The organism is Melioribacteraceae bacterium (assembly GCA_030584085.1).
GTDB lineage: Bacteria > Bacteroidota > Ignavibacteria > Ignavibacteriales > Melioribacteraceae > SURF-28.
In genome coordinates this window covers 3,402,612-3,460,282 of the sequence record CP129490.1, presented here as the reverse complement: position 1 = coordinate 3,460,282, position 57,671 = coordinate 3,402,612, and the positions used below count along the sequence as shown (strand labels likewise).

64 protein-coding genes (2 of these 64 cut by a window edge) are annotated in these 57,671 nt (G+C 33.7%); 31 read left to right on the top strand and 33 right to left on the bottom strand.

Going from position 1 to position 57,671, the window contains the following annotated elements; genetic code table 11:
* From QY331_15565 to QY331_15545, 5 genes are all read right to left on the bottom strand, one after another.
* A protein-coding gene (locus tag QY331_15565; GenBank protein WKZ69380.1) for an HNH endonuclease crosses the window boundary here: on the bottom strand, window positions 1-580 show its 5' portion. Its footprint begins 353 nt before the window's first position; the window shows 580 of its 933 coding nt (coding positions 1-580); the start codon lies at window positions 578-580; its stop codon lies off the left edge, out of view.
* Between the two features lie 391 nt (window positions 581-971).
* The gene (locus QY331_15560; protein ID WKZ69379.1) at window positions 972-1,184 is read right to left on the bottom strand and encodes a cold-shock protein; all 213 of its coding nucleotides are present in this window, start codon (window positions 1,182-1,184) and stop codon (window positions 972-974) included.
* A 178-nt stretch (window positions 1,185-1,362) separates the two neighbouring features.
* The gene (locus tag QY331_15555) at window positions 1,363-1,932 is read right to left on the bottom strand and encodes a DNA-3-methyladenine glycosylase I (GenBank protein ID WKZ69378.1); all 570 of its coding nucleotides are present in this window, start codon (window positions 1,930-1,932) and stop codon (window positions 1,363-1,365) included.
* 11 nt (window positions 1,933-1,943) lie between these two features.
* On the bottom strand, window positions 1,944-2,177 hold the full coding sequence (locus QY331_15550; protein WKZ69377.1) for a DUF3820 family protein: 234 nt from the start codon (window positions 2,175-2,177) through the stop codon (window positions 1,944-1,946).
* On the bottom strand, window positions 2,174-2,782 hold the full coding sequence (locus QY331_15545; GenBank protein WKZ69376.1) for a DUF502 domain-containing protein: 609 nt from the start codon (window positions 2,780-2,782) through the stop codon (window positions 2,174-2,176). Before QY331_15545 ends, QY331_15550 begins: the two co-directional genes overlap by 4 nt.
* A 99-nt stretch (window positions 2,783-2,881) precedes the next feature.
* Between QY331_15545 and QY331_15540 the strand changes: the two genes are divergently transcribed.
* Entirely contained in the window at window positions 2,882-3,502 is a 621-nt protein-coding gene (locus QY331_15540; GenBank protein ID WKZ69375.1) for a hypothetical protein, read from the top strand.
* 7 nt (window positions 3,503-3,509) lie between these two features.
* Here the strand turns inward: QY331_15540 and QY331_15535 are convergent, their stop codons facing one another.
* The 5 genes from QY331_15535 to QY331_15515 form a co-directional block, all read right to left on the bottom strand.
* Window positions 3,510-4,487 carry an NAD(P)-dependent alcohol dehydrogenase gene (locus QY331_15535; protein WKZ69374.1) on the bottom strand — a complete coding sequence of 326 codons (978 nt, stop codon included), beginning with the start codon at window positions 4,485-4,487 and terminating at the stop codon, window positions 3,510-3,512.
* A gap of 158 nt (window positions 4,488-4,645) precedes the next feature.
* A complete protein-coding gene (locus QY331_15530; protein WKZ69373.1) occupies window positions 4,646-5,149 on the bottom strand; it encodes a hypothetical protein in 504 nt (167 codons plus the stop codon).
* A gap of 8 nt (window positions 5,150-5,157) precedes the next feature.
* Window positions 5,158-5,580 carry a DUF3788 family protein gene (locus QY331_15525; protein WKZ69372.1) on the bottom strand — a complete coding sequence of 141 codons (423 nt, stop codon included), beginning with the start codon at window positions 5,578-5,580 and terminating at the stop codon, window positions 5,158-5,160.
* Window positions 5,581-5,652: 72 nt separating this feature from the next.
* The gene (locus QY331_15520) at window positions 5,653-5,886 is read right to left on the bottom strand and encodes a CopG family transcriptional regulator (GenBank protein WKZ69371.1); all 234 of its coding nucleotides are present in this window, start codon (window positions 5,884-5,886) and stop codon (window positions 5,653-5,655) included.
* On the bottom strand, window positions 5,864-6,151 hold the full coding sequence (locus QY331_15515; GenBank protein WKZ69370.1) for a BrnT family toxin: 288 nt from the start codon (window positions 6,149-6,151) through the stop codon (window positions 5,864-5,866). Before QY331_15515 ends, QY331_15520 begins: the two co-directional genes overlap by 23 nt.
* 147 nt (window positions 6,152-6,298) lie before the next feature.
* Between QY331_15515 and typA the strand changes: the two genes are divergently transcribed.
* From typA to QY331_15480, 7 genes are all read left to right on the top strand, one after another.
* The gene (gene typA / locus QY331_15510) at window positions 6,299-8,104 is read left to right on the top strand and encodes a translational GTPase TypA (GenBank protein ID WKZ69369.1); all 1,806 of its coding nucleotides are present in this window, start codon (window positions 6,299-6,301) and stop codon (window positions 8,102-8,104) included.
* A gap of 388 nt (window positions 8,105-8,492) precedes the next feature.
* Window positions 8,493-9,533, top strand: coding sequence for a HAMP domain-containing sensor histidine kinase (locus tag QY331_15505; GenBank protein WKZ69368.1), 1,041 nt, complete (start codon window positions 8,493-8,495; stop codon window positions 9,531-9,533).
* Window positions 9,526-10,230 (top strand): response regulator transcription factor, encoded by a 705-nt coding sequence (locus tag QY331_15500; protein ID WKZ69367.1) that lies wholly within the window; start codon window positions 9,526-9,528, stop codon window positions 10,228-10,230. Before QY331_15505 ends, QY331_15500 begins: the two co-directional genes overlap by 8 nt.
* 216 nt (window positions 10,231-10,446) lie before the next feature.
* On the top strand, window positions 10,447-11,091 hold the full coding sequence (locus tag QY331_15495; protein WKZ69366.1) for a hypothetical protein: 645 nt from the start codon (window positions 10,447-10,449) through the stop codon (window positions 11,089-11,091).
* A gap of 85 nt (window positions 11,092-11,176) precedes the next feature.
* Window positions 11,177-12,220, top strand: coding sequence for a histidine kinase (locus tag QY331_15490; protein ID WKZ69365.1), 1,044 nt, complete (start codon window positions 11,177-11,179; stop codon window positions 12,218-12,220).
* 40 nt (window positions 12,221-12,260) lie between these two features.
* Window positions 12,261-12,662: a hypothetical protein gene (locus tag QY331_15485; protein ID WKZ69364.1), complete on the top strand. Its 402-nt coding sequence runs from the start codon at window positions 12,261-12,263 to the stop codon at window positions 12,660-12,662.
* 13 nt (window positions 12,663-12,675) lie between these two features.
* Window positions 12,676-13,431, top strand: coding sequence for a LytTR family DNA-binding domain-containing protein (locus tag QY331_15480; GenBank protein ID WKZ69363.1), 756 nt, complete (start codon window positions 12,676-12,678; stop codon window positions 13,429-13,431).
* 21 nt (window positions 13,432-13,452) lie between these two features.
* On the opposite strand, the gene QY331_15475 is transcribed toward QY331_15480, so the two are convergent.
* Window positions 13,453-13,878, bottom strand: coding sequence for a hypothetical protein (locus QY331_15475; GenBank protein ID WKZ69362.1), 426 nt, complete (start codon window positions 13,876-13,878; stop codon window positions 13,453-13,455).
* Window positions 13,879-14,070: 192 nt separating this feature from the next.
* Here QY331_15475 and QY331_15470 point away from each other — a divergent pair, with 192 nt between their 5' ends.
* From QY331_15470 to QY331_15450, 5 genes are all read left to right on the top strand, one after another.
* On the top strand, window positions 14,071-15,489 hold the full coding sequence (locus QY331_15470) for a hypothetical protein (protein ID WKZ69361.1): 1,419 nt from the start codon (window positions 14,071-14,073) through the stop codon (window positions 15,487-15,489).
* Window positions 15,490-15,624: 135 nt separating this feature from the next.
* Window positions 15,625-17,046 (top strand): aldehyde dehydrogenase family protein, encoded by a 1,422-nt coding sequence (locus QY331_15465; GenBank protein ID WKZ69360.1) that lies wholly within the window; start codon window positions 15,625-15,627, stop codon window positions 17,044-17,046.
* Between the two features lie 15 nt (window positions 17,047-17,061).
* Window positions 17,062-18,153 (top strand): magnesium/cobalt transporter CorA, encoded by a 1,092-nt coding sequence (corA, locus tag QY331_15460; protein ID WKZ69359.1) that lies wholly within the window; start codon window positions 17,062-17,064, stop codon window positions 18,151-18,153.
* Entirely contained in the window at window positions 18,154-19,206 is a 1,053-nt protein-coding gene (locus QY331_15455) for a mechanosensitive ion channel family protein (GenBank protein ID WKZ69358.1), read from the top strand.
* Window positions 19,207-19,224: 18 nt separating this feature from the next.
* On the top strand, window positions 19,225-20,166 hold the full coding sequence (locus QY331_15450) for a calcium/sodium antiporter (protein ID WKZ69357.1): 942 nt from the start codon (window positions 19,225-19,227) through the stop codon (window positions 20,164-20,166).
* Here the strand turns inward: QY331_15450 and QY331_15445 are convergent.
* Genes QY331_15445 through QY331_15425 form a run of 5 tightly spaced genes read right to left on the bottom strand, consistent with a single transcriptional unit; the run spans window position 20,163 to window position 25,190 of the window.
* Window positions 20,163-21,050: an SMP-30/gluconolactonase/LRE family protein gene (locus QY331_15445; GenBank protein WKZ69356.1), complete on the bottom strand. Its 888-nt coding sequence runs from the start codon at window positions 21,048-21,050 to the stop codon at window positions 20,163-20,165. The two genes, QY331_15450 and QY331_15445, sit on opposite strands and share 4 nt — an antisense overlap.
* A gap of 41 nt (window positions 21,051-21,091) precedes the next feature.
* Complete coding sequence (locus QY331_15440) at window positions 21,092-21,781, bottom strand: N-formylglutamate amidohydrolase (protein WKZ69355.1); 690 nt, start codon at window positions 21,779-21,781, stop codon at window positions 21,092-21,094.
* Window positions 21,778-23,016 (bottom strand): glutamate-cysteine ligase family protein, encoded by a 1,239-nt coding sequence (locus tag QY331_15435; GenBank protein ID WKZ69354.1) that lies wholly within the window; start codon window positions 23,014-23,016, stop codon window positions 21,778-21,780. The genes QY331_15440 and QY331_15435 overlap by 4 nt, the downstream gene beginning before the upstream one ends.
* Complete coding sequence (locus QY331_15430) at window positions 23,013-24,485, bottom strand: RimK family protein (protein ID WKZ69353.1); 1,473 nt, start codon at window positions 24,483-24,485, stop codon at window positions 23,013-23,015. The genes QY331_15435 and QY331_15430 overlap by 4 nt, the downstream gene beginning before the upstream one ends.
* A 3-nt stretch (window positions 24,486-24,488) precedes the next feature.
* Entirely contained in the window at window positions 24,489-25,190 is a 702-nt protein-coding gene (locus tag QY331_15425) for a C39 family peptidase (GenBank protein WKZ69352.1), read from the bottom strand.
* 151 nt (window positions 25,191-25,341) lie between these two features.
* On the opposite strand from QY331_15425, the gene QY331_15420 reads away from it, so the two are divergent.
* From QY331_15420 to QY331_15405, 4 genes are all read left to right on the top strand, one after another.
* The gene (locus QY331_15420; protein WKZ69351.1) at window positions 25,342-25,560 is read left to right on the top strand and encodes a hypothetical protein; all 219 of its coding nucleotides are present in this window, start codon (window positions 25,342-25,344) and stop codon (window positions 25,558-25,560) included.
* Window positions 25,561-25,632: 72 nt separating this feature from the next.
* A complete protein-coding gene (locus tag QY331_15415) occupies window positions 25,633-26,064 on the top strand; it encodes an Rrf2 family transcriptional regulator (GenBank protein WKZ69350.1) in 432 nt (143 codons plus the stop codon).
* 122 nt (window positions 26,065-26,186) lie between these two features.
* Window positions 26,187-27,956 (top strand): SLC13 family permease, encoded by a 1,770-nt coding sequence (locus QY331_15410; GenBank protein WKZ69349.1) that lies wholly within the window; start codon window positions 26,187-26,189, stop codon window positions 27,954-27,956.
* A 27-nt stretch (window positions 27,957-27,983) separates the two neighbouring features.
* Window positions 27,984-28,310, top strand: a complete 327-nt coding sequence (locus tag QY331_15405; protein ID WKZ69348.1) for a DUF202 domain-containing protein — start codon at window positions 27,984-27,986, stop codon at window positions 28,308-28,310.
* A gap of 24 nt (window positions 28,311-28,334) precedes the next feature.
* On the opposite strand, the gene QY331_15400 is transcribed toward QY331_15405, so the two are convergent.
* From QY331_15400 to alaS, 9 genes are all read right to left on the bottom strand, one after another.
* Window positions 28,335-29,075: a class I SAM-dependent methyltransferase gene (locus QY331_15400; protein ID WKZ69347.1), complete on the bottom strand. Its 741-nt coding sequence runs from the start codon at window positions 29,073-29,075 to the stop codon at window positions 28,335-28,337.
* Entirely contained in the window at window positions 29,075-29,521 is a 447-nt protein-coding gene (locus QY331_15395; protein WKZ69346.1) for a hemerythrin domain-containing protein, read from the bottom strand. The genes QY331_15400 and QY331_15395 overlap by 1 nt, the downstream gene beginning before the upstream one ends.
* On the bottom strand, window positions 29,518-30,264 hold the full coding sequence (ric, locus tag QY331_15390; GenBank protein ID WKZ69345.1) for an iron-sulfur cluster repair di-iron protein: 747 nt from the start codon (window positions 30,262-30,264) through the stop codon (window positions 29,518-29,520). Before ric ends, QY331_15395 begins: the two co-directional genes overlap by 4 nt.
* Before the next feature lies 1 nt (window position 30,265).
* Window positions 30,266-30,940, bottom strand: coding sequence for an SCO family protein (locus QY331_15385; GenBank protein ID WKZ69344.1), 675 nt, complete (start codon window positions 30,938-30,940; stop codon window positions 30,266-30,268).
* 12 nt (window positions 30,941-30,952) lie between these two features.
* Complete coding sequence (locus QY331_15380; protein ID WKZ69343.1) at window positions 30,953-31,744, bottom strand: formylglycine-generating enzyme family protein; 792 nt, start codon at window positions 31,742-31,744, stop codon at window positions 30,953-30,955.
* Window positions 31,745-31,746: 2 nt separating this feature from the next.
* Entirely contained in the window at window positions 31,747-33,297 is a 1,551-nt protein-coding gene (nirK, locus tag QY331_15375; protein ID WKZ69342.1) for a copper-containing nitrite reductase, read from the bottom strand.
* A gap of 57 nt (window positions 33,298-33,354) precedes the next feature.
* Window positions 33,355-33,966 (bottom strand): DUF6448 family protein, encoded by a 612-nt coding sequence (locus tag QY331_15370; GenBank protein ID WKZ69341.1) that lies wholly within the window; start codon window positions 33,964-33,966, stop codon window positions 33,355-33,357.
* A gap of 267 nt (window positions 33,967-34,233) precedes the next feature.
* A complete protein-coding gene (locus tag QY331_15365) occupies window positions 34,234-35,709 on the bottom strand; it encodes a glycine--tRNA ligase (protein WKZ69340.1) in 1,476 nt (491 codons plus the stop codon).
* Window positions 35,710-35,838: 129 nt separating this feature from the next.
* A complete protein-coding gene (gene alaS, locus QY331_15360) occupies window positions 35,839-38,421 on the bottom strand; it encodes an alanine--tRNA ligase (protein ID WKZ69339.1) in 2,583 nt (860 codons plus the stop codon).
* 347 nt (window positions 38,422-38,768) lie between these two features.
* Between alaS and QY331_15355 the strand changes: the two genes are divergently transcribed.
* Both QY331_15355 and QY331_15350 read left to right on the top strand, forming a co-directional pair.
* Window positions 38,769-39,353 carry a sigma-70 family RNA polymerase sigma factor gene (locus tag QY331_15355; protein ID WKZ69338.1) on the top strand — a complete coding sequence of 195 codons (585 nt, stop codon included), beginning with the start codon at window positions 38,769-38,771 and terminating at the stop codon, window positions 39,351-39,353.
* Window positions 39,353-40,438 carry an anti-sigma factor gene (locus QY331_15350; GenBank protein ID WKZ69337.1) on the top strand — a complete coding sequence of 362 codons (1,086 nt, stop codon included), beginning with the start codon at window positions 39,353-39,355 and terminating at the stop codon, window positions 40,436-40,438. Before QY331_15355 ends, QY331_15350 begins: the two co-directional genes overlap by 1 nt.
* Here QY331_15350 and QY331_15345 read toward each other — a convergent pair.
* From QY331_15345 to QY331_15335, 3 genes are read right to left on the bottom strand one after another with little or no spacing between them, the layout of a single operon-like run.
* On the bottom strand, window positions 40,391-40,936 hold the full coding sequence (locus tag QY331_15345) for a hypothetical protein (protein ID WKZ69336.1): 546 nt from the start codon (window positions 40,934-40,936) through the stop codon (window positions 40,391-40,393). The genes QY331_15350 and QY331_15345 overlap by 48 nt on opposite strands.
* Window positions 40,929-41,618 carry a PspC domain-containing protein gene (locus tag QY331_15340; protein ID WKZ69335.1) on the bottom strand — a complete coding sequence of 230 codons (690 nt, stop codon included), beginning with the start codon at window positions 41,616-41,618 and terminating at the stop codon, window positions 40,929-40,931. Before QY331_15340 ends, QY331_15345 begins: the two co-directional genes overlap by 8 nt.
* Before the next feature lie 18 nt (window positions 41,619-41,636).
* Window positions 41,637-42,233: a 5-formyltetrahydrofolate cyclo-ligase gene (locus QY331_15335; GenBank protein WKZ69334.1), complete on the bottom strand. Its 597-nt coding sequence runs from the start codon at window positions 42,231-42,233 to the stop codon at window positions 41,637-41,639.
* A gap of 172 nt (window positions 42,234-42,405) precedes the next feature.
* Here QY331_15335 and QY331_15330 point away from each other — a divergent pair, with 172 nt between their 5' ends.
* A complete protein-coding gene (locus QY331_15330) occupies window positions 42,406-42,846 on the top strand; it encodes a nucleoside deaminase (GenBank protein ID WKZ69333.1) in 441 nt (146 codons plus the stop codon).
* A 33-nt stretch (window positions 42,847-42,879) separates the two neighbouring features.
* Here the strand turns inward: QY331_15330 and QY331_15325 are convergent, their stop codons facing one another.
* Window positions 42,880-44,007, bottom strand: a complete 1,128-nt coding sequence (locus QY331_15325) for a hypothetical protein (protein WKZ69332.1) — start codon at window positions 44,005-44,007, stop codon at window positions 42,880-42,882.
* Window positions 44,008-44,287: 280 nt separating this feature from the next.
* Between QY331_15325 and QY331_15320 the strand changes: the two genes are divergently transcribed.
* On the top strand, window positions 44,288-44,503 hold the full coding sequence (locus tag QY331_15320; GenBank protein ID WKZ69331.1) for a hypothetical protein: 216 nt from the start codon (window positions 44,288-44,290) through the stop codon (window positions 44,501-44,503).
* Between the two features lie 136 nt (window positions 44,504-44,639).
* Window positions 44,640-46,856: a hypothetical protein gene (locus tag QY331_15315; protein ID WKZ69330.1), complete on the top strand. Its 2,217-nt coding sequence runs from the start codon at window positions 44,640-44,642 to the stop codon at window positions 46,854-46,856.
* Window positions 46,857-47,031: 175 nt separating this feature from the next.
* On the opposite strand, the gene QY331_15310 is transcribed toward QY331_15315, so the two are convergent.
* A complete protein-coding gene (locus tag QY331_15310) occupies window positions 47,032-47,679 on the bottom strand; it encodes a DUF6064 family protein (protein ID WKZ69329.1) in 648 nt (215 codons plus the stop codon).
* Between the two features lie 216 nt (window positions 47,680-47,895).
* Here QY331_15310 and QY331_15305 point away from each other — a divergent pair, with 216 nt between their 5' ends.
* The 5 genes from QY331_15305 to QY331_15285 all read left to right on the top strand — a co-directional run bounded on the left by QY331_15305 (window position 47,896) and on the right by QY331_15285 (window position 50,614).
* Window positions 47,896-48,465, top strand: coding sequence for a histidine phosphatase family protein (locus QY331_15305; protein WKZ69328.1), 570 nt, complete (start codon window positions 47,896-47,898; stop codon window positions 48,463-48,465).
* Between the two features lie 9 nt (window positions 48,466-48,474).
* Window positions 48,475-49,380 carry a type II CAAX endopeptidase family protein gene (locus tag QY331_15300; protein WKZ69327.1) on the top strand — a complete coding sequence of 302 codons (906 nt, stop codon included), beginning with the start codon at window positions 48,475-48,477 and terminating at the stop codon, window positions 49,378-49,380.
* A gap of 2 nt (window positions 49,381-49,382) precedes the next feature.
* Window positions 49,383-49,880, top strand: coding sequence for a hypothetical protein (locus tag QY331_15295; protein WKZ69326.1), 498 nt, complete (start codon window positions 49,383-49,385; stop codon window positions 49,878-49,880).
* Window positions 49,864-50,223 (top strand): cupin, encoded by a 360-nt coding sequence (locus QY331_15290; GenBank protein ID WKZ69325.1) that lies wholly within the window; start codon window positions 49,864-49,866, stop codon window positions 50,221-50,223. Before QY331_15295 ends, QY331_15290 begins: the two co-directional genes overlap by 17 nt.
* 100 nt (window positions 50,224-50,323) lie before the next feature.
* Complete coding sequence (locus tag QY331_15285) at window positions 50,324-50,614, top strand: hypothetical protein (protein WKZ69324.1); 291 nt, start codon at window positions 50,324-50,326, stop codon at window positions 50,612-50,614.
* A gap of 69 nt (window positions 50,615-50,683) precedes the next feature.
* Here the strand turns inward: QY331_15285 and QY331_15280 are convergent, their stop codons facing one another.
* Window positions 50,684-51,430 carry a hypothetical protein gene (locus tag QY331_15280; protein WKZ69323.1) on the bottom strand — a complete coding sequence of 249 codons (747 nt, stop codon included), beginning with the start codon at window positions 51,428-51,430 and terminating at the stop codon, window positions 50,684-50,686.
* 204 nt (window positions 51,431-51,634) lie between these two features.
* On the opposite strand from QY331_15280, the gene QY331_15275 reads away from it, so the two are divergent.
* Both QY331_15275 and QY331_15270 read left to right on the top strand, forming a co-directional pair.
* Window positions 51,635-51,997: a YkgJ family cysteine cluster protein gene (locus QY331_15275; protein WKZ69322.1), complete on the top strand. Its 363-nt coding sequence runs from the start codon at window positions 51,635-51,637 to the stop codon at window positions 51,995-51,997.
* A gap of 63 nt (window positions 51,998-52,060) precedes the next feature.
* Window positions 52,061-53,191, top strand: a complete 1,131-nt coding sequence (locus tag QY331_15270) for an SIR2 family protein (GenBank protein WKZ69321.1) — start codon at window positions 52,061-52,063, stop codon at window positions 53,189-53,191.
* On the opposite strand, the gene QY331_15265 is transcribed toward QY331_15270, so the two are convergent.
* Entirely contained in the window at window positions 53,192-54,082 is an 891-nt protein-coding gene (locus tag QY331_15265; GenBank protein WKZ69320.1) for an MBL fold metallo-hydrolase, read from the bottom strand.
* Between the two features lie 112 nt (window positions 54,083-54,194).
* Window positions 54,195-55,829 carry a T9SS type A sorting domain-containing protein gene (locus QY331_15260; GenBank protein WKZ69319.1) on the bottom strand — a complete coding sequence of 545 codons (1,635 nt, stop codon included), beginning with the start codon at window positions 55,827-55,829 and terminating at the stop codon, window positions 54,195-54,197.
* Between the two features lie 163 nt (window positions 55,830-55,992).
* Here QY331_15260 and QY331_15255 point away from each other — a divergent pair, with 163 nt between their 5' ends.
* Window positions 55,993-57,141: an alpha/beta hydrolase-fold protein gene (locus QY331_15255; GenBank protein ID WKZ69318.1), complete on the top strand. Its 1,149-nt coding sequence runs from the start codon at window positions 55,993-55,995 to the stop codon at window positions 57,139-57,141.
* A gap of 2 nt (window positions 57,142-57,143) precedes the next feature.
* On the top strand, window positions 57,144-57,671 hold the 5' portion of the coding sequence (locus QY331_15250; protein ID WKZ69317.1) for a PhzF family phenazine biosynthesis protein. It continues 255 nt past the right edge of the window; 528 of the gene's 783 nt are visible here — the first part of the coding sequence; its start codon is at window positions 57,144-57,146; the stop codon falls past the right edge of the window.

Sequence of the window (57,671 nt, the reverse complement as noted above, 5' to 3'; positions counted from 1 at the left end):
TAGCACATTTAAAATCATAAGCCTCTATGATTGCTTGTCTAAAACCTCTTGAACGAATATTCATTAATCTAGTGGTCTGTTTTTTATTCGAATTACTTGAGAAGGGGATATACTTTTGGGGTTTTTCGGTTACTCTAATTTTTTTAGCTACTTCTTCCACCTCAAAAGATTTAATAAAGAGTTTATTTTTTTGCTCTTTCGGGATATTTAATAAAGCCAAAGCCTTATTGTAACCGGCTTCAGTAAGCATCCATTCTTTTTTATTTGTCAATTGATATGTTTTCGTCGGACGAGTTATTAGTTCTCTTTTTGCTAAGTTGTCAGCTGCTCTAAATAATAAACGATGCCATAGATTCGACTTTTTAAGTCGATTTTCTTTTCGATAGATAGTTTCTAAATAGGATTTCCTTTGCTCCGTATTTAAATTAAACGTATCTGCAATTTTTGTAACTATCTCCTCGCCAGTTCCAAACTCTTTAATTGTCCCATTATGTTCAACGAGTATTATTAACAAATTCTTTTCAACTTCACTTCGAGAAGGCATCCGAAGTTTGGCTAACATATTGCTTTCATAACTCATAATTGCATACCAAATAAATTTTGAAGTAATTATTTTAATTACAATTCAATTAGTAGATTTACCATAACATTGTTTTGTATTGAAAAGAAAAGCAACAAAAATTTTCTTTTTAACAGTTATTCCACTGATTACAATTGAAAAATTCCGCTTACTAGAAACCAATTGGAATGAGTAGCAACTTTTCAAATTTAATAATTCTTTTGGAATATTATTTTTATTTCCGTGTTAAGAAAATCACCTTGTTTGGACAGAAGAATTGTGAAATAACTTAAATTAATTTGAAAGAGGTAAGAGAGTCAGTAGCAATATACTGCTCATAGCAATTCCGTCATTTAATAAAAAAGCCCGATCAAACTAATGACCGGGCTTTATTTGCAGTAAGAATTTTTTCTTAGTGAATAATTTTTACTTCTGCTGCTTGTAATCCTTTAGGACCTTGAGTAATAGTAAATTCAACTTTCGCATTTTCTTCTAAAGATTTATATCCATCACCAACAATTGAATCGAAGTGAACAAAAACATCTTCTCCTCCTTCTTGTGAAATAAATCCGTAACCTTTAGAATTGTTGAACCATTTTACTGTACCTTGTTTACGCTCTGCCATAACAGATGCTCCTTTTAAAAATTTTAAATAATTGATTGTCGTGACAGGCTTTAAAAATATTGGAAGGTAATTTCTACATCTACTTGTTAAAGATACTGCCATACTGCACCCAACATAAACAAATAAAACTTAGTTACCTAATTATTTTATTTACTTTAACGCATATTTATTTCCATTATTAATGCAGTTTTTGAACTGCTTTATACCGGAAACAATCTATAAGGTGATCGTTAACCATTCCGATTGCCTGCATAAATGCATAAACAATTGTGGGACCGACAAACTTAAATCCTCGTTTCTTTAAGTCTTTGCTTATCTCTTCAGCCAAAGGAGTTTTTGCCGGCACTTCTTTCAACGACTTGAATTTATTATTTACAGTTTTAAAATCGGAGAAGTGCCAAATGTATTTATCAAACGATCCGAATTCCTTTTTTACTTGAAGATATGATTGTGCATTAGTTATAAAAGCATTTACTTTTAACTTATTGCGAATAATACCGGGATTGTTTAGCAGCTCATCTATTTTCTTTTGATTATAGTTTGCCATTTTCTTTGCATCAAAATTATCGAACGCTTTGTAATAATTTTTCTCCTTGCGAAGAATAGTAATCCAGCTTAAACCGGCTTGCGCACCGTCAAGACAAAGTTTTGCAAATAGTTTTCTGTCATTATGTTCGGGCACACCCCAAACTGTATCATGATATTTTACATAAAGCGGATCATCTCCGCACCAAGGACATCTCTGCATTTATTATCCGTTTATTTATTGATGTTAATTTTTTTAACGATATCTTCTAATCCATTAAGTTTAATTTCATAAACAAGTCTGAGCATTTGGCCAAGCTTTCCTTCAGGAAATCCTTTTCTTTCAAACCACTCCAAGTAATATGATGGCAGATTGATCAATTTCCTTCCGGAGTATTTCCCAAACGGCATCTCGAATGAATTAATTTCCTTTAACAACTCTTTTTGTTTTTCAAGTTCGGGAATCATTTTTTTGCTTTATTATAAATTTCAATAATTTTTTTTGATCCACCACCTAAACTTAAAATTGTTCGGAGTGCTTGATCAACCGGGATATCGATAACAGTTATTTGTTCTTTTTGAACATGATAAACAAATCCCGCTGTCGGGGCTGGACCGGAAGGAATAAAAACGGTATAACTTCCATCGGAATGTTCTTCTGTTACAAACGCTGTCATCAATGTTTCATTACCGAAAAGTTTGACAAGAGCAACCGCTTTAAATAAATTTTTCTCTTCACCAAAAATTTGTAAAACAGTTTCTTTAATAATTCTGTATCCGAAAATTTTTCCTAAGAATTTATTTTCAAAAGCTTCAAAGGAAACTTTACCCATTTCGGTTTTTACTAGTAGTCCAACTAAAAAGAAAACAAGAATTATAAAACAGACGGCAAAAAAAGATGCAACAAATTCATTTACTCTTGCTGTCTCAATCAGAATATTTGTAATCGGTCTTATATAGCCGGTTAATGTTTCAAACAACCAATTAAGTACAACAAGTAATATTACAATCGGAAGTACAATTAAAAAACCACCGACGAACGTTGTACGAAGAAATATTTTAAAGTTTTCCATATTTCCTCCTTTCAATTGCACTAAAATAACATTTTTATTTTTGTCGATTGAATTTAATCGCGGCTTTGTAGTTATTACTTTTTCTTTTATACTTGTGCCATGAATTGGTATGAAATTATAGGTTATATCGGCTCCTTTCTCATCGCAGTTTCATTAACGATGAAAAATATCTGGATGCTGCGGAGAATAAATTTATTCGGTGCTGCAACATTTGCTACTTATGGAGCAATTATTGGTGCTTATCCGGTACTTGCATTGAATAGTTTTATCGCGATAGTTGATATTTACTATTTGTGGGGAATGTATAGAAAGAAAGATTACTTCACGCTTTTACCTACAAACGGTCCGCAAGGAAAATATTTACTTAAATTTTTGGATTTCTATGGTAAAGATATTTCGGCAATTTTTCCCAACTTCAAAAAAGAAGATCATCCCGATGCACAATTTTATTTCATATTAAGGAATATGATTCCCACCGGACTTTTTGTTTTTAAGGAAGAAGATCATGAAACCATTCACATCCTTTTAGATTACGCCATTCCGGATTATAGAGATTTAAAAAACGCAAAGTTCCTTTTCTTTACTGCCGATTTTATGAAAGAGAAAGGTTATAAAAAATTAATCACCGAAAGTCATCACCAAATTCACGATAAATATTTAAAAGCTCTTGGATTTGAACGAATTGATGACAAGACATTTCTCAAAAAACTAGATCAATAATTTTCTATTATTGTTCAAATCTAATTACGACATTTCCTTTTTTATGTCCCTTGTCAACGTATTCGTGCGCTTCAGCAGTTTGCTCAAACGGATATATTTTATCTAATACCGGTTTAAGCTTACCTGCTTCCACTAATTCCGATAAGAAAATTAAATCTTTTTTCTTTTCTTCGTTTGATCTCAAACCTGTAAAAGTAATTATGGCTTTTTTCTTGCTTGCTTTTGATGTCCACATCATTTGAAATAAAATTTTAAAGCTTATAACCGGATTTAAATAAATCCCATTTTCACTTAAAAGCTTTTTACATGTTTTAAATGAACTCTTCCCGATTGAATCAAATATTATATCATACTTTTTATTTTGTCGGGCGAAGTCTTCTTTTTTATAATCAATTACATAATCAGCCCCAATTGATTTTACCAAATCAACATTTGAAGTACTGCAAACTCCGGTTACTTTCGCTTCAAAATATTTTGCGAGTTGAACACCAAATGATCCAACCGAACCGGACGCGCCGATTATTAAAATCTCATCACCCTTTTTAATTTTCCCTGAATCTCTTAAAAACGGTAAAGCGGTTAAAGCCCCGGATGGAACAGATGCGGCTTCTTCCATTGACAGATTGTCGGGTTTTGAAACAAGCGGACCTTCTTCAGGCATAGTATAATATTCGGAATAAGTTCCTCTCGATTCATCTGCTGCCCCAAACACAAGATCACCCTTCTTAAAGCGAGTAACATTTTTGCCCGTTTCTATTACTTCTCCTGAAAACTCAGTCCCTAATATTTCATTTTTGGGTTTTGTAATTCCGGTCGCCACTCGGGCAAAGAATTGATCACCTTTACGAAAAATAGAATCCACTGTTGTGACGGTTGAAGCACTCAGTTTAATTAATAATTCATTTTCTTTTGGAATTGGTTTATCTACTTCTTTTATTTGTAAAACATTTGGTGATCCATAGCTTTTATAAATTGCGACTTTCATTTATTTCTTTCCCTCTAGCTTTTGATAAAAAATATGTTTTTAGGACAAACCGATACCCGAGAAAGTTACAAGATATAGAATTAGAATCATGAATTGTGTCTTGATTAATCAGAATAATTTCCTTTACTTATGTCTCTTTTTTTGAAATTATAATTGCATTATAATTCGTTGTCAATCATTCTTGTAATCGAACTCCTAATTCCGGGAGAGAGTGTTGCGAGGAAATGATCCTGAGTTAAATATTGGACTTCACTTTTTAACTCCGGATATTTTCCGGCCAAAGCATAAATGAATTTAAATGCGGTAATTCTAACAGACGGACTTTTTTGTATTCCTTCCCACAAATTCATACACAGATTAAAGAGATTACCTTCTTGTTCCTCGTTTAATTTCATCTTGAGCAGAATTTTTATTAATTCTCTTTGGTGACCGTCTTCTTTCCCCGGTAAAACTTTTATAATCTTGTTTATATACTGTCGAATTCGCGTATCATTATTTTCCATACAGTTGCAAAGAAGCCAGGCAGCACGCCATGATATAAGTCGTTCATCTTTGATTGCTAATTCGATTGCGGTATTAAAAAATTCAGGATGAGTTTTAAGAAATGTAACCATCTCTTCTTTGCGGAAGTTAATTAACTGAGACTCTAGTGTTGGTTTCATTCGATTACTTATTTGAGGCTGATTTTTAGATTGATTAATTCTTTGGCGTCTTTTAGATATTGCTTTTTGTTCATAACGAGAGTAATACCTCTAATCTTCCCGAATCTCTTTCCTTCTTTAAATTCTTTTTTCAATTTTTCAGAAATTGAACTTTCCAATAATGTGTGTTCCGCTTTGTCACCAAAATAAAAAGTAATTTGAAAAGCGTTTTTAATTACAGATAACCAAAAAATAGTTTTTGATTTACGGGTAACTTTCATCAACCAGCTTTTTCCGTCGTTGTAATATCTCCATTCATGTATTAGATCCGGATGTTCTGTGTGAATGTGTTTAAATAATTCTTCCCAAATTACTTTTGAATTTCCTATGTGAGAAAATATTATTTCTTCAGTTGGGAACTGGTCTTTGTTTGTTAGGGTTGGTTGAGGCATTAAATACTTTCTAAAAGTTTCTATTTTTAATTTTGCTAATGAGCTCTTAAAATGTGATATAATTGGTTACAACTACCTAGAATAGTGGGAAGTATAATTATCGAGTAAATTTCTAATAAGCTTTTGATACTGTCTTCCTTCTTTTTTGGCCAATTCTTTAAAAAACGTAACACTCGATTGACTTAAATTTAATGTCACCTTTACAGTATTATCCTTTAAGACTAATTCCTCGGGCTTCGGTAAAAAGTCTTTAACAATTTCTACTTCACCGATTTTTTCATCACTATATTTTATTTTCTTTTTCATAGATCTTTTTTCCTTTTCTCCAGTAACCTGCACCGATTATTCTTATTCTTTTACTTCTATAAGTAAATCTGACAGTAACAATTTCTCTTCCAATTTTCCCAAAGCAATAAAATCGCTCCTCACCTTTACTGTGTTCTAGATCTTTTGCAATAACTCTTTTATTATCAAGAAAAGCAAACTGGGCTACCTCGAAGGACACATTGTGTTTTTCCTTATTTAATCTGTTTTTCTCTTCATCCCACTCAAATGAAGCAGATTTTTCCAAAACTCTCCCAATCGCTTTGTTCTATTATATGTATAAAAGTAAGTATAATTAGCCATATTATCAAATTTGATTTAGAAATAATATGCTTGACTAACTCCTTTTATTTCCATTACTTAACCGGCTTGATTTTATTACTTAGGAGAAATAGTGAAAGAACTTAGAAATATCGCAATAATTGCACACGTTGACCATGGAAAGACTACATTAGTTGACCAATTATTAAAACAATGTCATGTTTTCAGAAAAAACCAAGTTGTGCAGGCACAATTTTTAGATTCAAATGATCTCGAACGAGAACGCGGAATTACAATACTTGCAAAGAATATCAGTATTCCCTATAAAGATTATAAGATTAATATTATCGATACTCCCGGTCACGCCGATTTTGGCGGTGAAGTTGAACGTGTTCTTAAAATGGCAGACGGAGTTTTGCTTTTAGTTGATTCGTTTGAAGGTCCAATGCCGCAAACACGTTTTGTTTTAGAGAAAGCATTGCAGCTTCACCTTAAACCGATTGTTGTAATTAATAAAATAGACAGACCGGATAATCGCCCTGCAGAAGTTCTTGATGAAGTTTACGATTTGTTTATTGATTTAGGCGCAGATGAAAATCAACTTGATTTCCCTTACGTATTTGCAAGTGGCAGAGACGGATGGGCAATTAAAACATTGAAAGACGAAAGAAAAGATTTAACACCTCTTATCGAAACAATTATTGATAAAATTCCATCCCCGCCAATTCAAGAAGGACCTGTACAAATTCAAGCAACGACTCTAGATTATAATGATTATGTAGGAAGAATTGGTATCGGAAGAGTATTCAGAGGATCGCTTAATAAAAACAATAAACTTTCTATCATAAAAAGAGACGGTACAATTCATGCAGTTTCAATAAGACAGTTATTTGTTTTTGAGGGACTTGGCAGAACCGAAGTTGAGGAAGTTCAATGCGGAGATATTTGTGCTATTGTAGGTATCGAAGATATAAATATTGGTGATACGATTTCGGATTCTGAAAATCTTGAACCGTTACCAATTATATCCATTGATGAACCTACAATTAGCATGACCTTTACAGTAAACAATTCACCATTTTACGGAAGAGAAGGAAAGTTCGTAACATCACGTCAGCTTCGGGATAGATTATTCAAAGAACTTGAAAGCAATGTTGCATTACGAGTCAACGAAACTAATTCTCCAGATGCTTACAGAGTTTCCGGAAGAGGTATTCTTCATTTATCAATTTTAATTGAGAACATGCGCCGTGAAGGGTATGAACTGCAAATAAGAGAACCCAAAGTTATTTACAAAGAAATTGACGGGAAGAAAGCCGAACCGATAGAAGTTCTTGTTGTTGATGTTCCAACCGAATCGGCAGGTAAAGTAATTGAACTTGTTGGTCAACGCAGAGGTGAAATGGTTAAAATGGAAAGCAAGGGGAGTCTTCAAAAATTAGAGTTTCATATCCCTTCAAGAGGATTAATGGGTCTGCGTACAAAGATATTGACTGCAACTGCCGGTGAAGGAATTATGCATCATCGATTTTATCAATATGAATTTTTCAAAGGTTCCATCGGCGGTAAATTAAACGGTGTATTGATTTCAATGGCAGAAGGTGCTGCCACTGCATACGCAATTGATTCGTTACAAGACCGCGGTAAATTTTTTATTGAACCGGGAGATGTTGTTTATAAGGGACAGATTGTTGGTGAAAACAATAAAGATATTGATATTGAAGTAAACGTTCAGCGTGGTAAAAAACTTACTAACATGCGGGCATCCGGTTCAGATAAAGCAGTAAAAATTGCACCTGCAATTAAGTTTTCTTTGGAAGAAGCGCTAGAGTATATCTCGGAAGATGAGATGGTTGAAGTGACACCAAAATCTATTCGTCTGCGTAAACTTCATTTAGACCCGAACGAAAGAAAAAGATATAATTTGGAGAAGGTTTAGATCGATATAACTGTAACACAGGTGCGATTGATTCTCGCAGGTTAAATCAGAGTGTATCATCAATTTCTGCGTCATCTGTGTTCCATTGTTTTGAAAGTTCTGCTGTAATTCTCCTAAAATTAAAACCGTATATCTACTCTCACATCTTAACCGTAAAATTTTTGAAATATTCTATCCTGTTTACTGTTTTTGCAATCTTACTACCTGAAAAATTCAATAAGTGAACAAAAATGTTTGATGTTTGAAAAAGAAATGTAAATTTATATATAAGCTCATTTGTCATTTAGAATTAAGTACGGATATTTATACTTTCGTTTCTTAGTTATGATTATACCATTATTCAAAGAAGACTTTTATTGGAACTAGTGAAAATAAATTATTTAAAAGGATGCTGAATAACATCAAAAAAATAAATTCCAACGTTTACTTTATTCTTGTTTTTATCTTTGCCCAATTAGCTTGGATGGCTTTACTTGGGCTGTGGATATATTGGTATGTTTCTAACTCAATTATTTTTGAGAGAGTCGGGGATCAATTATCTCCTCAAATAAAAATCGACGGACCAAGTATTTTTCTATTCGTTGGTGGAATTGTTCTTATTGTTGCGATAGCGTTTGGTATGTCCGTAATTTTTAGAAATCTTAATGTTCAGCTTCGTTTAACTCGATTGTATGATAATTTTATCGCAAATGTTACACATGAGTTAAAATCTCCGCTTGCATCAATACAGTTATACCTTGAGACAATAGATTCCCGGGAACTCTCGCCCGAGAATAAAAAACGTTTTATTGACTACATGATAAAAGATGCCGAACGCTTGAACAACCTGATCAATTCAATATTAGAAATATCACGACTTGAACAGAAAAAAATTTCAAATGAATATCGTGTCTATAATAGCAGCGAAGTAATTAAATCTTTAGTTGAACAATCTGCAGCACAATTTCAATTACCTCAGAATAGTCTGAGTATCATGGGTGATTCTGAGGCCGAAATCGTAATTGATAAAAACGCTTTAAAAATTGTCCTCGATAATTTAATCGACAATGCGATTAAATATTCCCCGAATGTTCTGCATATAGGAATAAAATTATTTGCAGAAAGAAAACGATTTATTATTGAGTTTTCAGATAAAGGAATTGGAATTGATCAAGAGCAATTAAAAAAGATATTTAAGAAATTCTATAGAGTTTACGCCAGCAATATTCCAAACGTTAAAGGTACCGGACTTGGCTTATATTGGGTTAACGAAATTCTTAAAAGTCATGGCGGTAAAATTACATGTTACAGTGAAGGAATTAACAAGGGAACAACATTTAAAATTGAACTCCCAATTCACAAGCATTATAAAAAAATGTTCACAAGAAAATTACTCAAGTTAACTAAGAAACGTGAATTAATTGAAAGTAGCGAGAGTCAAAATGAATAAATACACAAGGATTTTACTCGTTGAAGATGAAGAAAGCTTAGCTGTTGGATTAAAGTTTAACTTGGAGGAAGAGAATTACGAAGTTAAACATGCACGCGATGGTAGAGAAGCTCTTGAATTCTACAAGCAAGAAGAATTTGATTTGGTGATTCTTGATATAATGCTTCCTTACATAGATGGTTTTGAAGTTGCTGAAAGAATACGAAATGAGAATCCACAACTCCCGATTTTAATGTTAACTGCAAGAACTCGGAAAGAAGATAAAATTCATGGTTTGGAATTGGGCGCCGATGATTACCTCAGCAAACCGTTTCATCTTGCCGAGTTACTGCTTCGTGTGAAAAGAATGTTACAAAGGAAGCAATGGTATACAACTTCGGTAAGCACCTCACCTATTTTTAAGTTTGGAAAAAACGCAATTAACTTTGAAACACTAATATGTAAATGCGAAGATAAAGAACTAAGATTGACTCCGCACGAAGCAATGGCATTACAATGTTTGATCGAACAAAAAGGAAAACCGGTTTCAAGAAAAAAATTGTTGGAAAAAGTTTGGAATATTACTTCCGAAGTTGAAACAAGAACGGTTGATAATTTTATAGTTCGTCTAAGAAAATATTTTGAAGAAGATCCCTCCAACCCGCAATACATTAAAAGTGTAAGGGGAATAGGCTATATGTTCGAAAGTGATGATTAGAAAATTATTTTAAATTTCCATTCTTCATTGCTGATTTCCCATAAGTTTTTAATTCTTCAATCCATCATTTTTTTTATGACAATTTCATCCTTCCTATTACCGGTTTGTCCTTCAATAATGCCGGTTCATCAACATTTTTTTCGTTTCGCTTACTCTACACGTTAAGTTTCGGATGAATGTTAAATCACTATAAACTTAACAAACGGAGAAGGTAAAATGTTGAACACAGTAAAAAATAGCGGAACAAGTAAGCAATTAATTTTGGCAATATTAATTGTATTACTTACATCAATTTCTTTTGCGCAAGTTGAAAAGAATCACTTGTTCATGATTAATGAAACATCAATAGGAGGTTATGTCGGAATTAACGGAAGGTTTTCATCTGTTGAATCAAACTTGGCTGGATATTTAGACGGAAAGATAGTCGCAGTAATTAATGAAAATTGGGGTATTGGATTTTCATTTTCAGGATTGCATTACGATAGAGGACTAAATAAAGTAGTTGACGATGGTTCCTATCATTTAAATGCAGCATATGCCGGTATCTATGTAGAACGAATTTTTTCACTAAGCAATGATTTCAAATTATCTGTATCAATTACAAGCGGCATGGGTGAAGCTTATTATCAATACGATAAAGATTACAGAAAAGACAAAGTTTGGACAGAAGAAATAATTGATAAAACATCTTTCGCAATTTTTGAACCGGCGTTGGAATTACAGTACAATATTTTAGGCAATTATTGGATTGGAATAATCGGTTCTTTTCGAAACACGTCACCTCTTGAGTTACTAGGGGCAGATGAACACTTATTTCAAAAATTTTCAGGCGGTATCACGTTTAAGTATGGTCTGTTTTAATTAAATACGGAGGGGCGCTCTAACGCCTCTCGGTTTAATTTACGAAGCAACTTATTAAGTTTTTAACGAATTTTACGGTATGAAAATGAAGTTGAATAAAAATGTTACAATAACAATATTTTTGGTCGCTCTTTTTGTTCAGTTAATAATTATCTCGTACAATTATTTTACTGGTTATATAGAGATTAATAACATAGCCAACTTTTTTATACGTCTGATCATCGGTACATTATTCAGTTTTGTCTTCGCATTATTTTTAGTCATCCTCGATCTCATATTAATTAACAATCTTGATAAAAAATTTCCGTTGCCTCAAAAGTTAGTCCCAAGAATTCCTTTAGAATTGTTCTTTGCTGTTGTTATTGGAATACTAATCGGTACGGCAACAACTGTTGTTGCTGGAACATTAATGCCGTATGATGACGGATTATTTAAAAATGTTATTAATAATTCTCTTATTACAGTGGTAATAAATATTATTATCATAAGCGTAATTGAAGCAATAATATGGTTTAAAAGAAATCAATCGGCTGAATTAAAAACCGAGAAACTGGAAAGAGAAAATTCTGAGATTAAGTTCGAAATTTTAAAAAGTCAGCTAAACCCACATTTTCTTTTTAACAGCTTAAATGTTTTGTCTTCTCTAATAAAAAGGGATCCCGAGAAAGCTCAGCAATTTGTTGATGAGTTTTCTTCGGTTTACCGTTATACTCTTGATGTTATTGATAAACAAGTTGTCGAATTAAAAGATGAAGTTGAATTTGCGAAAGCGTATTTGTACTTGCAGTCAATTCGATTTGGTAATGCGGTTAAGTATGAAGTTAATATAGACGCTAACAAGCTTTGTTATTTAGTACCACCGCTTTCACTACAAACCTTGCTAGAAAATTGCTTTAAGCATAATATAGCTTCCGAAGATTCACAGCTTCGATTACAAATTTACAATGAGGGAAATTATGTAGTCGTAGTTAATAATCTTCATCCCAAAACTACTTATGTTGAATCGAAAAAAATCGGATTAAGTAACTTGCAGAAAAGATATGCGTTATTAAGTAATGTTCAACCCGTATTCAGTTATAAAGGAAATGAATATATAGCAAAAATTCCTCTCCTCAATTTCGAGGAATAATTTTGGCGAAAATAACTTTGAAAATAAATCGGATTAGTTAATGAATTATTTTAAAATACTGGGTGTTGTCTTTGGATTAATGGCGTTGTTAAAACCGTTTTATATGCATTTAGTTCCATGGGATGAGAATAAATTTATTGCAAAAGCTTACACTAAAAAACGCCCCAGATGGATTGTACCAATTGCAATAATAGGATTAGTTCTTGTCGCTTTTACATGGTATAAAGAACTTACTACACAAATTGAATATTCCTATATTATCAGTATTCTATTTTCATTAACGGCTATTAAAGCATTGTTCTTTATTATGGATTATGAAAAATTTCAAAAATGGGTATCCGGAATGCTTTCACGAAACCACGGTAAGAAAATTATAGTAATTGATATTCTTGTTGGAATATTTGGTTTAGCGGTAATTATTCTTTCAATTCTTGTCTATTAATAAGTTTTATAAAATGAAATCAATAATAATAGAAGACGAAAAACTTGCAGCAGATCGGTTAGAAGAATTGATCAAAGAAATTGATGCGTCAATTGAAGTAACAGCGAAATTAACATCAATTGAAAACTCAGTTAAATGGTTAAAGAATAATAAAACGGATTTGATTTTCTTAGATATTCAATTAGAAGACGGATTGAGTTTTAAGATCTTTGAAAAGATTAATGTAGAAGTGCCAATTATTTTTACAACAGCTTATGATCACTATGCAATAAAAGCATTTAAGCTAAACAGCATCGACTATCTATTAAAGCCAATCCGCAAAAATGAACTTAGAGAAAGTCTAATTAAATACAAGGATGTAAAATCATCTTACCTGAAGGATTTTGAAGAAATCTTTTCATCTATTCTAAATCAAAAAATAAATTATAAAAAACGATTTTTAATTCAATACGGAAGTAAGATTAAAAAAATCGAGACTGATGAAATAGCATATTTCTATGCAATGGAGAAAAATGTATTCTTAACAACATTTACCGGTTCTTCTTACCCATTGAATTATTCTCTTGAGAATTTGGTTGAATTAATTAATCCTGAAAATTTTTTTAGAATAAATAGAAAGATGATCGTAAACTTTCATGCAATTAAGAATATGATTCCATTCTCCAGATCAAGAATTAAAATTGAATTGAATCCTCTTGAGCCAAAAGAAATTGAAGCACTTGTAAGTGTAGAGCGTGCAGCTTCGTTTAAAGAGTGGTTGGATAAATAATCTTCAAACAAAGTAAAAAAATTAATCCGGTGGTTTAAAATATACTTTTACATTTGGTATTAATGTAAAAGTAATTATTAGTAATCCGATCAAACCATAAATAAATTGAAGCGGTGGATTATGCTGATAACCTATTATAATTATTTCTACAATAATCCAAATAATCAATATTACACCAATAAATAAACTTCCTTGCCAAGCCCAGAATCTTTTTCTCCAAAGACCGAATAAAACAAAAAATGGAATCACGCCGAGAAAGCTAAATAGAATTACTCCCGGAATTAAATAATTATTGAAAGGTGAATCCGCTAGCCACTCAATCGGTATTTGAAGTGTTTCACCTGAAGGATCAATTATCAGTCCGATACCGCCGAAGATTCCGCTGATTGATTGAAAGAACATGAGCAGAATTAATAATATTACGGTGAGAGGTTTTTTGAATTTCATAATCAACTCCAATGTTTATCAACAAAATCAGTAAACGTTAACAATGTTATCGCTTTTAAATTAAGCAAACTTTGGGCATATTTAAAATAATTTGAAATGTGACCATCGGTCTAATTTATATGTAATTTTTAGTATCCGTTTGCAGGCGTGTGATTGATTTTCTTATCTTAACCCCAATCATTAAGGGAAAAAATGAAAAACTTGTTTTATTTACTTGTTATCAGCTCGTCAATAATTTTTGCTAAATCACCCATTGTAGTAAACGGATATGACCATCAAATAGTATATTGGGCATTTAATCATCAGTTTGATAAAGCGGAACAACTCACCACAGAGAAAATTGCGGAGAATCCAAACATTCCCAAATATTATTTTCTGAAAATTGTAACAGAATCACTCAGACACTTAGCTGATTCCGATCAATTTAACTATGAAAAAAGATATGAATACCGAAAAGAGAAAAATGAAGAATTGATTGAATATACGGAGGATATTGTTGAACAATTGGAAGACATTGAGATGAACGTTGAAAACAAATACTACATGGCAAACATTTATGGTTACCTGGGAAGAATGTATGGTTTGAGCGGTTCTTACATGTCAGCTTTCAGCAATGCAAAAAAGGGTAAAGGAATGCTTGAAGAATTAGTCGTTGAGCATCCCGATTTATATGATGCATATTTGATGCTCGGTATGTTTGAGTATTATGCTGATCGGCTTGGCGGATTAACAAAGTTTGTAGCCTCGATTCTTGGATTTTCCGGTGACCGTACACGCGGAATTAATTACATGAAACAAGCTCACTTGAATGGTGAACTGACAAGACCCTTTGCTGAGTTCATGCTCGGTGAAACTTACTCTACTCAGGAGGGTAATCCATTTGATGCTTATGGTTACTTTAACTTGCTTGTAAAAAAATATCCGAATAACAAAGATTTTTACGATTGGCATATTCGAATACTTCTACAGTTGGATAATTTGAACGAAGCAAAAGAATTTATAGAAAAAGATCAAAATGGTTATGTAAGAGGTTATACAGAAAGTACATTTTATATTAAGAACGGCGAATACAAAAAAGCCATTTCACTTATTGATGAATTAATTCAAAAAAAAGATTTCAAATGGCGTTCGGCATTAGGCAATGCGATATATCTAAAAGCGGTCGCATCATTACTTATTGATAAACCTATTACAGGTATTGAAAAAGAATTAAGTGAAGATCAGCTGATTAGATACAACGAAATAAAAAATAATTTGAAAACCGCAAAACAAGTTTATGAATTAGCAACAATGATAGGGAGACTAGACCTCGGAATACAAATGGAGATACCACAATTACCGGATTTACCTAAAGACGGATATCTGCGAGCAATGTATGAATTTTATAATGGTGTTTATTATTACAAATATCGAGACGGTACAAATGCAGTAAAGTTTTTCACGAAAGTTGCAAAGGATAGAAAATATTTTAGAAGCGAATCCGTTGAATATTTAATAAAAATTTTCAAATCATATAAACCAACTAAACAGCAGCTTGATGAGCTCGAAAAAATTATCAGCAAGTTAGATGACGAAGATCTGGAATTTTCTTTTATGGATTTGAAGAAGTAATTGACCTGTGAAGTTAACTAAATCTCATCAGCTTTTAGATTACAGAGAATTTAACAACATAATCAAGAGCCCGTTTTTTTTCTTCACTGCTCAATGATTATCTTTACATAAACCAATCATTAATATCAGTTAAATATGCCCATCGAAGAAAATTTACAAAAGGAAATTAAAAGAGTATTCGATTTACAAAAATCGAACAGAATGCGATTAGCTAATTCATCGGTAGAAGAACGGAAAGCTAAATTGAAAAAACTCTTAAATGAAATATTAGTTTCGCAAGATCAAATATGTGAAGCAGTTTACAAAGACTTTCGCAAATCAAGAGAAGAGACAAGGCTTTCAGAAATTTATGCAACCACTTCTGAATTAAAGCACATCATCAAGCACTTAAAAAAATGGATGAAGCCAAAAAGAGTTTCAACCCCACTATCTTTATTTGGTTCATCCAGCAAAGTATTGTACGAATCGATCGGTCAATCTCTGATAATCTCACCATGGAATTATCCTTTTCAATTGGTTATGGCTCCATTGGGATTAGCAATTGCTGCTGGAAATACTGTAATTGTGAGACCTTCAGAAAAAAGTACCAACACTTCAGCACTGTTAAAAAAAATGATAGATAAACTATTTCCGGAAGACGAAGTAAAAACATTTCTCGGTGATGAAGAAGTTGCTAGAGAGTTGACATCCCTTCCGTTTAATCATATCTTCTTTACAGGAAGTCCTACGGTTGGCAAATTAGTTATGGAAGCGGCTGCAAAAAATTTGACAAAAGTTACTTTAGAATTAGGAGGGAAATCACCTGTAATATTAAATAAGGATGCTGATTTACGAACTTCGGCAACTAGAATTGCCTGGGGTAAATTTATGAATGGCGGGCAAACTTGTGTCGCTCCCGATTACTTATTAATTCATGAAGACGTAAAGGAAAAGTTTGTCGGATATATGATTGAAGCAACAAAAAATTTATATGGCGATAAAAATACTCTAAGAGAAGAAAATAATTATTGCAGATTGATAGATGTTAAACACTTTCAATCAATTCAACGATTAATAGATGATGCGGTTAATGATGGAGCGACAATTATTCATGGCGGTGAAATTGATGAGTCGGATAAATTTATTAGTCCAACTTTAATTGAAAACGTTAAACTCGATTCTGCAATAATGCAGAATGAAATATTTGGTCCTGTACTACCTATAATTACATTCAAAGATTTTAATGAAATCCTGTACATTGTAAATCAAAATCCTAATCCACTTGCGTTGTATGTTTTCAGCAAGAATAAATCATTTATAAAAAATGTGCTTGAAAGTATACCAGCCGGAAGTTCTGCGGTCAATGATGTAGTTGTTCACTTTGCAAATTATAATTTACCTTTCGGTGGAATTAATTATTCCGGAATTGGAAAATCCCACGGATATCATGGTTTCAAGGCTTTCTCGAATGAAAAAGGTGTTATGAAACAACCAAAATATTCAACAATGACATTGCTCTATCCACCTTACAATAATTTTAAAAGTAAGCTGGTTAATCTTACGATCAAATATTTTTAATAATTTGAGGTCGAGATGGCAAAAAATAAAAGTAATAAGCAGAATAAAAAAAAGCAGCAATTAAAAAATAAAATAGGCAAGCCGCCGGGGACTTTAATTCATGTCGGCGAAAGTAAAATAGAAAAAGCGATTGTTACGTTAACCGAATACAACGAACAAGAATATAAAACAAAGAAAATAGAATCTGTTGAAGAACTCATACAGCTTGCTTCAACAAATGATGACAAAATCAAATGGATTGATGTTAACGGAATTAGCGATGTCGATTTTCTTACAAAGTTTGGAGAGATTTTTAAGATTCATTCAATGATATTGGAAGATGTGGTAAATAGTAATCAGCAACCAAAAGTTGAATATTATGACAAGGACATGTTTTTTGTCCTTAAAAAAATTATATGGGAAGAAAATCAAGATGTATCATACGATCAAATTTCAATTTTAATTACGCCCCAAGTATTATTTACATTCAGAGATGATACAAAAGAAGATTATACATCAATTCAGGCCAGAATTGAAACCGGAGTTAATGTTTTTCGAAAGTCAAAATTAGATTACCTCTTCTATGTTTTAATAGATTTTGAAGTTGATCGTTATTTCTTATTAATTGAAGAACTGAGCGAAAAAATTGAAGCCGAACAAGAAATATTGTTTGATGACCCCACTCAAAACGACATCAAGAAAATCCAACTTCTTAAAAAAGACGCCCATAAAATTAAACATGCTATAAGACCGCTAAGGGAAGCTTTATTAAGTTTAGTTAGGCAAGAATCCGTGTTTATTGAACAACAAAATATGGTTTATTTCCGTGACGCAATGGACCACATTAGTCAAGTGCATGAAGCATTGGAGACACAGAGGGAATCCATTACTACTTTGATAGATATTTATCTTTCCAGTGTCAGCAATAAAATGAACGAAGTAATGAAAATGCTTACGCTAATTGCAACTATTTTTATTCCTTTGACGTTTATAGCAGGGGTATATGGGATGAACTTTGAAAATATGCCTGAACTACATTTTGAGTATGCTTATTTTATTGTATGGGGGATTATGATTGTTCTTGGAATTTCATTAATTGTTTATTTCAAAAAGAAAAAGTGGTTATAGATGAAAGAAATATTAAACTATGAACTCTGGGGGAATACGGTTTCAGAATATTTAATGGCATTATTAATTCTTATAGTTTCCGTAATAATCATTCAACTGATAAAAAAACATATATTTAAAAAAATAGAAAGCACCGGGACTGAAGGTGTACTAGGTACAAAGTTTATAATAAAGATTACATCTCGCTTCGCAATTCCTTTATTTTATCTAGCTGCTCTTTATCTCGCTTTTGATTTTATACAAATTCCGGAAAGCGCTACTAAAGTTATTAAAGTTATATACTTACTAATTATTGTTTGGATAATCATAAAATTTGCAAGAGCTGTAATTGAATTTATGATTAATAAGTATGCCGAAGAATCGGGAAAAGAAGATACCGTAAGAAAATTTCGTCCATTACTCGCTTTTTTAAACTTCACTTTCTACATAATCGGTATACTATTTATACTAGATAATCTTGGATTTCACATATCTACGGTTATTGCCGGATTAGGCATTGGTGGTATTGCAATTGCCCTCGCTGCTCAAGCGATTCTAGGTGATCTTTTTAGTTACTTTGTTATTTATTTTGATAGACCGTTTGAACTTGGAGACTTTATCAGGGTTGATGATAAAGCCGGTGTGATTGAAAGAATCGGTGTTAAATCTACTAAAATTCGTTCATTAAGCGGCGAACTTCTTGTAATGTCTAATTCCAATTTAACAAACTCCAGAGTTCACAATTTTAAACAGATGTTTAGAAGAAGAATTGTTTTTACAATTGGAGTAACTTATCAAACCAAACCTGAGCAGCTTGAGGAGATTCCAAAAATAATTAAACAAATAATTGATGAAGCCGAAAATGCTACATTTGATAGATCACACTTTTTTAGATACGGTGATTTTAGTTTAGATTTTGAAACTGTCTTCTTTGTTGAAACTAATGATTACATAAAGTACATGGACATTCAGCAGGAAATTAATTTAAAGATTTATAAAGAACTTGAAAAACGTGGAATTGAATTTGCTTATCCGACTCGAACACTTTATATGAAAAGTGAATCAAAATCATAAATTGTAAAGGAAAATTAGTTGGTAGAAATTATTCTATATCTAGCAGGTGGATTATTAATTATGCTGCTCGGTGCCGAAGGGCTTGTACGTGGTGCATCTGCTTTGGCACTCAGAATCGGAATATCACCGCTAGTAGTCGGTTTAACAGTCGTAGCTTTCGGGACAAGCAGCCCTGAGCTAGTTGTGAGTATCGGATCTGCAATTGAAGGGAATAGTGATATTGCAATCGGAAATGTAATCGGCTCGAACATAAGTAACATAGCATTAATACTTGGAATTACCGCTCTAATTAATCCTATAAAAGTAAATGTGCAGCTTATAAAAAGAGAAATTCCAATAATGATTGGAGTTACTATCGTCTTCTTATTATTCTTTTATGATCTTTCACTTTTACGGTTTGAGGGCTTTCTTTTATTCATCGGTATAATAGTTTATACTGTTATAAGTTATAAACTTTCAAAGAAAGAGAAAAAGGAAACTGAATTAGAGTTTGAGAAAGAAATTCCACGGGCAAAGGGAAATTTATTTAAATCTATTTTGATGGTGGTGTTTGGTCTAATCTTCTTGGCGATCGGTTCAAAACTATTTGTCGATGGTGCAATTGAAGTCGCACTTATGTTAAATATTAGTCAAGTTATAATCGGATTAACTATTGTAGCTGTTGGAACAAGTTTACCCGAGTTAATTACATCAGTAGTTGCTTCCATTAAAAAAGAGGGTGATATAGCGATCGGAAATGTTGTTGGTTCAAATATTTTTAATTTGCTTTCTATTCTTGGTTTAACGGCAATCATTTATCCGATAACCTCAGAATCAATTAGTCTGCTTGACTTGGGAATGTTCAGTCTTACAGCATTGATAATGTTACCTCTTTCACGTACTGGATTTATTCTGAATAGAATTGAAGGAGCAATTCTTATCGGTATTTATGTAACTTATATATATTTCTTGATTCCTTAATTAACACCACTGGTTTTCATCAGTATTTTATAAACCGATGTTCTGGCAGTAATGAACAATATATCTCTATCTTTTCCACCAAAACATACATTCGAAGGAAGTTCAGGTACCGATATATTGGCTATCTTTTTTCCTTCTCTATTAAATACCGAAACAAAATCATTCGTTAAATATATGTTTCCAAGATTGTCTATTGTCATTCCATCAGAACCTTCTTCGGTAAAAAGCATTCTATTTTTTAGTGAACCATCCGTTTGTATTTCGTATCGATAAGTTTTGCTATCACCGATATCAGCGACATATAAGTATTCTCCATTCGGTGTTCCGATAATACCATTTGGCTTAACCAAATTTTCATCCGCGATGGTTAATGTTCCGTCCGGCGAATAATAATAGACGCGCTCTTGATCAATTTCGGGCTCGGTTCTTTCCCAGTATGGTCTTTGATAATATGGATCTGTAAAATATATTCCGCCGTTTGGCGCAATCCATAAATCATTTGGTCCGTTTAATTGTTTTCCCTCAAAGTTATCAATTAATGTATCGTATTTCCCATCCGGTTTTATTGAAATCAATTTACCGTTAAGATCGGCACAAGCGATAATATTACCATTTTGGTCAAAATAAATTCCATTAGCTCTTTCGGGAGAATTGTGAAAGATTTTTATTTCGTCATTTTCATAATCCCACATATAAATTTTATCGTTAGGTTGATCGGTGAAATAAACATTTCCACTTTTATCAACCGCCGGACCTTCTGTAAAACTAAATCCGGATTGAATTAATTCCGGAGTGCCGATGTATATTGAAGATTCATTCTGCGCAGATAATATAAAGGAAGATAAGAGAAAAATTATAAATGCTAGTTGAAGTTTTATTTTCATCTTCGAACTCCATAATTGTTCATAAAAAATTTTTGATGATGCTAAGATATAGACTTGAAAGAATTAATTATAAGATCGAGCATAATTTCTTTATTAAAATCATTTTGTAGATGTTTCTGATTTATTTCAAGCTCAATTCCACAATAGCTTTGTGAACCGTACTTATTGCGCAGATAAGATGTGAAGCCGTCAGCAACTCCAAGATAAGGATAATTAAATCTAACTCTATACAAATTACTCAATCTGTTTATTTCTGCTTTCCAATTTTTACAAAAAACTTTTTCAAATGTTGATTTAGAGTCGTACAAAAGACCAATGTCAGTCTTTCGAGTTACTCCATTTAATTCGGTCGTAAATGAATGAAATGAAATATGAATCACTTTATTATTTTGGTTAATTAAATCAACAATGCCGTTCTCAACTTTGTCACGATAAGGCTTATAGTAATTATTTATAATTCTTTGTTTTGCTTCGTTATTTAATATTCTTGTGATTTCAGAAAAGAGATTTTGATGATGAAGGGAACGGTTCAACTCAATTAATAATCGTGATGTTTCCGAATAAAAACTTTCACCGTTAAAATGTTTTACAAATTCTTTGAAGATTTCTAAAATACCAATGTCGTAAGCGCGATGTGTTTTGAGGAGCGGGCGATGAGCTTTAAATAAATATTTATATTCATTCGGAATTTCATTGCCGCCGTGTTCACAGGTAAAAATATATTTTGTCACGGAACAAACATCTCGTTTGTATTTAATGAATTGCGTAATTGTTTGTAAACATGAACGATGTTATCGTGTGAAAAATCATTTTTAATCGAGTTTAAAATTCGTGTAGCTAGCGACCCGTGATTAAGTATAGTTTCAATCGGTCGAAATTGATTCTTGCTTAAAATAGAATCATCAAAAACTATGTTCGAAAAAATATGCTGCCATAATTCTTTTGCTGAACATTTATTTTTATTTATTCCAAATGCACTAAGATATTTTCTGTTAGTTATAATTGAATTCTCGCCGGTTTTAATTGTTGATAATAATATTTCACTTAATTCATTTTCATGAAAAGATTTTTGTTCATTATAAGAGATATTATTTTCTCCTATCAACTCTTTCAAAACAAAAGAAAATAAACCGACCAAAGCTAAATCTGTTTTGGGGCATTCCTGAATATCAACAACTCTTATTTCGATTGTATTTCTATCAAATCTTGCAATAGCACCTCGAGAGTTCAGCCACTCATTTTGTAAAATTCCATTTTCATCATAAGCAGCTATATCCTGATATATTCTATTGAAAATCTTTTCTTCATAATCTTCTCTAGTAAATACTTGTTCGGGAATTACTTTGCCTGTTATTGAAGGAATTCTAATCTGATTATTTCTGTAGACTTCTAATCGTGCATCAAGAAATCCGGTATTCTTACTATCTAAAATTGGAGTACTGGCAGCAATCGCGGGAATTATCGGAAGCAATAATCTTATTGCTGCGTGAAGCTTTCCAAATTCATTGTCGTCTGCAAACGGTAAATTAATATGTGTGCTTTGCAAGTTTGACCAGCCATGTCCCCGACAATCAAATATTTTATTATAAGCTTCGTAAACTGTGTTATTATCATGCGGCCAAAGTTTTGTTTCGGTATCTGGATGATAGAATGGGTGAGCACCTGAAGGAAGTAAAACAGAATTATATTTTTCAAGAATTTTATTTATTCTTTTTACATTTTGTGAAAATTTATCACTTAGCATATTAAGCGATTTTGCCGGACCGTTAGTTTTTAATTCTATTACATGCAGAACAATTTCGTTCGACCAGCCAATTTCTTCGTCTTCATAATCGGAAATATATTCACCGGTAACTTCTTTTATAACTTCATCTGTGATTGGATTTACCCTCAGTGTATCATTATCAACTATCATGTATTCAAGTTCAACGCCAAAACCCTGGAAAAGTCCGAGAGATTTAATCATAAATGAAGCTCCTTAACTTGACGAATATTTTCGAGTCTGTCTTTAAAGGATTTCATAATTGTTAAATAAAGATGATCTTTCATAATTGCATCTTCAATACCTGCATCAATACTCGGATTATCATTTACTTCAATTACAAAGACTTCATTGCCAATTTGTTTTATATCAACACCGTATAGTCCGTCTCCGATTTGATTTGCAGCTTTGAGAGCAGTTTTTAGTACCTTGTCAGGCACTTCGTAAATTGGAACGGTTTTATAATTACCGTATTGATCATCATCTTTCTTCTTCCAGTTATAGATTTGCCAATGATCTTTTGCCATAAAATATTTGCATGCGAATAAAGGTTGCTTATCTAAAATTCCGATTCTCCAATCAAAGTCAGAGTAAGTAAATTCTTGTGCGATAATTAAATCGGAAATATCAAGTAATCGATTGGCTTCTACTTTCAATTGTTCTTTGTTGTCAACTTTAACAACGCCCTGTGAAAATGAACTGTCCGGCTGTTTCAATACAATTGGAAAGCCGAGTGCATTTTCTAAAATTTCTCGATTATCTTTATGAACAATTATTGTTTTTGGTGCGGGCACTTTTGCCTTTGTTAAAATTTCAGCTAGGTAAACTTTATTCGTGCATTGTAAAATTGAATGCGGATCATCAATGACAACTAATCCTTCGGTAAATGCTCTTCTTGAAAATCTATATGTATGATGATTTACGGAGGTAGTTTCACGAATAAACAAGGCATCAAATTCCGGGATTCTACTGAAATCCTCTTTAGTAATTATCTCACAGCGGATTCCAACCTCATCACCGGCATCAATAAATTTATTAATTGCCTTTTTATCCGAAGGCGGTTCCTCATCGTTTGGATTTACTAAAATTGCCATGTCGTATTTAGCACGACTAATTTTTGCCGAATAAATTCTTTTCTTAGAAAAATATGTTTCGGCACATTCTTCTAAAAACGGTCTGTGTTTTTCCGGAACTTCATTTACCGGAATAGGGGAGATGCTCTGTAGTATCCATTTTTTATTAAAAGAAAATGTTGCTCGAATTAGAGGCGCTTGGAATAAATTGTATAATTGTGAAGTTAACTTTTCATACTGATGAGCCATATTCTGCCCGAAGTAAATGCTCAATACAAACTCATCGGATTTAATTTTACCTAAACTTTTCTGAATTAGATCATCTAAGTCGTCTGAAATAATTCTAACAATAGTTTGTGATTTAATATCTTGAATCGTAGATACGTTCGGAAATGCACGATGTCCTCTAGCTTCAGCAAGTAGTGAAACATAATAGCCTGTTGCTTGATATCGATAAGATCTGCATAAATTAAAAACACGTGCATTTTTTATCTCTGCAAATGCAGTTTCGGTTAAATACGATTTTGCCGATACTACTTCCACATTATCTATGTTGAAATTCCAATCTTTCGGATTATTTACGATGACAAAACTTCGCATAATTTATCTGCCTTTAGGATTTATTATTAATAAGTTAGCGTCAAATGTTAGAATACCTAACATTATAGAATTTATCAACCGGCTGACCTTTACTGTGTAGTAATTGTTATGTGATACCGGGTTTTCTCTGTTTGGATCAGCAACAACAACCTTTCGGGTTTCCTCATCATAACCCGATAGAATTACGAAATGACCGGTTGGATAACCCCTAACATCATCATAAACTGCTTTATTATTAACCCAACCTTCTCGCGCGCAATTGTATAAATAAGTTGCACTTAATCCGGTTAGGATAGGAAGTTTTTTTTCAAAAACTTTTTTAAACAGAGATGGTGTTAAATTTGTAAACTCAAGGGTACCACCAAGATTAAGAAATTTAATGTAAGCGTCGCTTGCATTATGGAGTTTTTTACTTTTTTTATGTTTACGTTGCTCAGCAAGCTTTGCTGCTATATCAACTTTTTCATTGAACCAAGTTGGATCGAACATCGAAAGGTTATAAGTATAAATTTTTGCTTCATAACCTCTTCTAAGTGCATGAAGTGCGAGCATTACTGCTAAGGTTCCGCCTTCTTCTAAATAGGAAATTTCCGAAATAACTTTTTGTAGTGAAATTTTATCATTAAAGTAATGGTATACAGCATGAAGACTTGTCGGTCCGCAAGTTACATCATCGGGTTGAGGCATTATTTTGATAGGTATCATTTTATATTCAGAAACAGCGGAGAGATATTTAATTAAAATTTATTCAAAAAGAAAGAAGTTATTATCGGTAAACAAAAATATTGTTAAAAAATTCCTTTGCTAATTGAATTTCCCTCATTTAATTTTGATGTCGCATTTTTTTGAGGAATGCATGGCCGAAGATGCTTTTGTTTACTATAAGTTCAAGAACCGTAAAACAGGCGAACTGATAGATGCGGTTTTAGCTTTTAAAAATGTTGAAGAACATGATCCAGCCTTAAAAAAATTCTTCGATATACATGAGTACAAAATTGTTGAAAAACGCCTGTCTCGTGTTGAAGAATTTGATAAGTGGCGTAAAGAAACTAAACCGTCACTTAAGAAGTACTGATTTCCCAAAATAATTTTACTTGCAATAGAGAAGAAATAGTAATATTTTTTATCAGAATAAAAACTCTGATTTATGACGGTAATTTTCTCTAAAACATGCGAATTAGGGCTTCAAGCTGTTCTCTTTTTATCAATAAAAAAAGAAAAAAGAATTTTTACAGCTTCTGAAGTTTCAAAAGAATTAAAAGTGCCAAAGGAATACGTTTCTAAGGTAATGCAGATTCTAACCGAAAGCGGAATCATCGGTTCTAAAAAAGGGAAGAACGGCGGATTTTATCTCGCTAAAAGTCCAAGCAATATAAAACTAATCGATATTGTGCAAGCGATTGATGGTTTGGAACTCTTTAGTAATTGTGTGCTGGGTTTTCCCGGCTGCTCTTCGGATCATCCTTGTCCGGTTCATGATAAATGGGGAAAACTACGTGACGATGCCTACAAAATGCTTTCCACAGAAACTCTCGAACAACTTAAAGAAAAAACACTTCATAAATTGGTTAGTTTATAGTTCGGTAATTTTGTAACATTTCTCTTAACAATTCTTCATTAAAGAAGCTCCTCTTTTTCGATTCAATGTAATCAAAATATTATGTAATTTTTTCTAACGATTAAGAACAACTAAAATAACCAATGGATTATATTTTTGTTTTTATTATTCTCGTTATGATACTAGTTTTATTTGTATGGGATAGAATTAGATATGATTTAGTATCGTTGTTTGGATTATTAACTCTAGTAATCCTCGGTATTATTCCCGCCGATAAAGCATTTCTTGGATTTGGTCATCCCGCCGTAATTACTGTTGCCGTTATTTTGATAATTGGTAAAGCTTTAGAGAATTCAGGATTAATAGATGTGCTGGGTAAGTGGATAACTAAAGTCGGATCAAATATTTCAATACAAATAGTAACCCTATCATTACTAATTGCATTTTCCTCAGCTTTTATGAATAATGTCGGAGCACTTGCAATACTAATGCCGGTAACAATTCAAATTGCAAAAAAAAATAATTACCCACCTTCGTATTTACTAATGCCATTAGCCTTTGCTTCCTTGCTGGGCGGTATGTTAACATTAATCGGAACTCCGCCGAATATTATTATAGCTAATTTCAGAGCCGAAGAAATCGGCGAAGCATATGGAATGTTTGATTTCACATTTGTGGGCGCAGGTATTTTACTAATCGGAATATTATTTATTTCAACAATTGGTTGGAGATTGTTGCCTAAATATACGGCAAAAAAATCTCAGGAAGAATCATTTGTAATTGATGACTACATAACAGAAGTAAAAGTGGGTAAAAATTCCAAAGTGATCGGGTTAAACATTGAGGAACTTGGTAAACTCTCAAAAGCTGATATACAAATATTAGGTTTAATAAGAAACAATAAACGAATTCATGCTCCTAGTAATGATGAAGTCCTACTAGGCGATGATGTAATTATTTTAGAAAGTGACACAGAAGAGTTAAAAGTGTTTATCGACGATACAGAACTTAAACTTATCGGGGATAAAAGTTTTCGTAAAGATGCAACGGGTTCAAAGGATATAACAATTACAGAAGCAGTTGTTATGGCAGATTCACCATTAATCGGAAATACAACATCAAATCTGAGGATGAGAAGCAGATATGGTGTTAATTTATTGGCGGTCTCCCGTAAAGAAAAAAAGATTCACAATAGACTTGATCATGTAATTTTCCGTAAAGGCGATGTGTTAATGTTGCAAGGGAGAGCGCAGACTATAGATGAATCCATTAAATCAATGGGTTGCTTGCCGTTAGCTCGGCGTAATTTAAGAATCGGCTTTGAGAAACGAATAGCAGTTACTCTTTCTGTATTTATTATCGCAATTATGTTGGTAGTCTTTAATTTGCTTCAGGTTCATATTGCTTTTTCAATTGCGGCCATCGTTATAGTCTTAGCAGGAGTGCTTCCACTTAAAGAGATATACAGCGGAATTGATTGGCCTGTCATAGTTTTGTTAGGGGCAATGATCCCCATCGGTGAAGCGGTTCAGACGACAGGCGGAACCGACCAAATAACAGCACAAATTTTAAGTTTTGCTAAAGATCTTCCTATTTGGACTACATTAGGCTTGGTCCTGGTTGTTACGATGCTGCTGTCGGCAGTAATTAACAATGCTGCAACGGTAGTATTAATGTCTCCGATAGGTATTGGAATTGCAAACAGTTTGAATTTATCAATCGATCCATTTTTAATGGCAATTGCGGTTGGGGCATCTGCTTCATTTTTAACTCCAATCGGTCATCAATCCAATACTCTTATTATGGGTCCGGGCGGGTATAGATTCGGAGATTATTTCAGAATGGGATTACCGTTGAGCATTTTGATAGTTATTATAGCAATCCCGTTAATATTATTTTTCTGGCCTGTATAATTTATAAATTTTTTCAAGGTGTTAATTATGTTAAGACGATTAAACTTGTTCAAAGATATTTTCAGTAATAAAGAACGAATAATCCTAAGAGATTATTTAGCTCTGGAAAGAACTAAACTAGCAAATGAGAGAACTTTTATGGCATACCTTAGAACTTCTCTTTATATGATACTTGGAGGAATAGCCTTTCTGCAAATGGAAGATTTTAAAGAGATAATTTGGGTGAGTTATGTAACGCTTGGTTTAAGTGTAGTACTCTTATTCGTTGGGCTATACAGATATCTCCAAATTAGATACAGAATTAAGAATTATTTTGTAGCGGGTTATGAAAGCACCAATGAAGAGGTTAGATAAAAAATTGTTGTAAAGCAAGTTGAGCTATTTGGAAATTACAATAATTAAGTTTGGGGATTTGTCATAATCAAATTTATCAAGGTTCACATTTCCGTAATATTTAGTTTTTGTAATTCCGATTTCTGTCAAAAAATCATCAAGAAAATCTTTTGTGTAAGGGAAGATCTCGGTTGTAAATAGTTTCTTATCGGAAGAATTTTTCTTATCAAACGATAGTACATTAAAAAATACTTTTTCATTGCAGAAATCGTAAAATCTAATAAACTGTTTATTGTCTGATTCAGTGATGTTAACTATTCTTTCTTTTTGCTCTAGGACAGATGTGTAGTTCAATATTTGAAGAACTGCTTTGCCATTTGGCTTCAACAATTTTAAAATCTGATTAATTGATTCTTCTATTTCGTCTTGAGAAATATTCGCAAATGTATTTCCAAGTGAGAAAATATAATCGAATGAATTAAAAAACGATTTATCAATTTCTACTACTTTTCTATTGTAGATCTCGACCTTAACATTGTGTTTCTTAAAATTTTCCTTAGCTTGCTCCAGCATTTGAGAGGAAGGTTCGAATGCGGTTACGTTCAATCCGGATTTAGCTAAAGCAATTGAATCGGCACCGCTGCCGGCACCAATGTCGGCAGCGGTTTTACCTGATTCTAATGAGAGGGTGCGAATGAAATCAATTTTATTTTGAATCTGTTTCTCGAGCGGAATCATTTCATCATATTGCTCGGCTATATCGTTATAAAACTTCGTATTTGTCATTATTTTACGGGATCAATTTCCTCAACTAGTTGATCGATCTCATCTTCACTGAAAACAGTTTGAATCCGATCAAACAATTCACGCTCTTCTTTTCTGATATGCTGCTCGAGTATAAATCCAAGATCATTTAATATTTCCTCTTTTTCATTGGAATTTTTTAACTGACCGATTTTGAATTCTATTTCTTCATGTTCGATTAAAAGCTCATCGATAAGTTCATCAATTTTTTCATCTTTGTTTCCGACAGCCGGGAAAAGAATTTCTTCTTCGTTTTTGAAATGAAATTTTAATTCGTTCTCCCAGGCATTTATAACATAATTGGATTTGTCGTCAATATCATTAGGTAAATCCTTATAAACCGGGGAATCCTTTTTTATTAACTGTGCTAATTTTAAACCGTGATGATGATCATGGGATAAACCGATTAATTTTTTGTGTCTTTTCATAACGCTAATAATTCTTTCTCTAATTCAATTGATTTTGGAAACAATATATTATTTTCTAAATGAACATGTATATGCAAATCTTTTTCAAAATCATGCAATTCTTGATAAGTTAATTGAAATGTGTTACATGCATCTGCAGGCGGAGTAAAATTGTTAGTCAATGTTCTTATTCTTTCCAATGCACTGCCGGCATTTGAGTGTTCAGCTTCCATTGATTCGATTGGATTTTTTACTGTCTTGAAACCACCGACTCTAGGTTTCTCATTAAACTTTTTGCAATCAACCAAGTAGCGTATTATATGAAAAAGTATCGTTTCTTCTTTATGCATGTGAGAATACATCTCTTCAGCAACATCCTCGAAAAGTGATTTTATTTCAATTAATTCAGGATATTTATTTCCGTGTTTAAATGCGACTTTTTCTAAATGAGGAATCATTTGAGGTATTGCATTTCTTACATACGAGTGATGATTATTGACAATATATTCTGTTAGAAATTTTAGATCCCAATTCTCATAGCGTTTCTCTTCTTGAACTCCAGATGATAAAACGGAATCCAATTCGGATAGTATTGTTTGAACACTTACATTTTTTTCGTCGCATGCTTCTTTAAGCGGACGATTTCCTTTACAACAAAAATCAATTCCGTGTTTTTCGAAAACATGAGCTGCTTTGATGTTAGATGTGAGAATATCTTTAACAATTATTTGGTTTGGATCTATTTGAAATGTGTCGGTAAACATTTTATACTCCTAGTTTAGTTTGATTCTTAATTACTTCTAATGTTTTTTGAATATCTTGATTAAGTCCTACTTGTTGATGAATTATTTCACCTTCTTTGTTAAGTATTGTTATAATATTAGAATGAGAAAATGAACCGTCATTTTCTTCTTTGTATCTAAATCCGGTTAACGCTGCTAAGTCGTCAATATCACTTCGCTTACCGGTTAGTAATTGAAATCTAGCAAGATTTAAATTTTGGTTATCAGCAAATTCTTTTAGTCTTTCGGGTGTATCTCTATCGGGATCAATTGAAATTAGAGTGAACTGAACATTTCTTAATTCATCTTTCGTTAGTGCATCTTCAATTCTTCTCATATCGTTTGCAAGAATCGGGCATGCATAAGTACAATTTGCAAATATCATTGTGAAAATTTGCGTTTTACCTTTCAAGTCGCCAATGTGAACATCATTGCCAAATTGATTTTTCCAATTTGAGTTTACTTGATAAACGGAGTTTTCAGAAAAGTTTGTCGATGCAGTTTCATCCATGTCTGTTGCACAACATGATTCAGCCTTTGGTTTTTCCTGTTGAAGTTTTGCTTCAGCTAAATTTTCGGAAGTACCCGAGAATGCAATTAAAGTAACCGATACTGCGGCTGCTAAAAAGATTACTAGACTAATGACTAATTTTTTCATTTTATTCCTCTCTTATTTTAAATCCATTGCACATCTAAACCCTAGATTACGGGTTGTGTAATTTGCTTTTAAGCTGCTTCTGAATGCGAAACGCATAAAGGCAGGATAGTTTGTAAAATCTGTCGTACCAACCGATCCGTTTCCGCAGAACAAGTTTCTGTTAATACCATTGCTTGCACGTGATTCACCGGTTACTAATGCATTGAAAAAATCTCTGGTCCATTCCCAAACCAATCCATGCATATCATGAACACCGTAATAATTTTTAAACACCGAGCCAACCGGTGGAAGAGATTCTGAATTTGGTTTTGAATACCAACTAATAATTCTTGATATGTATTTGTCATTCTTATAACCGTCGGCATGATTTTCATCAGCCATTGCAGCTAACTCCCATTCGGCAACTGTTGGCAAACGTTTGCCATGAAATTCCGCATAAGCTTTTGCAGCAAACCAACTTATATTTATCACCGGGGATTTGGGATTTACTTGCTGACCAAGTTTTTCGTCACTTTCCCAATGCATTAAATAATTTTGATCTGCAAAGAGCTTTGTAACATTTGATCTTTTCCATTTTGGATTTTTCTTAACGAATTCTAAAAACTGTTCATTTGTTACCGGGTATTTATCGATCAAGAATGATTCTACTTTTACACTTTGATCGGTTGTATCATCAACATAAAGCGGTGTATAGATTCCTGCCGGAATAATTGACATTTCTTGATTTTGGAATCCCGGTTTGTTTGCAACAAGCAGTTGAGCAAAAAATATTATTGCGATCGATATTTTAATTAACTTTTTCATATTTACTTTCTTGTTAAGGCATTGCTATTTTTATATTTCTTTACATCTTCAACAGTAACCGTTTCATTTGATTTATTGATTTCTTTATATACATAAGTAAGTACGGCTGCCATTTGTGTATCTGTTAGTTGCTGCGGGGGCATAACGTTGTTATACTTTTTACCGTTTACAGTAATTTCACCGTTCATACCATTTGCAACTGCGGCAATCATTCCGGCTTTACCGTTTTTCTTAATCCAGTCGGAATCTTTAATCGGTGGGAATACATTTGCCATTCCGGATCCGTCCATCATATGGCAAGCCGAGCATGTTGATTGATATAATTGTTTTCCCATTTTTGCGAGATCATCATTTGTGGAAGATGAATTTTCACTCTTCGATTCGTTATTAGCTGGTGGAGTTAAACTTGAATAATCTTGTTCAGATGCTTCGTTTGCAAATTGGGGAACATAATTTTCTTTAGTATTATTATCTCTGTAAGTCCCCGTTGTAGGGTCGATTGAGCCGAAATCTTTTTTATTTCCGCTGTAAAGTTCGTCTGCAGTTTTGTGTGAAAAAATTATTTCATCCTCAGGACCGGTTACGGCAATTTTACCAATTGCTCCTTTATTGAATGCTCTGAAAATTGAATGGTCCACAAGAATGAATTCACCAGGAACATCAACTTGAAACTCAACAATTGCGGAGCCGCCTGCCGGCACTAGGGTTGTCTGCACATTTTTTTGATTTCTTGTAGTGCCGCCTTCTTGATAAACAACGTCAAATATTTCACCAATAACATGGAAGGATGAGACTAAATTTGGACCGCCATTTCCAACAAATAATCTTACTTTCTCACCAACTTTAGCTCTTAAAGCTTTATCACCAACCATTGAGCCAACCGAACCGTTGAAAACAACATAGTCGGGATTCTCTTCTAATGCTTTTTCCATACTGAATGGTTGATAACCTTCTTCACCGTATTTGCCTTCGGTATAAAATTCACTTTGCATCACATAGTATTCTCTATCAACCGGAGGTAATCCCTCTTTTGGTTCTACTAGGATTAATCCATACATACCATTTGCAATATGTAAACCAACAGGAGCGGTTGCACAGTGATAAACATAAAGTCCGGGATTAAGAACTTTGAAATTGAATACTGAAGTATGTCCCGGAGTAGTGAAGGATGCCTCTGCACCGCCACCAGGGCCGGTAACAGCGTGAAGATCAATATTATGTGGAAGTTTACTTGAAGGATGATTGTGTAAGTGAAATTCAACTTCATCACCTTCGCGAACTCTAATAAAACTTCCTGGTACTTCGCCGCCGAATGTCCAAAATGTATATTCGACTCCATCGGAAAGTTTACCGACAAGTTCCAGAACTTCCAATTCAATTTTTACTTTTGCCGGATAATCACGAGTTATCGGCGGGGGAACATGTGGCGCTTGCGTTAATTTTGCAGTAATTACTTCTTGAACTTCTTGTGATTTGCTTTCATCACACGACGATAATATAAATGCTGCTATTGTCAGTATTAAAAAAGCAGTTATATATTTTATTTTTTTCATTGTTTCCTCTCCTTTATAAAAACAGAATATTTTATCTGATTTTTTCGTAAAAAATTTTTAATGACTGTGTGAACTTCCCTTTGCCTCTTGACCATGACCGGCATGATCAGAAAGCTCGGAGGATTCATAAATTGCTTCAACAAAGTGCATAAACTTAACGTAGTTTTCTACATATTCACGTCCGGCTTCAACGTTGTTTGTATCAAAATTTTTTGCATCAATTACCTTTTCAAAATAATAATGAAGACTATTGTGCAGCTTATCGCTTAACAATTTATACAATTCCGTTAGTGATTCATTTTCGATTGATATATCAGCAGCCGGAATTGCGAGACCCAGATCTCTTCCTGCTTCTTTTAAGCCGGTGTAAGAAGCTCCTTCGCCCAAACGATGTAAACGAACGAAAGTTTCAAAAAAGTACATATCTGCCATTTCTTGAACTTCTTGACTCTGGGTTCTAACCTTAAGCGTTTTTTCAAATGCTGTTTTGACTTCATCTTCGTGTTCAGCTTGAATCCATATCAATGCATGGTCAAGGTTTTGTGTTTCAATAGCTTTTTTGGCAGCTAATACAACCGGTCCATCGACACCATCACAGTGTGCCGGAACCGGGTTTGTTATAAAGAGCAAAAGCGGTAATATTAATAAAGGAAAACTCTTTCGTCTCATTTGGTACCTCGCTTCATATTTCTGAATATTTAATGTCATAAATGGAATCTCTTGTCTTATTTAGTCTGCTAAAAAATGCTGCTTTTCCTGGGCAGCATATAAACAGAATATTTTATCTGATTTCAATATAAGGATAAAAAGATATCGTGTCAACAATAAAATAAAAAAAATATCAGGGGAGAGATTATCGACTAAAAAAAATGGAATTAATCACTAAAATTAATTCCATTCTTTTAAAAAAGTAACAAAGATAACTTGAGTTAAAGTTTACCGAAGCTTATTAAGAAGATAGTTTAACAATTCGTCTTTATGTACACGAACTTGTTCCATGGAATCTCTTTCGCGAACGGTAACAGTTTTATCTTCTAAAGTTTGTGTATCGACTGTAATGCAGAATGGAGTTCCGTTTTCATCTTGTCTACGGTATCTTCTTCCCACCGCACCTTTATCATCAAAGAAAACTCTTAAGAAGGGACGAAGATCTGCTTCAATATCTCTGGCAATTTCCGGCATCCCGTCTTTATTTACGAGGGGGAAGATCGCGGCTTTAATTGGTGCAAGTTTCGGATTGAATTTAAGAACGACTCTAGTTTCACCGTTTACTTCTTCTTCATTGTAAGCATCAACTAAAAATGCCATGAACCCGCGGCTTACACCGCCGGAAGTTTCAATAATAAACGGAATGTATTTCTCTTTGGCTTCTTCGTCAAAATATTTTTGTGATTTTCCGGAGAATTCTTCGTGTCGGGATAAATCAAAATTTGTTCTGTTATGAATGCCTTCAATTTCGCCCCATCCAAACGGGAATTCATATTCAATATCGGTTGCGGCTTTCGCATAGTGTGCTAATTTATCATGAGGATGATCATGAAATCTCAATTTACTTGAATTCATTCCCATCTGCTTGTACCATTCAATTCTTCGCTCTTTCCAGTATTCAAAATATTTTTCATCTTCTTCGGGTTTTACAAAGTACTGCATTTCCATCTGCTCGAATTCACGAGTTCTAAACAAGAAATTCTTTGTATTGATTTCATTACGAAATGCTTTACCGATTTGCGCAATACCAAATGGAAGTTTTTGTCGACTTGCACCTTGCACATTTAAAAAATTAACATAGATGCCCTGAGCAGTTTCGGGTCTAAGGTAAATTGCATTTTCTGTTTTTTCAACCGGACCGAGAAATGTTTTGAACATAAGATTAAAACTGCGAGGTTCTGTGAATTCACCTTTGGTTCCGCAATTGGGACAGTTTGTCATCGCAAGAAGTAGTTTATTTATATCACTGTCTTCAAGAAGTGATTCGAATTTTCCTGTTGCTGATTCATCAGAAGTATAAATTTCATTAAATGATTGAGCTATATCGTCGGAAACATTTTCAGAAAACTCTTTGAGGATTTTTTCAATTTTCTTATCTGAAATTTGTTCGGCTAAAGTATCCAACCTAAAGCGGGCTTTACATTGTTTGCAATCTATCATAGGATCGGTAAAGTTCTCAACGTGTCCTGAAGCTTCCCAAACTTTTGGATGCATAAGAATTGAAGCGTCGAGACCTTCAATATCTTCACGGTAAGTCATCGCTTTCCACCATTCTTCTTTGATATTTTTAAGAAGTTCAACACCGAGAGGACCGTAATCCCAGCAGCCATTCAATCCGCCATAAATTTCACTTGATTGAAAAACAAATCCTTTTCGTTTTGCGAGAGAAACTACTTTTTCTAATACACTTTGTTCTTTAGCCATCAGTAAATCTTCCTAATTCTATTAAAATGAAAGGCAAATATACAATTTTGATACGCAATACTGAAACGGGGGATTTTGTGGGATAGATGAAGATGCCCTCTTTTCGAAGAGAGCATCCCACTATTAACATTATAGACTAGCTACAATTTCATTTAATTTAGCAAGAGCATCATCAATTTTATCAATATCTTTACCGCCGGCTGTTGCCATATGTGGCCTTCCGCCTCCACCACCTCCGACAACTTTTGCGGTTTCTCCGACAATTTTTCCCGCTGCAATTTTTTTGTCTTTTACTAAATCATCAGTAACAACACAAACCATTTGTACTTTATCTTCAACTTGTGAAATTAAAAATCCAACGCCGGATTTCATTTTATTTCGTAATTCATCGCCCATCGATTTTAGTTCATCGATTCCGGTTACTTCTACCTTTCCTTTGAAGAGTTTTATACCGTTTATATCTTCTGGATTAGAAATGATATCGTCTATACCGCCAAGTTTTTCTTCAAGTTGAAGTTTTGCAATTTCTTTCTCAAGTTTCTTTTTTTCTTCAATCAATTCATTTATTCTGACTTCTGACTTCTGTATTCTGTCTTCTTGCTTTTTAATAAATTCTTCAACGCCGTGACCCGTAACCGCTTCAATCCTTCTTACACCACTAGCAATTGAAGATTCACTAACGATTTTAAATAAACCAATTTGTGATGAATTTTTAACGTGAGTTCCTCCGCAGAATTCCATCGTGTAATCACCGAATTGAACAACGTTAACTTTATCTCCGTATTTATCACCAAAGAACATTAAGGCTCCCATTTTTTTTGCTTGTTCGAAGGGAGTGTCTTTGTGATGTGTCATCGGAATATTTTGAAGAAGTTTTTCGTTAACAATGTTCTCAATCCTTTCCAATTCTTCCAGGTTTACTTTTTCAAAATGAGTGAAGTCAAATCGTAATCGATCCGGACCAACATATGAACCGGATTGTTGAACATGATTACCTAATACTTCACGAAGGGCTCGGTGTAAAAAGTGAGTCGCTGAGTGATTACGCATGATATCCCAACGGCGCGAAGAGTCAACCACTGCTTTAACTTTTTGTCCGGGTTTAAGTTCAACATTATTTTCTTTTTCTATTACATGAATAATTTTTCCCTCGAGTTTTGATAAACCAACAACGGGCAATTTTTTATCGTCTATTTCCAAATATCCTTCGTCGTCTATTTGTCCGCCCGCTTCAACATAAAACGGTGATTTATCAAGAATAACAAGCGTATCACCATTTTGATTATTTATTCCAAGAATTTCTGCTTCCGAGATCAATTCGTCATAACCGGTAAATTGTGTGGGTTTGTTTTCGGTTAATTCGAATTGGTTTAAATCATTGATTTCAACTTTGTGTGTGCCCTGCTTATCTTTTGTTGATTTTCTTGCTCGATCTTTTTGTTGGTTCATTAATTCGTTAAATCGTTTTTCATCAACACTAAATCCTTTTTCACGTGCCATTACCATTGTAAGATCAAGTGGGAAGCCGAATGTATCATAAAGTTTAAATGCATCATCACCGCTAATTAACTTTTCACTATTGACGTTTGTCTTTTTACTGATCTCATCAAAAAGTTCAATTCCTCTATCTAGAGTCTTGTTAAAACTTTCTTCTTCTGCCTTAATTATCTTTTTCACATTTGCTTTTTGATCTTTGAGTTCTGTGAAATAGTAACCCATGTTATTAACGACAGTATCAACAAGTTTATAAATAAATGGTTCTTTCAGATTTATATTTCTTCCGTAACGTGCAGCGCGTCTTAAAATTCTGCGAAGCACATAACCTCTTCCTTCGTTACCGGGAGTTGCGCCATCGGCGATCGCAAATGTTAATGTGCGGACATGGTCAGCGATTACACGCATTGCGATTTGATCTTTTTCGTTTTTGTACTCTACTTTTGAAAGTTTTGCGATGGCATCAATTATTGGCGTAAAAACATCGGTATCATAATTTGAGGATTTCTTTTGAAGAACCGCGCAAACGCGTTCAAATCCCATTCCGGTATCAACATGCTTAGCGGGAAGATCATGAAGTTTTCCGTTTTCGTCACGATTGTTTTGAATAAAAACGAGATTCCAAATTTCAATACATTTCGGATCACCGGCATTTACCCATTTGGGATTATCATAGTCATCACTAACATTTATATGAATTTCGGAACATGGACCGCAAGGACCTGTATCTCCCATCTCCCAGAAATTATCTTTTTCATCAAACCGTAAAACATGATCTGGATTAATATCAGTTTTAGTCTTCCAAATTTTATCAGCTTCGTCATCGGTTCTGTAAACGGTTGCCCATAATCTTTCTTTTGGAAGTTTCCAAACATCGGTCAATAACTCCCAAGCCCAAATGATTGCTTCTTCTTTGTAGTAATCGCCAAACGACCAATTTCCCAACATTTCAAAAAATGTATGATGATAAGTATCGTAACCTACCTCTTCTAAATCATTATGTTTACCGCTTACTCGAATACACTTTTGAGTATCGGCCGCACGTTTATATTCTCGAGAACCGGTTCCAAGAAACACATCTTTAAATTGATTCATTCCGGCATTTGTAAATAATAAAGTCGGGTCGCCATGCGGAACTACGGGTGCGCTGTCAACAATTCTATGTTCTTTTTCTTTGAAGAAATCTAAAAATGATTGTCTAATTTCCTTCGAAGTCATTCAAGTAAATCCTGTTTTTATTGAGAGGTCAAATATAAGAAAAAGGTTCATAAGACGAATATTTGTAAATACCTGCATTATTCACATGTGAGTAAATACTTTTAGATATACAATAAATAAATACGTTGAATAATTTTTTTTGTTCAACAAATTCATTTTTTTTTATAATGTTTAACATCATGGAAAATAAAAAAAAACAACAAATTGGAATAATAGACCAGCTAACTCTATTATTGAGTTAATATACATCCTTTTAGACATTACTTTTAATAACTGATGTAACTATTGCTTTTTTAATGACTTAGTCTTACTTTTGAACTGTTCTCCAATCAATTAACGGCGCATCTTTGACTAAATACGCAGAGCTGACAGATTTAGAGTTAATGCAGAGAATTGCCAAGTATGATTCTCGCGCTTTAGAAGAATTATACGAACGTTATTGCGATTTGCTTTATACGCTGATAAAAAAAATTGCTCCCGACGAACTTACCGCCGAAACCATTCTAGTTGAAATTTTTGCAATCATATGGAAGAACATTGAAAAATTCGATTTTGAAACCGGCAATGTTTACACATGGATTGTTTCTCTAGCTAGAAACCGTGCAGTGGAATCTTTAAGACGAAGCCGTGATTCATCTTCAACATTAGATTTTTACGATGACGAATTCGAAAGTCTTTATATTATTCCTTACTTAGCTCGCGATATAGATACGCTCGACGCAAAAACAGCTTTTAAAGTAAAAGATAAAGTTGAAAAAGCTTTGGCTAGGTTAACCGACGCTCAAAAGTATGTTATTCATCTTGCTTATTATGATGGTTATACTTTGGATGAAATTGCGGATAAACTAAATATACCGGTAGAAACGGTTCGAACAAAAATTCTAACAGCCATGCACAGTTTGCGCGATAATTTATTACAGGGACAGACATAATGGCAGCTAACGCAATACATGAAATGATTAGTGCGTATGCCGCCGGGTGTATGGATAAGAAGAATTTTAAAACCTTCCGAGAATATATGTACGAAGGCGGTGAGCTTCCGGTAGGTGAACTAGGTGAACTCCAAAATGTAATTTCATTACTGCCGGTGATTTTAGAATTAGAAAAACCTAATCCCGCTATTAAAGACAAGGTTGCTAAAAAGTTAATAAGTCTTCAAGATGAGATAAAAGAAAAGATTCGTGTTACAAAACAAAGTACAAAGACAAGTGCAAAAACTGTTGTTAGAAGTTTAGAGCCTGAAGATGAAGATGAACTTAATTTATCAACCACCAATGATGAAACTAGACAAACCAGCTTTGATGAAGTACCGCCTCCACAACCGTTATCACCGCCGACAAGAGGTACGGAATTTTATGAGAGTGCAAAAAGAGTTAATCCACCTCCTCCTACATCAGTTTATGAATTACCACCAAGATCTCTTAAAGATATTGAAACCGATAATTCTTCCGGTAAAATTAAAGCATTATGGATTGCACTTGGTCTAAGTTTCTTAATTTTGCTTGGAACTATAATCATATTTCAATTTTCTTCAAAAGATTATGATTCACAATTTGCAGCTCTTGAAAGCAGAATAAACTCACTTCAACAAGAAGTTCAATCAACAAGAGATCTTGTTAACAGATTTGACGAATTGATTGAATTTATGAATTATAAAGACATTCAAATTATTCAATTATCTCCCGTGGATAACAACACAAGCGGCTACGGTAAATTGATGCTTTCTTTTACTCATCGCGAAGGTTTACTTGAATTATCAGAAATGCCGACATTGGGCACAGATCAAGCATTTCAAATTTGGTTAATCAGCGACGGAAGATCATACTCAGTCGGAAGTTATGTGCCAAGCCGGGCGCAGAAATATATCCCTATTAAAGACATTCCGTATTTACCGAAAAATCAAGTTGAACTTGTAAGAGTTACTATAGAACCTTTGACCGGATCGGAATTACCGCAAGGTCCTGCAGTATTATTCGGAAGTGTTAATGCTTCTGCCACTACTCCCGCTAGACGTTGAGTTTTTTGGTTTGTAAAGAATTAAAACCAATCCAAACAAAATCATAAACAGAGGCCAGTAATCGAATATGATAAGTGTAACTCGATGGGCGAATTGAACAATTCTGTTGTCAAACATTAGTATTGCTATCAATGAAAGTACCATAAAAAATAACGCAGAAACAAGAATCGGGAATTCAGATAGATTTTCTAAATACACTACAAATAAACCGGCACCTATTACAAATAATATACTCGGTAAAATTATATTGTAGTAATTCAGAATCTCATAATTTTCTATTACATACAATATTATTCCAATATTTAAAAACACAGTAGCAAAAAACAGTTTGCCTCTATTACCGGATTTAAATAAAGTGATTATTGTTATTAACCCATAAAACATAAATAGGAATGCAAAACCTTTTAAGAAAGATGTGTTTGTCAAACCGACAAAGTTCAAGAAGATAAAAATTCCCGCAAAAAATAAAGTTGAACCAATTGCTAAATAATTATTCATTAGCTAATACCTCGGTTTCTTCTCTTGGGATAAAATAACCAATAAATAAATAGAACAATAAAACTAATCCTAATGTAAAAAATGTTAGCAACATGCAAATTATTCTGATCAATGTTACATCGACTTTTAGATAACTTGCCAAACCTGAACACACACCCAACAATCTTCTTTTATTAATTGATCTGACAAAATTTTTTTCTTTTTGTTCTGGTTCTTTTTTAGGAATGTGTTTTCCCTTTACCAAGACGAATATTCCTAGAAAAACCAAAATCAAAGCAACGAGAATATTCTGTTTTAAATCTATTGATTCAATTAAACGAAAAATTCCGATTGCCGGAAGCCAGAAATAAACGCCGATACCTATAAAGATAAATCCAAGTAATTTTGTTGAACTTACATTCTGAAAACTACTCTTACCTTTTTGTGTTGGATGTTTGGGAATTAAAAATGCACAAATGATATAAGCAATAATTCCCCAACCACCAAGAATGGCGGTTAAAATAAAAATGAATCTCACTAAAAGAGGATGGATGTTCATATACTCAGCGATACCACCGGAGATACCGAGAAGCACAAAGTTATATGGTGAGCGATAAAGTCTTTTTTGTGAAGGGATTAATTGTTGATCGGAATATTGATTATCATTTTCTTCGTTTTCTATTTTCTTTTCTTGTTCATTCATTAAAGAATAAGATGAGAATTAAGAATCAAATTTTCTAGAACTTTCTCTAGTGTTGATTGTTCTGATTTCAGTTACAATTTTATCCACACGAGCATCATGAAAATGAGATTCAATATAATCGAATATTTGAAATTCATATGCGAGAACAATTTTTGGTGCAAATGTTTTCTTGAGAAGTTTATCATAATAACCGCCTCCGTAACCAACACGTTGACCCGAAACCGAAATTGCAAGTGCAGGAACAATTACTAAATCGATATCACTCATATCTTCATCAATTCCGACGTGAGGTTCAAGATAACCTTCGTTGTTCTTTACCAAATATTCCCAACCCATAAAATTAAACCGGTTGAATGTCTTGGTTCTCTTGTTGAGTTTAGGGATAACAATAACTTTACCCCAGCCTTCCATGTAGTTGATTAATTTTTTTGTATCAACTTCGCCCGGTCTGCTGGCAATATAGCAATGAACTGTTTGAGCATGAACGAATTCATCTAATGTAGAAAGACGCTGAATTATTCTTTCTGTTTTTTGTGAGATATCAACCGAAGTTAATTCAGTTCGTCTTTGTACTACAAGTTTCCTTGCTTCGGATTTTGGGATAAGTGTTTTCACATTTCCAAATAAGTTATTGTTAATTGCAATCAATATAAAAATTAAGTTTCTCTTTAGAAAGGGAAACTGATTTGATTCTAAATGTTATTTTTGAGAAAGAAAATGGGTTTTCTGTTGTGTAATTTCAGAAAAGGAAATTTTATAATTATTCGAAACAATTCTGAGGTAAAAGATGAAGGACAAATTTTTGCAAGAAGCTCTAAATGAGGCAAAGAAAGGTTATGAAGAAGGCGGTATTCCGATCGGTTCGGTTTTGGTAATTGATGGAAAAATAGTCGGTAGGGGACACAATCAAAGAGTTCAAAAGGGAAGTGCAATCCTTCATGCGGAAATGGATTGTTTTGAAAACGCCGGAAGATTAAAAGCAAAAGATTATCAAAGAGCCGTTTTATATTCAACATTATCACCATGCGATATGTGCAGCGGCACAGCATTGTTATACAAAATTCCAAAGATAGTGGTTGGTGAGAATAAAACTTTTAAAGGACCGGAAGACTATGTCCGTTCATGCGGTGTTGACGTTGAAGTTGTAAACGATCCTGATTGTATTTCCTTAATGGAAAAATTCATAAAGGAAAATCCTGAATTGTGGAATGAAGATATTGGCGAGTGAAACAGATTTGTTTTTGATGATCAATTAATCAAATCATAAGATATTCTTTTTATAACATCGTCTTCTTTTATGCTGACGATGTTCGAAGAATCTCCATTGTGCTTGAACTTTGGAGTTGTCTTCAAGTTCTCTATTTGTTTCTACAATTCGAATATTATTTTTAATGATCAGCTTGTTTATTTCATTCATTAAAATTGCGTTCACACCTTTATCCTGCATATCGGGACGAACAGCGGTTAAGTACAAATCCAACCCCGGATTGTTTTTCATCGCTTTAAGAATATAAATAAAACCAAATGGAAAGAGTTTTCCCTTTGCTTTTTGAAATGCTTTTGAAAGTGATGGCATCGTAATTCCGAATGCAACCATTTCATTTTTTTCATTCAGAACTACAGGCAAGTATTCCGGTTTAATAAAACCGAAATACTGTTTTACATACATGTCAATTTGCTTGTCGGAAAGTTCAACAAAACCGTAAAGATCTTTGTAAGAAGAATTAATCAAATAAAACATTTCTCTAGCGTAAGGCAAAAGTTCTTTTGGCTTGTTCACACGAAGCACGCGGAGTTTGTTTCTTTTTAATGCAATGTCGCTGATTCGACTGATCTTTTCCGGTACAGGTTCGGAAGTCATTTTAACTTGGTATTCAATCCAATCAATATCTTTTGTATAACCTTTTCTTTCTATCAACTTGGGATAATATGGATAATTATAAATCGCACCGAGTGTACTTACTTCTTCGAAACCTTCAATTAGTGTTCCTTCGCCGTCCATATCCGTAAAGCCAAGCGGACCATGGACTTCATGCATTCCTTTTTCTTTAGCCCAATTTTCAATAGCGGTTAAAAGTGAAGAACAAACTTCTTCATCGTCGATAAAATCAATCCACCCGAAACGCATAATTTTTTTGTTGAACTTTTCATTGAACTTGTGATTAATGATTCCGGCAATTCTTCCTACAAGTTCGTCGTTTTTGTACGCAAGCCAATATTTTGTTTCGCAAAAATCAAAGGCGGGATTTTTATCAAATCGTAGAGAAAAAAGCTCTTCCTTCTTAAGTGGCGGCACCCAATACTTATCGTTCTTATATAACTTGTATTGAAAATCTACAAAGCGTTTTAAATCTTTATCCGTTGTTACTTCTTTTATTGATATACTCATATTCTCCGGCAGCTAAAATTACGAAGTCGAAAGGATTAACTTTTCGAAGCGATGAATTTCGTAAAGAAGAAAGCTGTTTTCTTTTTTAAAATGTGTCTATCAAAAAAGTAAAAATATTTTAATGATACAAGTGATTAATTTTATATACTTTTCTATTTATCGATTCGACATCCAATTTAACGATGAAATTAGATTATTAAGCTGTTGTTTCCTTTAAACTTGATTGTAATGAGAAATAGAAATATTTTGATTTCTGACTATTAACGATAATCAAATTTTAATGAACCAATCGAGTTTAATACTTACCTCATACATACCAATTATACTTGGCGTAGTTTTAATACTATTTAATAAACTTATTACAGAGAGTTACGAAAAAATAGCCGAACGAGACGGCTCAGCTTTCCCAAGATTTATAACTACAACACGTTTAATTATCGGCGGAGTATTTTTTATTATTGTCGGTATTATAAAATTATTTGAAAGTGCAATTTAATTATTTACAAGAAATTATTACTCGGCAAAGATTAGGTTATTTATAAAACACACTTTTTATCATCTCCACTCAAATTTTCGTATATTGAAAAAACGCTCACCAAAAATCATTTGTAAAATAAATACAAGAGGAAATCATGCCTTACCACGAAGACCTCGACAAAATTGCTATTTCTGTTAAGTCACACAGGTTGTTAAAAAAACTTCTAAAAGAAAATCCCAAACTTGAAGAAATAATGTTCGCTGCAAAGAACGAGACCGAAGCATTAATCGGAATTAAGGAATGGGTAATAACTTATTTAAGAGATCATCCCAAAGCACTTGAGTATTATGAAAAAGGTCCGTCAAGCGGTTATTCATTTAAGGACTTGAAATGGAGCAGTATCGCCGCAATCAGAATTTTGGATTACATCGATAATGCCGGAAGAAAATTTATCGATTTAAACTTGCGCGGACAGCTTGCGGTAAGTAATCCGATTAAATTAATTTGGCTTGGAGTTAATAAAGGTACCGGGGGCGCCAAACCCGATTTCTTTGAGGATATGCTTCATCTATTCAGGCAATTAACCGGTAAAGATGAACGAAGACAAATTTCAAAAGAAGAATTGTTTGAATGGATGGACAGATATCCTTCCGGTCTCGATCCGCGTATTGTTGAACTTCGTAAAGAAAACCGCGATAGAATAATAAATATTATCATCGATAAAATTGACGAAGGTGAAATCAACGATTCAAAATATAAATTCGAGAACAATCAAACACGCGCAGAGAAATTCAACATAGTTTTGGAATGGTGGAAAGAAAGTACGTTTCATTTAAGATTTGCGGTAAGAAGTGCCGACTTGTTAAACGAGATGCTTGGCTTCTCTCTCGATCCCGACACAATGAAAATTTTATACGATGCGGAGAAACAAGGAATTCCTTTCTTTGTTAATCCATATTACTTGTCACTTCTTCATGTTCGAGTACCTTACTTTGCAATCGGTGCTGATCTAGCAATTCGACATTATGTTGTTTACAGCAAACAGCTCGTTGATGAATTCGGCTATATAAATGCATGGGAAAAAGAAGATAAAGTTGAACCGGGCAAACCGAATGTTGCCGGATGGATTTTACCTTCACATCATAATGTTCATCGCCGTTATCCCGAAGTTGCTATATTAATTCCCGATACAATGGGAAGGGCTTGCGGTGGACTTTGTGCATCATGTCAAAGAATGTATGACTTCCAAAATGGTTATCTAAATTTTAATCTCAACAAACTAAAACCCGAAGAAACTTGGCCCGAAAAACTTCAACGACTGATGAAATATTTTGAAGAAGATTCACAGCTTAGAGATATTTTAATCACAGGCGGTGATGCATTAATGAGCAGTGATAAATCGCTTAAGCAAATTTTAAATGCGGTTTATGAAATGGCGAAAAATAAAAAAGAAGCAAACGAAGCTCGTCCCGATAATGAAAAATTTGCCGAACTAGTTAGAGTAAGATTAGGAACGCGTCTGCCTGTTTATTTACCGATGCGTGTTACCGATAATCTTGCCGCAATTCTAAAAGAATTCAAAGATAATGCGAGTGAAATTGGGGTTAAGCAATTTGTTATTCAAACACATTTTGAAGCACCGATGGAAGTAACTCCCGAAGCAAAAGAAGCAATTCGAAAGTTTATAGAATCGGGATGGATTGTAACTAATCAACATGTATATACTGCGGCTGCTTCACGGCGCGGACATAATTTAAAACTTCGACAAGTTCTTAATGAAGTGGGCGTTCTTCCGTATTATACTTTTTCGGTAAAAGGTTACATGGAAAATTATTACAACTTCGCACCTAACTCTCGCGCGGTACAGGAAAGCTGCGAGGAAAAAGTTATCGGTGAAATACCACAGGATAATCTTGATGAGATAAAAACTCTTCCCGAGAATCCGGAGCAAATGGTTGAAAATATTAAAGCAGTAAAACGTGATGCAAATATTCCGTTTCTTGCAACCGATAGAAATGTGTTGAACTTACCCGGTGTTGGCAAGAGTTTAACTTATCGCACAATCGGAATAACACGTTACGGAAGAAGAATACTTTCATTCGATCATGATGCAACAAGAACACACAGTCCGATTCTTGAAAAGATGGAAGAGATTGTTGTAATAGAATGTAAATCGATAAGCGAATATTTGAAACAGCTTGAAGAAATCGGTGAAGATGTCACGGAATATTCCGGATTGTTCGGTTATTCAATCGGGGAAACAGAACCACGCATGCCGATTTATGAATATCCCGATTTCGAATTTGAAGTCACCGATGAGATGACAAACCTTGAAGTACCCGACACAATTATGGAGGGAGTTGGGGAGTAAGGATTATTATATCGTTCCCTTTCGGCCAGTTCTGTCAACTTAAGCATTAATAGAACACAGATTGCGCCGAAACTATGAATACCCGCAGATAAAAATCAGTGTTTATCGGTGTTTTCTTCGTCGTCCGCGTTCCATTTTTTATACTCTTTATTCTTCATCCCCCTTTGTGAATGAGTTATTTAATCTCGATCGCTTCCCGTGTTTTATTTGTTAACAATAGCACAACGAATCCAATAACGCCAATTATCCCCAAACCAAAATCTTCGTAAATAGTTAAATTAATCGCGGCACTCGTTCCAATTAACGACCAAATAAACGGAATGATAATTAAATACCACGGAACTCTTTTAATTGTAAAGAGCAATAATCCGAATGTGAAAATTGTAGTAGGACAAGGCAGACCGAAAGTTGGATTGCGCGGAAATGTGTGTCCGAAATAATGACCCAGAATGGGATAAATTAAAAGTGCGTATAAAATAAAAATTCCACTTAGTATACCGAGCCAATCTTTCCTTAAAGAAAATTGAAGATCTACTTTAATAAGACCAAAGTACAAGAACAGTAAACCCTGAATAATGAAAATTATTCCAAAGCCATAAGCAGCGTTATTAATCTGAGTAAAAAATACTAAGTGATAGACAATTCCCATCCAAAGCCAGAAGAATCCCAAACTTGCGCTAATAAACTTATTACCGGTTGTTGAATTCTTAAATAGAAAAAAAATCATTATAAGCGCGAGTGTATTAAATGCAATTTGTAGAGGCCAAATGGACTTGTTGTACAGTTCCATCGTATCGAGAAATTGTTCAATCGTGAAAGGCATTTTCCCTCCTAAGTAATTAAGGATTCTGATTTTTATTACGGTAAAACAATCTATCTGCTTATATATATGCCTTTGTTGTAAAAAATAAGTTAGCAATTTACGGATGAAATCTCAATCGAGGAGAATCATTTAACCAAGGCAAATATCAAAATTTGCGGAACCCATTTTTATATAGTACATTCGAAAATTATTTTTTGTAATAGATTGAGAGAATAGATGTACATCCAACGCCATGGTGAAAGCGAAGCTAATGCACAGAGAATTTATTCATGTTTGAAAGTAGATCCTCAATTAACCGCAGATGGTAGAAAACAGATTGAATCTTATCTTGATTACTATTCGCAATTAGAAATTGATAAAATAATTTCAAGTCCATCAACAAGAGCAATTCAAACCGCAGAGATAATTTCAAATCATATTGGATTATCAATATCTATCGATAATAAATTGCATGAAGTTATAATGGGTGATCTTGAAGGACTTCCGCAAGATGATAAGGAAAATATAAGTCTGTTTGAATCTATTTTAGCAAACTGGTTTAAGGGAGATAAATCAAAAAGATTTCCTAACGGTGAAAGCTATTATGATGTGAAAGCAAGAATTGATCATGTTGCTGAATATTATTTTGATCAGACAAACACATTGCTGGTTGCGCATGCTACTTTCTTTGCATGCATGATTGCCGAAACAATTAAGTATAATGAAAGTGTCTTTGAATTATTTTTACCGAGAGCCGGTCGCGGCAAATATGAAAACGGCAAATGGATTATAATTGATACTCGCTAACTATCATTTATGAATTATTACTTCAATAAATATTCCGATCTCTTATCAAATGTTGATCCGCAATCACGTATAGAAAAATTTTTTCAGTTTCCGATTACACGTATGGTGATCATTCTTATTCTATTAGCGCCAAGTTTCTTAATTATTGAAACCGTCCGCGGTGTTGTAATTAAATCAGTAGATTTCACCACGGCAGTTTATTCGGGATATTTTTTCGATGTTCTTCTTATTGCCGCAATGATGATTACATATAGAATTTATACTTCCGCTACAGAAAACCGGAAAGCACATGAAATTTCATTTTTTAAATTCTTGCCCGAGATCGGATTCGGTGCATTAATTGCTTTTTTGATTATGACATTTTTCGTGTTGTTGATATCTATTCCGGGCTACTATTCAGTAGAAGAATTCAATTCATTCGGCAATGTGCTCTTCATGTTTTTTGATCAGTTGAAAGTCGGTTTTATTGAAGAGCTTCTTTTTAGAGTAATCATATTTAAGTTAAGTGAAGAACTGTTCGGAAGTTGGACGGCAATTGCAGTTCAAGGAATTCTTTTTGGTTTTGCCCACGCGGGAAATCCTAATGCAACCATTTATACGACTATGGCTTTAATTCTTTCTTTCAGTATTTTTTTCGGAACGGCTTACATGATTACAAGAAGAATTTGGTTTGTTATGGGATTCCATTGGAGTTGGAATTTTTTTCAAGCCGGTATTTACGGAATTCAAAATTCAGGTCATACACAACCAAGTTTAATAACACCCGTTATCGAAGGTCCGGTTTGGATTACCGGAGGAGATTGGGGGGCGGAGTTATCGATTATTTCCGTAATTATTCTTTTTACACTAGGCATATATTTTGTTAAAATTGCATATAGCAATAATCAATTCATGAAACCAAAGTGGCGGAGATAAGTTTGTTTAGAAGTAAATATTACTTTTATTGTTTTCTATTCTTGTTTGGATTGTTAACCGGTTGCAACGAAGAAATTGATCCTGCTAAAGAAGCCGAACAAAAACGAAATCAAATTCTTGAAAAAACTATTGTGTCAATCGATTATAAAATTGAAAAACCAAAAGAGAATTTGCCGAATAATCTAAAATTATTTTCGGGTGTTTGGGTTGGTAAGTGGAATGAAGTTCAACCAAGTAGATTAATAATTACAAAGATTAGCTCGAACGAAGTTTCATTTATATATGCTTGGGGAGCGAATCCTCAAAAAAATATTGATGCTGATATGATCTCACGGACTGTTGCAATAAGATCCGATGCCAAAATAATATTTGAAATTAATAGTAGCATGTACACCTTCGTAGTTGATACACTTTTAAATAAAGTAATCGGTGCTCGCATAAGCGGTGATATTGTTTCAAACATTGTCATGGAAAAAGTAGAAAATGCCAATAAAAATTAATGAGCCGACTATAATAGAAGCCGCCGGCAACAAACCAAAAATTATAAAAGAATATTTTGGAAGAGTTAATTCTAACACAAGTGATGTAAGTATTGCAAGAATGAAAAGTCCAGCCGGTTGGATTGAGCCTGGTCAACGCCCGGAGTTTGATGAATACACACTTGTATTAACCGGTGAACTGCATGTAAAAACAGAAGACGAAAAAGTAATAATAGTTAAAGCCGGTGAAGCTATCCTTACGAAAAAAAGTGAATGGATTCAATACAGCACGCCGAACAAAGAAACAGAATATATTGCAGTTTGCTTACCCGCCTTTTCACCGGACACAGTTCATAGAGATTAAAAACTTCTTATTACATCGATTCTTTATTAAACATCAAAGGAACAAAACCGTATCGGACTTGTATAGTTATTATATCATGTTTAATAAAACGAGGTTTGTTATGACTGATAGAAAAGAATTTATTGATGAAGTGGCTGCCCAAATGAAAAAATGGGATGATGATCTTGTCGTGCTTGAAAATAGAACTGTTGAAGCGAATACCGAGTTAAAATCAGATCTAAAACAAAAGCTGGATGAACTAAAACAAAAGAAAGATGAGTTTCGGAATAAATTAGAGGAATTACAATCCAGCGGTAAAGACGCCTGGGATTTATTGAATAACGAAATAAAAAAAAGTTATGAAAACATAAAGGAAGCATTTGAAGAATCAAAAAAGATAATGAAAAACTAAAATAACAGTATAAAAAAACCCCGGAAATTGTTTCCGGGGTTTTTTGTTTTAAATATGAAAATGTTACAATTAACCCCAACTACCTTGGTCAATTACACCTCCGCCATCATCGTATTGTGTCCAACTCCCTGAACCATCAGCATTCCAGGAAATACTCCATCTTCCTTCACCCGGTGCATTTACATCAAGTGATCCGGAACCATCAGCATAGTAATAGAGTTCTACGGTAATAGACGGTGAAGCTTGATGAGTTGTGAGCAGCATATGAGTAGTTCCGTCTTGTGCAATATCCCACTCAAAATTTAACAATGGTGAACCCGAATCAGGATCATAGAAAGTTAGTTCACCGCTGTCATTCAATTTTGAAGCGGAAGCCGTTAGAAATACTTGATTATTGTAAGTATGACCTTCAATCGTACCATCAACGGTGAGGGTCATTTCATAAGTTGTTTCGGTTTCTTCCGAAGTCAATGTAAATGTTGCTCCCTCGTGAGTCCATGTCCATTCGTTATTTAATGCCGATGTAGTAGAACTTTTACTTGCATTATCAGGCGGTGTTAATAGTTGTGTGTAATAAGGAAGCATATTTGCCATTTGGATATATGCAACAGCTTGCGCAGCTCCGGGATCTCCTGAATTTGCGGCGTTTTGCATTGTTTGTGGTATTTGAATTGGGTCAAATTCTATTGTTGGCGGATTATCATTGTCGTCTTCGGGTTCTGTTGGTCCGGAATCGTCATCACTAGAACATCCCCAAAATAAAGCAAAAATTAACACGATGACCAATCGCTTTAATAATTTACTACTTATTCTCATTGTACTCCTCCTTGTTGATTAACGTGATCGTTTTGAGATAATAAAACATCTTGGACAAAATGTCAAATTTTCCCACTTATGACTTATATATTCTGCTTAATCTCATCCGATTTTATTTCCACATATGAAAAAAAAATCGTATAAATAGCGCGCTAAATTCTAAAATACTTGACAATTCATTTACGGTTAAGGAAAGAAAAGTTTATGTTCGATTATAATCCATGTATAACCTGCGGTGCATGTTGTGCTTATTTTAGAGCTTCGTTCCATTGGAGTGAATGCTCAGATGGATATGGACAAGTTCCCGTAGAACTTACAGAAAATCTGAATTCACACAGGCGTGTTATGAAAGGAACCAACTCGAATAATCCTCGTTGCATCGCGCTGCAAGGTGAAATAGGAAACTGCGTAAGTTGTTCAATATATGAAGTAAGGTCGACCGTCTGCAGAGAATTCCCTTTTTCTTATCAAGATGGAATTCCAAACGAAAGATGTGATCAAGCTAGATTGGCTCATGGACTCCAACCTTTAAAACCATTTGATGACAAAGGTAACAGAGCGGCGTAAAAGATTTCTTGCAGTTATCACAATTTATATTAAATTATTCGTTTCAGTTATTTATTGGTTGCTATGGGCAAGAAAGAAATTTATTTACGCTATTCGAACACACGCGATGTTGTTTTTGTATTGGGAGCCGGGGCTTCTCATCCGGATGGTGTTCCGCTTCAAAGAGATATCTTACCATTAATTCTTTCGGGAGAAATTGCCGAAGTAAAAAATTCTTACCTCGGAAAACTTGTCGCAGATTTTATCAATCATAACTACAAATACGGTAAGGAAAAAGATCAATATCCGAGACTTGAAGCTGTCTTTGGATTTTTGGATTACTTCATTCAGCAAAATGAAAGCTTAAGTTCAGAGTATCCTTATTCTACCTTAATAGCAGTCAAAGAGGCATTAATTAAATTAATTCATTATGTCGTAGATTTTAAGTCAGATAAATCAAGCACATATTATCATTTATTTTGGGAAGCAGTGGAAAAATATAACTCCAATATTTCAATCATTACTTTGAATTATGATACACTGCTTGAACAGGGTTACAGATTCTTGTTTGAAAAATTTGGTTATATCGATTACTCAATTCATCTTATGAATTATAATGAATACAGTAGTAGTAAAACTAAATTTACTCAATGGGTTAATCCTCGCGAACCAATATCGATTGACAAAGACTTGAATCCAGTTCCGACCAAAATTCTTAAAATTCACGGAAGTCTTAATTGGAAATACTGTAATTGCTGTAATCAAACATTACTAACGCCATGGGATAAGAAAATTGATTTGCAGCAAGGAAAATTTCTTGGTTATACATATCCGGAAAGAAGGGAGTACGAGTATAATTGTCCACTTGACGGCACTGATTTCCAAACTCTTATAATGCCTCCGTCAAATATAAAAACACTTAATCACCCGGTTATTTCACAATTGCTAAGTGAAGCGGCAAGAGAAATTCGTTCGACAAAAAAAATAGTGTTCTTCGGTTATTCACTTTCCGATGCGGATGTTCATATTAAAGCATTATTCCAAAAAAACTTGGAAGATGACGTTAAGATATATGTTGTGAATTCACGATCAACAAAGAAAATGAAATTAAGATTTCGTTCACTTCATCCGAATGTTGAATTTATCGAAAGTCCATTTGAGCAAGTTGTTCAAAATGAGGAAATTTTGTCTCAATTATTTATGAAAGAAAATTGATTAGATAGTCAATTCTTCATATGCAGCAGTTAAGTTGTTTTTAATTCGTGTACCATCATGATTCTCAAATCCCGGAATTACCTTTAAACTTTCAATCTCTTCTTGGCTTTTGCCCAAAAGAATCTCTTTCTTTACAGTATCTAATAGTGCTGTCAAATAATTTCTCATATAAATTATGTCATCAACTTTACCGGTTACAGAAGAACCATGACCAAAAATGAAAATCGTATCGCCATCAAATTGTTGAGAAATTTTATCTAAATATTCAATCCACCCAGAGATGTTGCTGCCGCCGGGTCTGTCTATATAGGGGTAAACCCGATTGAAAACTAAATCTCCAAGATGAACGATATTTTCGTTTTCAAAAAACACATAAATATCACCGCTCGTATGAGCAGGTTTAAAATATGATGCTGTTATGGTTTGATTTCCAATAGTTGTAGACCATTCTTTACTAAATGTTATATTAGCGTACACCTGCGATTCTTTTGTATCACCTTTTCCGTAAAATTGTTTTTGCAGCTTAACCGCATTTTCATGTGCAATAATTTTATCTGTGATTTTATTAAGCATGTAATTACCTGATGTGTGATCCGCATGATGATGAGTATTAATCACAAAATCAATCTTCCTTTTGGTTTTGTCAATTACCATTGACATAAAATTTCTTGCTGTATCAGGGAATTGTGAATCAACAACAACAATAGCATCGTCTGAAATTTGCCATCCAATAGTTCCTCCTCTTTCAGTATATAATCCAACATTTCCGCGTAATATTTTCATATTCCCGGGTTCATTTTGAAGAGCATTTAATAACCTATTTGTTGGCAGCAAAATTCCCGCAGTTAAAATTGAGGTGTTTTTTATAAAAGATCTTCTCGAAAAAATCATTATTGCTCCTTTGAGGGGACTATAGAATAATCAAACGCACTAAAAAAAGCGGTTACTGAAAAATTAAAATTTAGTTTTGTAATGATTATTTAGAATGAAACATGTTGACAAATTATTTTATCAAAATCATCTTCTTGGAAATTATTGTTGATCCGGAAGATAATTTATAAACATAAACTCCGGTTGATAAATCCGACGCATCAAATGTAATCGAATGATGACCTGGGCTCATTGGTTTATTGAGCAAAGTTTTTATTTCTTGTCCAAGAATGTTATATATGGATAGCTTCACATTTCTTGTTGTATTTAACGGAACATTAAATTCTATAGTAGTACTGGGATTAAACGGATTTGGATAATTTTGGCTAAGGGTAAATGTTTTAGATATTTCTTCTAAATTTTCATCTAAAGAAGTTATTATAATTGGTGTATCACCAAAAGCCAAAGAATCATAAGGTTGAGAATGCAGTATATCAATCTTTTCACGCATTTTAATTATACTTTCTTTTTTGTCAACTCCCAAGCCTGGAACAAAAGCGGCCATAACCCATTGAGTATCACTTGGCGCTAAATTAAAAGATCCGGTGAACAAAATAATCCCCGATCCATTTCCTACTTTGTCAGAGGGAAATAACCATCCCGTCTCATTAATGGGATCACCGCTAAATGGAAATTTTGTTGATCTTGTTGTTGTTGGGTCAATGATTATACCGCCGCCGTTTGAAAAACCATTAGCGGAAGAATAAACTTGATTTTCATTTCTTGGAGGACCGTAGAGCGGATCGAGATTTGTATCGTCACCAATTCCTTTAAAAGAACTTAAACCGAGATTATATTTCCCCGAAATTTCCCTCCCCTTAAAAATTGCTGTTGAATCAGGGTGTGATTTAACTGGGCCATATAAAAGTGTGAGACCAACCGAAGGTGGAACCCCACCTAAGGAAGGTGTAAAATCTATACCACTCCACAAATAACCAGTTTGCCGATTCACATCTACTGCCGGGATGTTAGAGTTAATATCATAAAAATCAATGTCAGCCCATAATCCAATAAAAGCAGAATCTATTGAAGATGAGCCTTTATTGATTATAGTCCATTCAATAAAAAATAAATTATGGAAAATATTTTCAAAATCCTTTTTGTTACCCTCTCTCCCATAAATTTTCTGCTGCACTTCTATTGGTAGTATTCCTTTTTGCTTAGTCGTAACAAAATTAGGATTGACAGAATTAGAATCGAACATATTATAAACTGACCAAAGTATTTGATCCCCGAAGATAAGAGGTGCTCCCTGTTCATTGGTTGGAGCTCCCAAATCAGATGGCCACTCTAGTAAATCCGGATTTTGCGGATCGTTTCCTTTAAATACCTTATAAACTCTATATCTTAATGAATCACTTGGAGACTCATCCATAGCAGGCCTACCATTAATAATTGGGCCAGGAGAGTAGTTAGCCGAATAATATTTAACAGCCGAACGAATTTCACCTTTGTAAAATCCACTTACCCAAAATCCGGCATCGAACAGCACGCGTTTAGCCGGTAAAGTTCCGTAGTTCAGAGAACTCCATGATGCAGAGTTAAAATCACCTCTATTGGTAATTTTATCCAGTAAAATTGTATTAGCATCAAAACTTCGGCTTTCTATAAAGCCATTTTGTAATAATGTTTTCTCATCGTTGCGCTGCGCATAACAGACAGTTAAAGCAGATAAGAATAATAGTAAAGTCAGCTGTTTTCGTGTCATTAGAGAGTTCATTTTAATGTTCTTATAAGATTGTAAATATAGAATAAATGATTGTTATAATATACCCAAATATTGAGAATTTGATGAAATTCACAAATCAATAAATTTATTAACAACACAAATTTAATTATATTTTGTATTCTTTGTTTAAAGGAAATAGCCAGTGAAAAACTTAGTTGTGCTTCTCATATTTTTGATTCTGACTTTTATATTATTCGCACAGACAAATAAGGTTGCAGTTGAATTTGTTGTGATGACGAAGAATTTAAATTATGAAGAAAATGTTTTTATAGTCGGAAACTCATCTGAATTAGGAAATTGGCAACCAGATGCAATTCAATTGGATAAAGTTGAGGAAAACAAATTTTCTAAAACAATTTTTTTCCCTGTGCATGAAGAAATAGAATTTAAATTCACAAAAGGAAGTTGGTCAACAGAAGAAGTAGCTGAAAATGGATTAGTTCCTGCAAATAAAAAGCTGTATGTAAGTAACGATACATCTGTTACTTATATCATTAATAGATGGAGAAAGCCGGAAGAAGACATTTCTTTTGGGCAAATAACCGGAACTGTTGAATATATCACTAACATCAAAACTAAAGATGAACTTCTTCCGCGGGATATAATTATTTGGCTTCCACCGGACTATTATGAAAATGTTGAGAAACGATATCCGGTTCTCTATATGCATGACGGACAAAACATTATTGATCCGTCAACTTCATTTCTTGGTATCGATTGGCAGATCGATGAAACTGCGGATAGTTTAATCCGACGAGGAATTATAGAACCAATTATTATAGTGGGTTTATATAATACTTCCAATAGGAGGAAAGAATACAGCGAAAACGATACAGGATATGCATACATTAACTTTTTGATTGATGATGTTAAGCCGTTGATTGATCATAAATATAGGACTAAAAGTGATCGACAGAATACAGCGGTTGCTGGGTCATCAATGGGGGGGTTAATTTCTTTTATGATTGCATGGGAAAGACCGGATGTGTTTTCTAAAGCTGCTTGTCTTTCACCGGCATTTAAGATACGCAATTATGATTATGTTGATAATGTTTTTGAATATAAAGGTGAGAAGAAAAATTTGCTTTTATATGTAGATAATGGCAGCGTAGGTTTGGAAGATAGTCTTCAAACCGGTATTGATGAAATGCTTTTAAATCTTAGGCAAAAAGGGTTTATAGAAAACAAGGATTATATTTGGTTCAAAGATTATGATGCGAAGCATAATGAAAACGCATGGGCAAAGCGAAGCTGGCGATTTTTAGAATTATTTTTTGCTAAGGGTAATTGAAAATGAGATTAGATCTTTATCAAGTTGATGCATTTACTAATATTTTGTTTAAGGGAAATCCGGCAGCTGTTTGTCCTTTAAATAATTGGTTGGACGATAAAATACTAAAAAACATTGCAGCAGAGAATAATTTATCGGAAACAGCTTTTTTTGTTAAGAAAGACAATCAATATCATATTAGATGGTTTACACCGACGATTGAAGTTGATCTATGCGGTCACGCTACATTAGCATCAGCATATGTTATATTTAATTTTATCGAGAAAGAAATCAATCAAATAGTCTTTGAATCATTAAGCGGAAATTTAACGGTCTTCAGAGAGGATGAATTTATTACATTAAATTTCCCAGCAAGACCCCCTAAAAAAATTTTTACAAGTGATCTACATCTTAAATGCTTGGATGTTGAACCAAAAGAAGTTTTATTGAGCAGCAAAACACTGTTTCTGTTAAATAGTGAGAATGAAGTACTTAATGCAGTACCCAACTTTGACGAGATTAAAAAATTAGATTCCGACGGATTGATCATT

Coding starts and splice junctions, on each gene's coding strand:
- QY331_15560 (WKZ69379.1), bottom strand. CDS start 1,184: ATGGCAGAGCGTAAACAAGGTACAGTAAAATGGTTCAACAATTCTAAA.
- QY331_15555 (WKZ69378.1), bottom strand. CDS start 1,932: ATGCAGAGATGTCCTTGGTGCGGAGATGATCCGCTTTATGTAAAATAT.
- QY331_15550 (WKZ69377.1), bottom strand. CDS start 2,177: ATGATTCCCGAACTTGAAAAACAAAAAGAGTTGTTAAAGGAAATTAAT.
- QY331_15545 (WKZ69376.1), bottom strand. CDS start 2,782: ATGGAAAACTTTAAAATATTTCTTCGTACAACGTTCGTCGGTGGTTTT.
- QY331_15540 (WKZ69375.1), top strand. CDS start 2,882: ATGAATTGGTATGAAATTATAGGTTATATCGGCTCCTTTCTCATCGCA.
- QY331_15535 (WKZ69374.1), bottom strand. CDS start 4,487: ATGAAAGTCGCAATTTATAAAAGCTATGGATCACCAAATGTTTTACAA.
- QY331_15530 (WKZ69373.1), bottom strand. CDS start 5,149: ATGAAACCAACACTAGAGTCTCAGTTAATTAACTTCCGCAAAGAAGAG.
- QY331_15525 (WKZ69372.1), bottom strand. CDS start 5,580: ATGCCTCAACCAACCCTAACAAACAAAGACCAGTTCCCAACTGAAGAA.
- QY331_15520 (WKZ69371.1), bottom strand. CDS start 5,886: ATGAAAAAGAAAATAAAATATAGTGATGAAAAAATCGGTGAAGTAGAA.
- QY331_15505 (WKZ69368.1), top strand. CDS start 8,493: ATGCTGAATAACATCAAAAAAATAAATTCCAACGTTTACTTTATTCTT.
- QY331_15500 (WKZ69367.1), top strand. CDS start 9,526: ATGAATAAATACACAAGGATTTTACTCGTTGAAGATGAAGAAAGCTTA.
- QY331_15495 (WKZ69366.1), top strand. CDS start 10,447: ATGTTGAACACAGTAAAAAATAGCGGAACAAGTAAGCAATTAATTTTG.
- QY331_15490 (WKZ69365.1), top strand. CDS start 11,177: ATGAAGTTGAATAAAAATGTTACAATAACAATATTTTTGGTCGCTCTT.
- QY331_15485 (WKZ69364.1), top strand. CDS start 12,261: ATGAATTATTTTAAAATACTGGGTGTTGTCTTTGGATTAATGGCGTTG.
- QY331_15480 (WKZ69363.1), top strand. CDS start 12,676: ATGAAATCAATAATAATAGAAGACGAAAAACTTGCAGCAGATCGGTTA.
- QY331_15475 (WKZ69362.1), bottom strand. CDS start 13,878: ATGAAATTCAAAAAACCTCTCACCGTAATATTATTAATTCTGCTCATG.
- QY331_15470 (WKZ69361.1), top strand. CDS start 14,071: ATGAAAAACTTGTTTTATTTACTTGTTATCAGCTCGTCAATAATTTTT.
- QY331_15465 (WKZ69360.1), top strand. CDS start 15,625: ATGCCCATCGAAGAAAATTTACAAAAGGAAATTAAAAGAGTATTCGAT.
- corA (WKZ69359.1), top strand. CDS start 17,062: ATGGCAAAAAATAAAAGTAATAAGCAGAATAAAAAAAAGCAGCAATTA.
- QY331_15455 (WKZ69358.1), top strand. CDS start 18,154: ATGAAAGAAATATTAAACTATGAACTCTGGGGGAATACGGTTTCAGAA.
- QY331_15445 (WKZ69356.1), bottom strand. CDS start 21,050: ATGAAAATAAAACTTCAACTAGCATTTATAATTTTTCTCTTATCTTCC.
- QY331_15435 (WKZ69354.1), bottom strand. CDS start 23,016: ATGATTAAATCTCTCGGACTTTTCCAGGGTTTTGGCGTTGAACTTGAA.
- QY331_15430 (WKZ69353.1), bottom strand. CDS start 24,485: ATGCGAAGTTTTGTCATCGTAAATAATCCGAAAGATTGGAATTTCAAC.
- QY331_15425 (WKZ69352.1), bottom strand. CDS start 25,190: ATGATACCTATCAAAATAATGCCTCAACCCGATGATGTAACTTGCGGA.
- QY331_15420 (WKZ69351.1), top strand. CDS start 25,342: ATGGCCGAAGATGCTTTTGTTTACTATAAGTTCAAGAACCGTAAAACA.
- QY331_15415 (WKZ69350.1), top strand. CDS start 25,633: ATGACGGTAATTTTCTCTAAAACATGCGAATTAGGGCTTCAAGCTGTT.
- QY331_15410 (WKZ69349.1), top strand. CDS start 26,187: ATGGATTATATTTTTGTTTTTATTATTCTCGTTATGATACTAGTTTTA.
- QY331_15405 (WKZ69348.1), top strand. CDS start 27,984: ATGTTAAGACGATTAAACTTGTTCAAAGATATTTTCAGTAATAAAGAA.
- QY331_15400 (WKZ69347.1), bottom strand. CDS start 29,075: ATGACAAATACGAAGTTTTATAACGATATAGCCGAGCAATATGATGAA.
- QY331_15395 (WKZ69346.1), bottom strand. CDS start 29,521: ATGAAAAGACACAAAAAATTAATCGGTTTATCCCATGATCATCATCAC.
- ric (WKZ69345.1), bottom strand. CDS start 30,264: ATGTTTACCGACACATTTCAAATAGATCCAAACCAAATAATTGTTAAA.
- QY331_15385 (WKZ69344.1), bottom strand. CDS start 30,940: ATGAAAAAATTAGTCATTAGTCTAGTAATCTTTTTAGCAGCCGCAGTA.
- QY331_15380 (WKZ69343.1), bottom strand. CDS start 31,744: ATGAAAAAGTTAATTAAAATATCGATCGCAATAATATTTTTTGCTCAA.
- nirK (WKZ69342.1), bottom strand. CDS start 33,297: ATGAAAAAAATAAAATATATAACTGCTTTTTTAATACTGACAATAGCA.
- QY331_15370 (WKZ69341.1), bottom strand. CDS start 33,966: ATGAGACGAAAGAGTTTTCCTTTATTAATATTACCGCTTTTGCTCTTT.
- QY331_15365 (WKZ69340.1), bottom strand. CDS start 35,709: ATGGCTAAAGAACAAAGTGTATTAGAAAAAGTAGTTTCTCTCGCAAAA.
- alaS (WKZ69339.1), bottom strand. CDS start 38,421: ATGACTTCGAAGGAAATTAGACAATCATTTTTAGATTTCTTCAAAGAA.
- QY331_15350 (WKZ69337.1), top strand. CDS start 39,353: ATGGCAGCTAACGCAATACATGAAATGATTAGTGCGTATGCCGCCGGG.
- QY331_15345 (WKZ69336.1), bottom strand. CDS start 40,936: ATGAATAATTATTTAGCAATTGGTTCAACTTTATTTTTTGCGGGAATT.
- QY331_15340 (WKZ69335.1), bottom strand. CDS start 41,618: ATGAATGAACAAGAAAAGAAAATAGAAAACGAAGAAAATGATAATCAA.
- QY331_15330 (WKZ69333.1), top strand. CDS start 42,406: ATGAAGGACAAATTTTTGCAAGAAGCTCTAAATGAGGCAAAGAAAGGT.
- QY331_15325 (WKZ69332.1), bottom strand. CDS start 44,007: ATGAGTATATCAATAAAAGAAGTAACAACGGATAAAGATTTAAAACGC.
- QY331_15320 (WKZ69331.1), top strand. CDS start 44,288: ATGAACCAATCGAGTTTAATACTTACCTCATACATACCAATTATACTT.
- QY331_15315 (WKZ69330.1), top strand. CDS start 44,640: ATGCCTTACCACGAAGACCTCGACAAAATTGCTATTTCTGTTAAGTCA.
- QY331_15310 (WKZ69329.1), bottom strand. CDS start 47,679: ATGCCTTTCACGATTGAACAATTTCTCGATACGATGGAACTGTACAAC.
- QY331_15305 (WKZ69328.1), top strand. CDS start 47,896: ATGTACATCCAACGCCATGGTGAAAGCGAAGCTAATGCACAGAGAATT.
- QY331_15300 (WKZ69327.1), top strand. CDS start 48,475: ATGAATTATTACTTCAATAAATATTCCGATCTCTTATCAAATGTTGAT.
- QY331_15290 (WKZ69325.1), top strand. CDS start 49,864: ATGCCAATAAAAATTAATGAGCCGACTATAATAGAAGCCGCCGGCAAC.
- QY331_15285 (WKZ69324.1), top strand. CDS start 50,324: ATGACTGATAGAAAAGAATTTATTGATGAAGTGGCTGCCCAAATGAAA.
- QY331_15280 (WKZ69323.1), bottom strand. CDS start 51,430: ATGAGAATAAGTAGTAAATTATTAAAGCGATTGGTCATCGTGTTAATT.
- QY331_15275 (WKZ69322.1), top strand. CDS start 51,635: ATGTTCGATTATAATCCATGTATAACCTGCGGTGCATGTTGTGCTTAT.
- QY331_15270 (WKZ69321.1), top strand. CDS start 52,061: ATGGGCAAGAAAGAAATTTATTTACGCTATTCGAACACACGCGATGTT.
- QY331_15265 (WKZ69320.1), bottom strand. CDS start 54,082: ATGATTTTTTCGAGAAGATCTTTTATAAAAAACACCTCAATTTTAACT.
- QY331_15260 (WKZ69319.1), bottom strand. CDS start 55,829: ATGACACGAAAACAGCTGACTTTACTATTATTCTTATCTGCTTTAACT.